The sequence below is a fragment of the Acidovorax sp. GW460-11-11-14-LB4 genome, from assembly GCF_059423685.1.
In genome coordinates this window covers 1-48,631 of sequence record NZ_JBWKYJ010000034.1, presented here as the reverse complement: position 1 = coordinate 48,631, position 48,631 = coordinate 1, and the positions used below count along the sequence as shown (strand labels likewise).

General features: G+C 65.9%; 49 protein-coding genes and 1 pseudogene. 25 read left to right on the top strand and 25 right to left on the bottom strand.

Translation table 11 applies throughout. The annotated features are described in order from the left end of the window. Positions 1-249: VF530 family protein (locus AC07X4_RS13780; RefSeq protein WP_494740373.1), on the top strand; the 249-nt coding region annotated here is incomplete at its 5' end. A 29-nt stretch (positions 250-278) separates the two neighbouring features. Next, complete coding sequence (locus tag AC07X4_RS13775; RefSeq protein WP_494740372.1) at positions 279-755, top strand: hypothetical protein; 477 nt, start codon at positions 279-281, stop codon at positions 753-755. Here AC07X4_RS13775 and AC07X4_RS13770 read toward each other — a convergent pair. The 4 genes and pseudogenes from AC07X4_RS13770 to AC07X4_RS13755 all read right to left on the bottom strand — a co-directional run bounded on the left by AC07X4_RS13770 (position 721) and on the right by AC07X4_RS13755 (position 6,011). Further along, positions 721-1,680, bottom strand: coding sequence for an alpha-E domain-containing protein (locus tag AC07X4_RS13770; protein WP_055400923.1), 960 nt, complete (start codon positions 1,678-1,680; stop codon positions 721-723). The two genes, AC07X4_RS13775 and AC07X4_RS13770, sit on opposite strands and share 35 nt — an antisense overlap. 26 nt (positions 1,681-1,706) lie before the next feature. Then, a pseudogene (locus AC07X4_RS13765) lies at positions 1,707-1,820 on the bottom strand (alpha-E domain-containing protein); the annotation flags it as partial. 2 nt (positions 1,821-1,822) lie between these two features. After that, on the bottom strand, positions 1,823-3,358 hold the full coding sequence (locus AC07X4_RS13760; RefSeq protein ID WP_099729780.1) for a circularly permuted type 2 ATP-grasp protein: 1,536 nt from the start codon (positions 3,356-3,358) through the stop codon (positions 1,823-1,825). Between the two features lie 85 nt (positions 3,359-3,443). Beyond that, complete coding sequence (locus tag AC07X4_RS13755) at positions 3,444-6,011, bottom strand: DNA internalization-related competence protein ComEC/Rec2 (RefSeq protein WP_494740371.1); 2,568 nt, start codon at positions 6,009-6,011, stop codon at positions 3,444-3,446. Between the two features lie 136 nt (positions 6,012-6,147). Here AC07X4_RS13755 and AC07X4_RS13750 point away from each other — a divergent pair, with 136 nt between their 5' ends. Next, positions 6,148-6,606 carry a RidA family protein gene (locus AC07X4_RS13750; RefSeq protein WP_008906002.1) on the top strand — a complete coding sequence of 153 codons (459 nt, stop codon included), beginning with the start codon at positions 6,148-6,150 and terminating at the stop codon, positions 6,604-6,606. Between the two features lie 119 nt (positions 6,607-6,725). Here AC07X4_RS13750 and AC07X4_RS13745 read toward each other — a convergent pair whose 3' ends face one another. From AC07X4_RS13745 to AC07X4_RS13730, 4 genes are all read right to left on the bottom strand, one after another. Next, complete coding sequence (locus AC07X4_RS13745; protein ID WP_494740370.1) at positions 6,726-8,516, bottom strand: methyl-accepting chemotaxis protein; 1,791 nt, start codon at positions 8,514-8,516, stop codon at positions 6,726-6,728. Positions 8,517-8,767: 251 nt separating this feature from the next. After that, a complete protein-coding gene (parC, locus tag AC07X4_RS13740) occupies positions 8,768-11,125 on the bottom strand; it encodes a DNA topoisomerase IV subunit A (RefSeq protein ID WP_494740369.1) in 2,358 nt (785 codons plus the stop codon). After that, a complete protein-coding gene (locus tag AC07X4_RS13735; RefSeq protein WP_494740375.1) occupies positions 11,122-11,943 on the bottom strand; it encodes a lytic transglycosylase domain-containing protein in 822 nt (273 codons plus the stop codon). The genes parC and AC07X4_RS13735 overlap by 4 nt, the downstream gene beginning before the upstream one ends. Before the next feature lie 52 nt (positions 11,944-11,995). Then, the gene (locus AC07X4_RS13730) at positions 11,996-13,978 is read right to left on the bottom strand and encodes a DNA topoisomerase IV subunit B (protein ID WP_494740368.1); all 1,983 of its coding nucleotides are present in this window, start codon (positions 13,976-13,978) and stop codon (positions 11,996-11,998) included. A 158-nt stretch (positions 13,979-14,136) separates the two neighbouring features. Here AC07X4_RS13730 and AC07X4_RS13725 point away from each other — a divergent pair, with 158 nt between their 5' ends. From AC07X4_RS13725 to AC07X4_RS13700, 6 genes are all read left to right on the top strand, one after another. After that, a complete protein-coding gene (locus AC07X4_RS13725) occupies positions 14,137-15,354 on the top strand; it encodes an MFS transporter (RefSeq protein WP_494740367.1) in 1,218 nt (405 codons plus the stop codon). A 17-nt stretch (positions 15,355-15,371) separates the two neighbouring features. Next, the gene (locus tag AC07X4_RS13720; protein ID WP_165836555.1) at positions 15,372-15,527 is read left to right on the top strand and encodes a hypothetical protein; all 156 of its coding nucleotides are present in this window, start codon (positions 15,372-15,374) and stop codon (positions 15,525-15,527) included. A gap of 90 nt (positions 15,528-15,617) precedes the next feature. Next, positions 15,618-16,172: a class I SAM-dependent methyltransferase gene (locus tag AC07X4_RS13715; RefSeq protein ID WP_494740374.1), complete on the top strand. Its 555-nt coding sequence runs from the start codon at positions 15,618-15,620 to the stop codon at positions 16,170-16,172. A 30-nt stretch (positions 16,173-16,202) separates the two neighbouring features. Beyond that, the gene (gene dapA, locus AC07X4_RS13710; RefSeq protein WP_056061726.1) at positions 16,203-17,099 is read left to right on the top strand and encodes a 4-hydroxy-tetrahydrodipicolinate synthase; all 897 of its coding nucleotides are present in this window, start codon (positions 16,203-16,205) and stop codon (positions 17,097-17,099) included. Between the two features lie 47 nt (positions 17,100-17,146). Further along, positions 17,147-18,244: an NlpB/DapX family lipoprotein gene (bamC, locus tag AC07X4_RS13705; protein WP_099729773.1), complete on the top strand. Its 1,098-nt coding sequence runs from the start codon at positions 17,147-17,149 to the stop codon at positions 18,242-18,244. Positions 18,245-18,350: 106 nt separating this feature from the next. Continuing rightward, positions 18,351-19,133, top strand: coding sequence for an MBL fold metallo-hydrolase (locus AC07X4_RS13700; protein WP_494740366.1), 783 nt, complete (start codon positions 18,351-18,353; stop codon positions 19,131-19,133). Positions 19,134-19,256: 123 nt separating this feature from the next. Here AC07X4_RS13700 and AC07X4_RS13695 read toward each other — a convergent pair whose 3' ends face one another. From AC07X4_RS13695 to AC07X4_RS13685, 3 genes are all read right to left on the bottom strand, one after another. Further along, positions 19,257-19,532 (bottom strand): hypothetical protein, encoded by a 276-nt coding sequence (locus AC07X4_RS13695; RefSeq protein WP_082522412.1) that lies wholly within the window; start codon positions 19,530-19,532, stop codon positions 19,257-19,259. Between the two features lie 251 nt (positions 19,533-19,783). Next, positions 19,784-20,305, bottom strand: coding sequence for a hypothetical protein (locus tag AC07X4_RS13690; RefSeq protein ID WP_056061720.1), 522 nt, complete (start codon positions 20,303-20,305; stop codon positions 19,784-19,786). A 19-nt stretch (positions 20,306-20,324) separates the two neighbouring features. Beyond that, entirely contained in the window at positions 20,325-21,449 is a 1,125-nt protein-coding gene (locus AC07X4_RS13685; protein ID WP_494740365.1) for a JmjC domain-containing protein, read from the bottom strand. Positions 21,450-21,503: 54 nt separating this feature from the next. Here AC07X4_RS13685 and AC07X4_RS13680 point away from each other — a divergent pair, with 54 nt between their 5' ends. Further along, positions 21,504-22,028 carry an FKBP-type peptidyl-prolyl cis-trans isomerase gene (locus tag AC07X4_RS13680; RefSeq protein ID WP_056061714.1) on the top strand — a complete coding sequence of 175 codons (525 nt, stop codon included), beginning with the start codon at positions 21,504-21,506 and terminating at the stop codon, positions 22,026-22,028. Between the two features lie 70 nt (positions 22,029-22,098). On the opposite strand, the gene AC07X4_RS13675 is transcribed toward AC07X4_RS13680, so the two are convergent. From AC07X4_RS13675 to coaBC, 4 genes are all read right to left on the bottom strand, one after another. Then, the gene (locus AC07X4_RS13675; protein WP_056061711.1) at positions 22,099-22,599 is read right to left on the bottom strand and encodes an outer membrane lipoprotein; all 501 of its coding nucleotides are present in this window, start codon (positions 22,597-22,599) and stop codon (positions 22,099-22,101) included. 212 nt (positions 22,600-22,811) lie between these two features. Further along, positions 22,812-23,258, bottom strand: a complete 447-nt coding sequence (gene dut / locus AC07X4_RS13670) for a dUTP diphosphatase (protein ID WP_015013334.1) — start codon at positions 23,256-23,258, stop codon at positions 22,812-22,814. Continuing rightward, a complete protein-coding gene (locus tag AC07X4_RS13665; protein ID WP_494740364.1) occupies positions 23,255-23,755 on the bottom strand; it encodes a hypothetical protein in 501 nt (166 codons plus the stop codon). Before AC07X4_RS13665 ends, dut begins: the two co-directional genes overlap by 4 nt. 24 nt (positions 23,756-23,779) lie before the next feature. Beyond that, positions 23,780-25,003: a bifunctional phosphopantothenoylcysteine decarboxylase/phosphopantothenate--cysteine ligase CoaBC gene (gene coaBC / locus AC07X4_RS13660; RefSeq protein ID WP_494740363.1), complete on the bottom strand. Its 1,224-nt coding sequence runs from the start codon at positions 25,001-25,003 to the stop codon at positions 23,780-23,782. A 91-nt stretch (positions 25,004-25,094) separates the two neighbouring features. Here coaBC and pyrG point away from each other — a divergent pair, with 91 nt between their 5' ends. The 6 genes from pyrG to AC07X4_RS13630 all read left to right on the top strand — a co-directional run bounded on the left by pyrG (position 25,095) and on the right by AC07X4_RS13630 (position 30,264). Continuing rightward, positions 25,095-26,753: a CTP synthase gene (gene pyrG, locus AC07X4_RS13655; protein WP_056743420.1), complete on the top strand. Its 1,659-nt coding sequence runs from the start codon at positions 25,095-25,097 to the stop codon at positions 26,751-26,753. Between the two features lie 12 nt (positions 26,754-26,765). Beyond that, positions 26,766-27,623, top strand: a complete 858-nt coding sequence (gene kdsA, locus AC07X4_RS13650) for a 3-deoxy-8-phosphooctulonate synthase (RefSeq protein ID WP_056743422.1) — start codon at positions 26,766-26,768, stop codon at positions 27,621-27,623. A 3-nt stretch (positions 27,624-27,626) separates the two neighbouring features. After that, entirely contained in the window at positions 27,627-27,917 is a 291-nt protein-coding gene (locus AC07X4_RS13645; RefSeq protein ID WP_494740362.1) for a DUF1330 domain-containing protein, read from the top strand. Between the two features lie 99 nt (positions 27,918-28,016). Next, on the top strand, positions 28,017-29,303 hold the full coding sequence (gene eno / locus AC07X4_RS13640; RefSeq protein WP_056061696.1) for a phosphopyruvate hydratase: 1,287 nt from the start codon (positions 28,017-28,019) through the stop codon (positions 29,301-29,303). 34 nt (positions 29,304-29,337) lie between these two features. Then, positions 29,338-29,616 carry a septum formation initiator family protein gene (locus AC07X4_RS13635; RefSeq protein ID WP_116749380.1) on the top strand — a complete coding sequence of 93 codons (279 nt, stop codon included), beginning with the start codon at positions 29,338-29,340 and terminating at the stop codon, positions 29,614-29,616. Positions 29,617-29,682: 66 nt separating this feature from the next. Further along, on the top strand, positions 29,683-30,264 hold the full coding sequence (locus tag AC07X4_RS13630; RefSeq protein ID WP_494740361.1) for a hypothetical protein: 582 nt from the start codon (positions 29,683-29,685) through the stop codon (positions 30,262-30,264). Here the strand turns inward: AC07X4_RS13630 and AC07X4_RS13625 are convergent. The 3 genes from AC07X4_RS13625 to AC07X4_RS13615 all read right to left on the bottom strand — a co-directional run bounded on the left by AC07X4_RS13625 (position 30,245) and on the right by AC07X4_RS13615 (position 32,481). Then, positions 30,245-30,715: a CZB domain-containing protein gene (locus tag AC07X4_RS13625; RefSeq protein ID WP_056061686.1), complete on the bottom strand. Its 471-nt coding sequence runs from the start codon at positions 30,713-30,715 to the stop codon at positions 30,245-30,247. The genes AC07X4_RS13630 and AC07X4_RS13625 overlap by 20 nt on opposite strands. Positions 30,716-30,913: 198 nt before the next feature. Further along, positions 30,914-31,906: an Hsp33 family molecular chaperone HslO gene (hslO, locus tag AC07X4_RS13620; RefSeq protein WP_056743430.1), complete on the bottom strand. Its 993-nt coding sequence runs from the start codon at positions 31,904-31,906 to the stop codon at positions 30,914-30,916. Positions 31,907-31,956: 50 nt separating this feature from the next. After that, positions 31,957-32,481, bottom strand: coding sequence for a gamma carbonic anhydrase family protein (locus tag AC07X4_RS13615; RefSeq protein WP_056061680.1), 525 nt, complete (start codon positions 32,479-32,481; stop codon positions 31,957-31,959). A 113-nt stretch (positions 32,482-32,594) separates the two neighbouring features. Between AC07X4_RS13615 and AC07X4_RS13610 the strand changes: the two genes are divergently transcribed. The 3 genes from AC07X4_RS13610 (at position 32,595) to AC07X4_RS13600 (ending at position 36,157) form a co-directional block, all read left to right on the top strand. After that, positions 32,595-33,398 carry a ferritin-like domain-containing protein gene (locus AC07X4_RS13610; RefSeq protein ID WP_494740360.1) on the top strand — a complete coding sequence of 268 codons (804 nt, stop codon included), beginning with the start codon at positions 32,595-32,597 and terminating at the stop codon, positions 33,396-33,398. Between the two features lie 111 nt (positions 33,399-33,509). After that, positions 33,510-34,775: an EAL and HDOD domain-containing protein gene (locus tag AC07X4_RS13605; protein ID WP_056061672.1), complete on the top strand. Its 1,266-nt coding sequence runs from the start codon at positions 33,510-33,512 to the stop codon at positions 34,773-34,775. 101 nt (positions 34,776-34,876) lie between these two features. Further along, positions 34,877-36,157 carry an EAL and HDOD domain-containing protein gene (locus AC07X4_RS13600; protein WP_056061670.1) on the top strand — a complete coding sequence of 427 codons (1,281 nt, stop codon included), beginning with the start codon at positions 34,877-34,879 and terminating at the stop codon, positions 36,155-36,157. A gap of 81 nt (positions 36,158-36,238) precedes the next feature. Here AC07X4_RS13600 and AC07X4_RS13595 read toward each other — a convergent pair whose 3' ends face one another. The 4 genes from AC07X4_RS13595 to AC07X4_RS13580 all read right to left on the bottom strand — a co-directional run bounded on the left by AC07X4_RS13595 (position 36,239) and on the right by AC07X4_RS13580 (position 40,264). Then, positions 36,239-37,222: a Bug family tripartite tricarboxylate transporter substrate binding protein gene (locus tag AC07X4_RS13595; protein ID WP_288853017.1), complete on the bottom strand. Its 984-nt coding sequence runs from the start codon at positions 37,220-37,222 to the stop codon at positions 36,239-36,241. A gap of 50 nt (positions 37,223-37,272) precedes the next feature. Beyond that, positions 37,273-38,235: a Bug family tripartite tricarboxylate transporter substrate binding protein gene (locus AC07X4_RS13590; RefSeq protein ID WP_288853018.1), complete on the bottom strand. Its 963-nt coding sequence runs from the start codon at positions 38,233-38,235 to the stop codon at positions 37,273-37,275. A gap of 75 nt (positions 38,236-38,310) precedes the next feature. Beyond that, positions 38,311-39,210, bottom strand: a complete 900-nt coding sequence (xerD, locus tag AC07X4_RS13585) for a site-specific tyrosine recombinase XerD (RefSeq protein ID WP_494740359.1) — start codon at positions 39,208-39,210, stop codon at positions 38,311-38,313. Between the two features lie 88 nt (positions 39,211-39,298). Next, positions 39,299-40,264, bottom strand: a complete 966-nt coding sequence (locus AC07X4_RS13580) for a tripartite tricarboxylate transporter substrate binding protein BugE (protein ID WP_056061659.1) — start codon at positions 40,262-40,264, stop codon at positions 39,299-39,301. Between the two features lie 187 nt (positions 40,265-40,451). Here AC07X4_RS13580 and AC07X4_RS13575 point away from each other — a divergent pair, with 187 nt between their 5' ends. Next, positions 40,452-41,357, top strand: coding sequence for an AEC family transporter (locus AC07X4_RS13575; protein WP_056061656.1), 906 nt, complete (start codon positions 40,452-40,454; stop codon positions 41,355-41,357). Further along, positions 41,354-42,001: a GDSL-type esterase/lipase family protein gene (locus tag AC07X4_RS13570; protein WP_494740358.1), complete on the top strand. Its 648-nt coding sequence runs from the start codon at positions 41,354-41,356 to the stop codon at positions 41,999-42,001. Before AC07X4_RS13575 ends, AC07X4_RS13570 begins: the two co-directional genes overlap by 4 nt. 90 nt (positions 42,002-42,091) lie before the next feature. Here the strand turns inward: AC07X4_RS13570 and queG are convergent, their stop codons facing one another. Further along, complete coding sequence (gene queG, locus AC07X4_RS13565; protein ID WP_192418753.1) at positions 42,092-43,141, bottom strand: tRNA epoxyqueuosine(34) reductase QueG; 1,050 nt, start codon at positions 43,139-43,141, stop codon at positions 42,092-42,094. A 12-nt stretch (positions 43,142-43,153) separates the two neighbouring features. Between queG and tsaE the strand changes: the two genes are divergently transcribed. From tsaE to AC07X4_RS13550, 3 genes are all read left to right on the top strand, one after another. After that, positions 43,154-43,672 (top strand): tRNA (adenosine(37)-N6)-threonylcarbamoyltransferase complex ATPase subunit type 1 TsaE, encoded by a 519-nt coding sequence (tsaE, locus tag AC07X4_RS13560; protein WP_146871168.1) that lies wholly within the window; start codon positions 43,154-43,156, stop codon positions 43,670-43,672. 6 nt (positions 43,673-43,678) lie between these two features. Beyond that, the gene (locus AC07X4_RS13555) at positions 43,679-45,118 is read left to right on the top strand and encodes an N-acetylmuramoyl-L-alanine amidase (protein WP_494740357.1); all 1,440 of its coding nucleotides are present in this window, start codon (positions 43,679-43,681) and stop codon (positions 45,116-45,118) included. A gap of 119 nt (positions 45,119-45,237) precedes the next feature. Beyond that, on the top strand, positions 45,238-45,579 hold the full coding sequence (locus tag AC07X4_RS13550) for a cupin domain-containing protein (RefSeq protein WP_056061641.1): 342 nt from the start codon (positions 45,238-45,240) through the stop codon (positions 45,577-45,579). 83 nt (positions 45,580-45,662) lie between these two features. Here the strand turns inward: AC07X4_RS13550 and AC07X4_RS13545 are convergent, their stop codons facing one another. Beyond that, positions 45,663-47,243, bottom strand: a complete 1,581-nt coding sequence (locus tag AC07X4_RS13545) for a methyl-accepting chemotaxis protein (protein WP_494740356.1) — start codon at positions 47,241-47,243, stop codon at positions 45,663-45,665. Positions 47,244-47,488: 245 nt separating this feature from the next. Between AC07X4_RS13545 and AC07X4_RS13540 the strand changes: the two genes are divergently transcribed. Then, positions 47,489-47,728 carry a YMGG-like glycine zipper-containing protein gene (locus AC07X4_RS13540; RefSeq protein ID WP_056061634.1) on the top strand — a complete coding sequence of 80 codons (240 nt, stop codon included), beginning with the start codon at positions 47,489-47,491 and terminating at the stop codon, positions 47,726-47,728. A gap of 113 nt (positions 47,729-47,841) precedes the next feature. Here the strand turns inward: AC07X4_RS13540 and AC07X4_RS13535 are convergent, their stop codons facing one another. After that, positions 47,842-48,489: a DedA family protein gene (locus AC07X4_RS13535; protein WP_056061629.1), complete on the bottom strand. Its 648-nt coding sequence runs from the start codon at positions 48,487-48,489 to the stop codon at positions 47,842-47,844. Positions 48,490-48,631: the final 142 nt, after the last annotated feature.

The following is a 48,631-nucleotide window of genomic DNA, read 5'->3' as shown; positions in this document are numbered from 1 at the left end:
CCGGCCAACAAGCCCACCCAGCCGCGCAATCCGTTGCACGGCGTGACACTCGAAGCCATGGTGGTGGGCCTGGCCGACTACTTTGGCTGGGATGAGCTGGGGCGGCAGATTCCCATCCGCTGCTTCCAGATCGACCCCAGCGTGGGCTCCAGCCTCAAGTTCCTGCGCAAGACCCCCTGGGCGCGCGAGAAGGTCGAAAGCCTCTACCTCTTCATGCTGCGGGACCAGCGGCGCAACGCGCAAGAATGACCAACGATGCGCGCAGCCATACCGCAACAATGCCCAATAAAGCGGCGCATTCGGCACAGCTGAGCGCGCGGTATCGCAACTTTTTGGTACCGCTGCTGGCGCTGGGCGCCGTGGGTGGTTTCAACGCGCTGCTGGTGGCCCGGTCTGGAGCCGGTGATGCAGGCTGGTGGCCGGTGGCCTGGCTGGCCACCGTGTTCCTGGGGGTGTTCTTCAGTGCAGCCTTCATGGCCATGGCGGGCCGCCGCAAGCTGCCGGTCGCCTACGGCATCGCGGTAGGCACGCTGGTGGGTCTGGGGCTTACCGCCTATGGCCTACTGCAGGCCCACCTGCACGCACCGTGGGGTGCAACCCTGCCCGCCGGGTTAGCGTGGTTCAGCAGCCCCCAGGCAAGTGCCTGGCTGGGCTCTCCCTGGGCACCGCTCCTTCCCTACGCAGCGGGGCTGGCCTGGCATGGCGCCGCCCTGCTGGTTTTCAATCGCCGGACGTCACCAGAAAATCGCGGCTGATGCCGCCACCCAGGTCGTTCACCCGGTCCAGGAACTGCGTGAGGAACGCGTGCAGCCCGGTCGCCAGGATTTCGTCGATGCGGCCGTACTGCAGGTCGGCCAGCAGGCGGCCTGCCCTGCGGCTGGTCTCGGCAGACTGCCCGTTGGCCAGCACGGCCAGGTTGTCCACCACCTCGCGCAGGCACGCGTGCAGCGAGCGCGGCATGTCGCGGCTCAGGATCAGCAGGTCGGCCACGCGGCCCGGCGTGATCACGTCGCGGTAGACCTTGCGGTACACCTCGAACGCCGACACGCTGCGCAAGATGGCGCTCCAGTGGTAGAAGTCGCTTTCCTGGTTGCGGTCACTGGGGCGGCCAAAAAAGTCGTTCTTGACCGCGTGGAACTTCACATCCAGCAGGCGCGCGGTGTTGTCCGCGCGCTCCAGGAAGGTGCCCATGCGCAAGAAGTGAAACGCCTCGTCCTGCAGCATGGTGCCCAGCACCACGCCGCGTGAGAGGTGCGAGCGGTACTTCACCCATTCAAAGAACTGGCCTGGGTCGCGCTCGAACGCGCCGCCTTCCAGTTGCCGGTGCAGTTCCAGCCAGGTCTGGTTCTGCGTCTCCCACACCTCGGTGGTGAGCGCACCGCGCACGGCCCGCGCGTTCTCGCGTGCGGCGCGCAGGCACGACAGGATGGACGACGGGTTGTTGCCGTCGTGCACCATGAACTCCAGCACGTTGGCGGGCGTCACTTCACCATGCTTGGCGGTGTAGGCAGGGATCAGCTCGCTGATGGACAGCAGGCCCTCCCAGCCTTTTTGCGCCACATCGGCAGCCTGGGGCAACAGGGAGGTCTCATAGCTCACATTGAGCATTCTTGCTGTGTTCTCTGCCCGCTCTGTATATCGGGACATCCAGAACAGATGATCGGCAGTGCGACTTAGCATTTTTCCTCCCCGGGCAGAGAACCCCGCGCGTGCTGCGCACGCTGGCTGAGTTGTGGCGAAACCCCGCTTTCGGCGGCGTTTTCAGCCCGCTCGGTGTAGCGGGACATCCAGAACAGATGGTCGGCGGTGCGGCTCAGCATGTTCACAGGCTCCCTTGCGATTGACTTTGCGACTGACCTTGTCCCTGCGATTGCGACTGGGATTGCACGGCCTTGGGTTGCGCTGCAGGCGTACCCTCGCCCAGCACCCAGGTGTCCTTGGTGCCGCCGCCCTGCGACGAATTCACCACCAGCGAGCCCTCTTGCAGCGCCACGCGCGTGAGGCCGCCGGCGGCCATCTGCACCTCGCGACCGCTGAGCACAAAGGGGCGCAGATCGATGTGGCGCGGGGCAATGCCGCTTTCCACATACGTGGGGCAGCTCGACAGGCTGAGCGTGGGCTGCGCGATGTAGCCCGCCGGGTTGGCCAGCAGCGCGCGGCGAAAATCCTCGATCTCGGCCTGCGTAGCGGCAGGGCCGATGAGCATGCCGTAGCCGCCCGCGCCGTGCACCTCCTTCACCACCAGGTCCTTGAGGTTGGCCAGCACGTGCTGCAGGTCGTCCTGCTTGCGGCACATCCAGGTGGGCACGTTCTTCAGGATGGGCTCCTCGCCCAGGTAGAAGCGGATCATCTCCGGCACATAGGGGTAGACGGACTTGTCGTCCGCCACGCCCGTGCCCACAGCGTTGCAGATGCCCACGTTGCCCGCGCGGTAAGCCTCCATGAGGCCGTAGCAGCCCAGGGTGGAATTGCGGCGGAAAACTTGGGGGTCGAGGAAGTCATCGTCCACGCGGCGATAGATCACGTCCACCCGCTGCAGGCCGCGTGTGGTGCGCATGTACACGAACTTGTCCTTGACCACCAGGTCCTGGCCCTCCACCAGCTCCACACCCATCTGCTGGGCCAGGAAGGCGTGCTCGAAGTACGCACTGTTGTGCATGCCGGGCGTGAGTACCACCACCGTGGGCTCATCCGCCGTGGCGGGGGCGCTGGCGCGCAGGGTTTCGAGCAGCATGTCGGGGTAGTGGGCCACCGGCGCCACCTTGTGCAGGCTGAACAGCTCGGGGAACAACCGCATCATCATCTTGCGGTTTTCGAGCATGTAGCTCACACCGCTGGGCACGCGCAGGTTGTCTTCGAGCACGTAGTACTCACCATTGCCCTGGGCATCGGGAGCGCGCACGATGTCGATGCCGGCGATGTGCGCGTAGATGTCCTGCGGCACATGCACGCCGGCCATCTCGGGGCGGTATTGCGCGTTGTTCAGGATGAGGTCGGCGGGCACGATGCCGGCGCGGATGATGTCCTGGCCGTGGTAGACGTCGTGGATGAAACGGTTGAGCGCCGTGACACGCTGCACCAGCCCCTGCTGCATGCTGGCCCACTCGTGGGCCGGAATGATGCGGGGGATCAGGTCGAACGGGATCAACCGCTCGTTGCCTGCGCCGCCTTCGTCCTTGGCGCCGTAGACGGCGAAGGTGATGCCCACGCGCCGGAAGATCATCTCGGCTTCGGCCCTGCGGGCCTGCATCACGTCAGGGGGCTGTTTGCTCAACCACTGCGCATAGCGCTTGTAGTGTTCCCGCACGTCGCTGCCATCAAACGGCAGCATGGCGTACATCTCGTCAAATTTCTGCATGAACGGGCCTCCTGCGATCAGGATAGCAAGTTGTGAGCCCACCCCCGCCCAACACCCCTGGCGGCGCTGCGCCATCGGCCCCGAATCAGTCGTCCCGTGGCACCATGCGGTGCTGCCAATAGCGCTCGCCCGTGTCGCGTTCGCAGGCCACCTGCCCAGGCTGCGACGAGGACCAGCGGGCGGCCCCGCAGCGCGACGATTCCACCACCGCAATCTGGCGCGCACGGTAGCGCTGCAGCACATCCGGCGCGGGATGACCGAAGCGGTTGCGATAACCAGCCTGCACCAAAGCGGTGCGCGGCTGGACAGCCTCCAGAAAAGCCGCCGACGACGAGGTCTTGCTGCCGTGGTGCGGCACCAGCAACAGGTCGGCCCGCAAGGGCGCGCTGCGCGCCAGCAAGGCTTGCTCCTGCGGTGCCTCGATGTCGCCCACCAGCAGGGCCGTCCCGCCCTCGGGCCCGGCGGCCGTGATGCGCAGCACGCAGCTGAGTGCATTGGGACGCGGGGCCTTGGCCGCCTCTGGGGCGTCGTCACCGGGCAGCGGATGCAGCACCTCAAAAGCCACGCCATCCCACTCCCAGCGCTGGCCTGCCAGGCAGGGCGTGCTGGGGCGCAAGCGCTGCAGGGCGTGCTCGGCTTCGATGGAGCCGGTCAGTTCGGCGCCCGGCTGCTGGGCCAGCACGGCCGCTGCACCGCCTGTGTGGTCGGCATCGCGGTGGCTGAGCATGAGCACATCCACCTGCTCCCCCAGCGCCCGCAGCAGCGGCACCAGCACGCGTTGGCCCGCATCGCTCTCGCGGCTGAAGCGCGGCCCTGCGTCATACAGCAGGGTGTGCGTGGCCGTGCGCACCAGCACGGCATTGCCCTGGCCGATGTCGGCGGCCAGCAGCTCCAACTGCCCCGCGACCGGCCGCTCCGGCTGCCACCACAACACCGGCAGCAGCAGGGGCAACGCCAGCAAACGCAGGCGCCAGGGCAGGCGCATGGCCAAGAGCGCGCCCCCTGCCACCGCCGCCACACCCGCCCACAGCGGCGCGGCAGGCAAAAACACAGCGGCCCAGGGCCACTGCGCCAGCCACTGCAGCAACGCGGTGAACGGCTGCAGGCTGAGGGCCGCTGCACTCCACAGCGGCGCCCACAACACGCCCCCCAGCGCCAGCGGCGTGACCACCAGCGTCACCCAGGGGATGGCCACCAGGTTGGCGACGAAACCCACCAGCGACACCTGGCCAAACAGCAGCAAGCCCAGGGGGGTGAGCGCCAGCGCGACCACCCACTGTTCGCGCGCCAATGCATAAAAATGGCCTGTAGCGCTAGTGCTACTTGCCCCTGTCGCTATTGGATTAGTAGCAAACAAAACGCCCACTGCCACAAAGCTCAGCCAGAAACCTGCCTGTGCCAGCGCCCAGGGGTCCAGCAACACCACGGCCCCGCAGGCCAGCAGCCACACCTGGGGCCAGGGCCAGCGGCGCCCGCTCAGCTGCAGCAGCCCCACGATGGCCAGCATGGTCACGGTGCGCTGCGCGGGCACGCCCCAGCCGCTGAACAGGGCGTAGGCCGTGGCCAGCAGCACACCCGACACCAGCGAGGCGGACTGCGCTGGCACCGCCAGGCTCAACCGGGGCGAGCGCCGCCACAACGCCCGCACCACCAGCGCCGCCAGCCAGGCGAACAGCGTGATGTGGAGACCCGAAATGCTCATGAGGTGGGCCACCCCGGTGGCACGGAACACATCCCAGTCTGCACGGTCGATGGCACGCTGGTCGCCGGTGACCAGCGCCGCCACCACGCCCGCCGTGCGCGTGCGGGTGGGGTCGGCGATATCATTGCCCGAGCCATCCTGCCCGAATACCAGGCGCTCCAGGATGGCGTCCCGCACACGCTGGCGCAGCTGCTCCACCGGGTACTGCCAGGTGGCGGCCACACGCACCGGCGGCTCATCCTTGGGGCCCGCGCGCACGTAGCCCGTGGCCTGCAGGCCCTGCTCCCACATCCACAGTTCGTAGTCAAAGCCATGCGGGTTGCGCAGGCCATGGGGCGCCTTCAGGCGCACGGTGATCTGCCACCGCTCGCCCACCCGCACGGGTGCGGGCTGGCGTTGCAGGTCCAGCACCTCGCCCGCACCGCCGAAAGCGCCACCATACCAGGCCACATCCACCAGGGGCGGCAAGGACACCGGCGCGCCATGCAGCGTCGCCCCCTCCACCACCATGCGCCAGCGGGTGCCCGCCTCGTTGATCTGCGGCATGGCGGCCACCACGCCGGTGATGCGCAGGTCCTTGCCCTCCAACGCTGCCGGCAATGCCTGCGCCTGGTAGGCCACGGCCCGCAGGCCGGTGCCTCCCGCCATGGCCAGCGCCCCCGCCAGCAACATCAGCCAGGGCGCCATGGCGATGGCACTGCGAGCCCAGCGAAGCCCTGGGCGCCGCCGCGCGGCGGCCACCGCACCACCGCCCAGCAGCAGACCAGCCCCCAACAGCCACCCATAGGCCGCAGCGGACCACAGCATGGGCTGCTGCAGCTGCAGCGCAGCCCCGGCCACCACGCCCAGCAACACAGCGGGCAGCAGCCACGGACGCGGGGGCAATGGCCCCTCCACGCCCCGGTCTGTGGCGGACAGCGGCGCGGCATTAGAGGCGCTTATGGCGGACATGCGCTGATGCTAATGCGCCGCCAGGGCCTGCCACGTCGGCGCGAGGGCGAGGCGCTGTGTAACACTTACCGCGCTCGGCGGTCTGCGCACCAGACCGCTCTCGTCTATCCACCCACACTTCCTAACGAGGACCACCATGAGCGTTTACGACAAGCTGAAAGAACTCAACATCACCCTGCCCCCCGTGTCGGTGCCTGCCGCCGCCTACGTGCCCTATGTGCAGACGGGCAACCTGGTGTTTCTGAGCGGCCACATCGCTCGCAAGGACGGCAAGCCCTGGGCTGCACAGTTTGGCCGCGACATCGGCACCGAAGAAGGCAAGCAGGCTGCGCGTGCTGTGGCCATCGACCTGATGGGCACGCTGCAAGCCGCCTGCGGCGGCGACCTGAACCGTGTCAAACGCATCGTCAAGGTCATGAGCCTGGTGAACTCCACGGGCGACTTCACCGAGCAGCACCTAGTGACCAATGGCGCCAGCGAACTGCTGGGCCAGGTGTTTGGCGAGAAGGGCGTGCACGCCCGCAGCGCCTTCGGCGTGGCCCAGATCCCCATGGGCGCGTGCGTGGAGATCGAACTGATCGCCGAACTGGCCTGACAGACCGCGCGCCCCAGCAAAAAACCCATGGCATCACTGCCATGGGTTTTTTGTTGCCTGTGCAGCGCAGGGTCCCGCCGCCTAGGCCTGCGGCAGCCGGGGGCACCCACCTCAGCGTGTCAGAAAGATTCCCAGTCCTCTTCCGCCCCGGCCGTGGCACCGTGCTTGGCACCTTGCTTCACGCCTGCCGATGATGAAGGCGATTTCGCCGGTGCCGCCGGGGCACTCGCAGCGCTGATGCGGGCTGCAGGGGCACCGCCCGCAGTGGCGGACGCTGCGGGCTTGTTGCGGGTGGCGGGCATGGTGGTTGTCGCCTTGGCCGCGCCGCGCGCGACCCCAATGGCGGCCTGTGCAGGCCCGTAGCTGGCGGCGTTGACCTTGAACATGGATACCTCGCGCGCCAGGTGATCGGCCTGCTCGCGCAGGCTTTGTGCTGCCGCAGCGCTTTCTTCCACCAGGGCGGCGTTCTGCTGGGTCATCTGGTCGAGGTTGCTGATCGCCTTGTTGACCTGCGACACCCCCGCGCTCTGCTCGGACGATGCGGCGGTGATCTCGCCGATCATGTCGGTCACGCGCTGCACCGACTGCACGATGTCGGTCATGGTCGTGCCCGCATCGGACACCAGGCGCGAGCCGGTCTCCACCTTCTCGACCGACGCGCTGATGAGCTGCTTGATCTCCTTGGCTGCCTCGGCACTGCGCTGGGCCAGGCTGCGCACCTCGCTGGCCACCACGGCAAAGCCGCGCCCTTGCTCGCCGGCACGCGCGGCCTCCACCGCCGCATTGAGCGCCAGGATGTTGGTCTGGAACGCAATGCCGTCGATCACGCCAATGATGTCTGCGATCTTCTTGCTGCTGTGGTTGATGTCCTCCATGGTGGCCACCACCTGGGTCACCACCTCGCCGCCCCGGCGCGCCACGCCGGTGGCACCCGCTGCCAGGCTGCTGGCCTGCTGGGCGCTGCCCGCGCTTTGCTGGATGGTGCTGGTGAACTCTTCCATCGCGGCGGCCGTCTCCTGCAGGTTGCTGGAGGTCTGCTCGGTGCGGGCCGACAGGTCCTGGTTGCCGGTCGCGATCTCTGCGCTGGCGATGGCAATGCTGTCCGTGCTTTGGCGCACCTGGTGCACCATGCGCCCCAGCGCATTGCTCATGGCATAGAGCGAGCGCAACAGATCGCCAAACTCGTCGCTGCGCGTGACAGCTTCCTGCAGGCTCAGGTCGCCACCCGCAATGCGTTCGGCCAGTCCATTGGCCTGGGCCAAGGGCCGCTGGATGCTGCCAATCAGGTAATACGCCCCCACGATGATGGCCAGCAGCAGCAGGCCCACGGCCACCGCGGCGATCTTGACGGTGAGCATGCGTTCGGCCGCCATCGCCACCTGCGTCTCTGCGGCGTTCTTCTGCAGTTGGGCCACAAACTCGCGCAGAGCAGCGAGGTAGGCCGCCACGGAGGGGTTGTACTTCTGGTTGATCAGCGTCACGGCCTGATCTTGCTGACCGTCACTCTTGAGCTTGCGGGCCTCGCCACGCAGATCGATCATGGTCTTGCGGGCGGCCGCAATCTTGTTCATCTGTGCCTTGTCGGCGTCGGACAAGGCCATGGATTCGAGCGACTTCTGCACCTCGCTGATCTGGGCCGACGTGGCCGCAATGACGTCCTTGAACTCGGCTTCCACCGCTGGGTCGTTGCTCACGATCAGCGCCTGGGTGCGCGCTGCATTGGTTTCGGTCAACCCCGACCAGCGCAGGGCAGCCTGCACCCGCGCCTCCATGTCCTTGCTCACGGCATCGGCCTGGGCTTGCACTTTTGCAGAGCGGTAGGCCGCAAACCCCACCACGGCGACCAGCATGACCACGATCAGAATCACAGCCAGCCACAGCTTGTGGGCCATCCTCAATTGTTTAGGCATGGAGGTCTCCTGGAGTGTGTTTGTCACGAGATGTTGCTCGCTTTCCGACAATTGCACAAACCAGGAGCGGCCGCATGAGGGTCATCCCCAAGCACGATCGGAGGCGCCGCCAAAGGCGCCGGGTGCGGCAAACCCGTTTCGCGCACCCCGCTCCACTGGCAGCGGCCGAGCGCTGCGCCGCAGGCAATGCTGCAGTACGGGTGTGGCTGCAGGACGCGGCAACAACGCCGGAGGCGTCGCGTGAGCTGTCCTTACTCGACGCGCGTCACTGCCTGGGGCTTGAAGCCCAGGTCTGCTGCCTTGCCCTTGCGGCCGCGCGCGGCACGGGCGTTGTTCAGGCTGCGGATCTCCAGCGTCTCATCACGCTGCTTGCCGCCCCGGCCCACGCCATCGAGGCGAATGCTGCGCGTGTAGGCCGCCGCGCCTGCGAGCTGGTCCTTGTCTTCCAGGTCGATCAGCATCAGCCCCCGGCCGCCATTGGCCATGGTTTTCAGCTCGGTGATCTCGAAGGTCAGGATGCGCCCGCCCGTGGACGCGCAGGCCACGTGCGTGGCCGGCAGCACCGGTTTGCTGCCTGTGGTGCCCGCAGCGTGCGACGGCACACACACGGTTTCGCCCTCGCCCAGGGTGAGGAAGGCCTTGCCGCCCTTTTGGCGCGAGACCATGTTTTCCACCGCCGCCAGAAAGCCGTAGCCGCCCGAGTTGGACAACAGCAGCGTGGCGTTGGCTGGCCCCGCAAAGTAGTGCAGCAGTTGCGTGCCCGATTCCAGCTCGATGAGCGTGGTCACCGGCTGGCCGTCGCCACGCGCACCGGGCAGCAGCGACACGGCCACCGAGTAAACGCGGCCGTTGCTGCCAAAGGCCAGCAGGGTATCCACCGTGCGGCACTCAAACGTGCCGTACAGCCCATCACCTGCCTTGAAGGCAAAGCTGGCGGCCTCATGGCCATGGCCGGTGCGGGCGCGCACCCAGCCTTTTTGCGAGACGACCACGGTCACAGGCTCGTCCACCACCTTCACCTCGGCCACGGCCTTTTTCTCGGCCTGGATGAGGGTGCGGCGTGCGTCGGCAAAGGTCTTCGCGTCCGCCTCAATCTCCTTGACCATGGTGCGGCGCAGCGAGCCGGGGTTGTTCAGGATGTCTTCGAGCTTGCCCTGGCTTTCGCGCAGTTCTTTCAGCTCTTGTTTGATCTTGATGGCTTCTAGGCGCGCCAACTGGCGCAGGCGGATTTCGAGGATGTCCTCGGCCTGCCGGTCGCTGAGGTTGAAGCGCGCGATGAGCGCAGCCTTGGGCTCCTCGGCCGCACGGATGATCGCGATCACCTCGTCGATGTTGAGCAGCACGGTCTGCCGCCCTTCGAGAATGTGGATGCGGTCCAGCACCTTGTCCAGCCGGTGCTGGCTTCGGCGGGTGATGGTGGTCTGGCGGAAGGCAATCCACTCTTCCAGCATCACACGCAGCGACTTCTGCACGGGCTTGCCATCGAGCCCCACCATGGTGAGGTTGATGGGGGCCGAGGTTTCCAGGCTGGTGTGCGCCAAGAGGGCGGTAATCAGCTCCTGCTGCGGGGTCTTGCCCGTCTTGGGCTCGAACACCAGGCGCACGGGCGCGTCTTTGCTCGATTCGTCGCGCACCACGTCCAGCACAGCCAGCATGCTGGCCTTGAGCTGGGTCTGGTCTTGCGAAAGCGCCTTTTTGCCGGCCTTGACCTTGGGGTTGGTGATTTCCTCGATCTCTTCGAGCACCTTTTGCGTGCTCACGCCGGGCGGCAACTCGTTCACCACCAGCTGCCACTGGCCACGCGCCATGTCTTCGATCTTCCAGCGCGCGCGCACTTTGAGGCTGCCACGGCCGGTGCGGTAGGCATCGGCAATGTCGCCCGCGCTGCTGATGATCTGGCCGCCGCCGGGGTAGTCCGGGCCGGGCACCAGCGCGAGCAGGTCTTCCTGGCTCAGCGAGGGCGTCTTGATGAGCGCAATGCAGGCATCTGCAATCTCGCGCAGGTTGTGGCTGGGAATTTCGGTGGCCAGGCCCACGGCAATGCCGCTGGCGCCGTTGAGCAACGCGAACGGCAAGCGCGCGGGCAACTGGCGCGGCTCCTCCGTGCTGCCGTCGTAGTTGGGCATGAAATCGACCGTGCCTTCGTCGATCTCATCCAGCAGCAGGCTGGTGATGCGCGACAGGCGGGCCTCGGTGTAGCGCATGGCCGCAGCGCCGTCGCCGTCGCGGCTGCCGAAGTTGCCCTGGCCGTCGATCAGCGGGTAGCGCTGGGCAAAGTCCTGCGCCATGCGCACGAGCGCGTCATAGGCCGACTGATCGCCATGCGGGTGGAAGCGGCCCAGCACATCGCCCACCACGCGGGCGCTCTTGACCGGTTTGGCGGCCGTGTTGCGCGTGGGGCCGCTGTAGCCCAGGCCCATGCGGTCCATCGAATACAGAATGCGCCGCTGCACGGGCTTGAGGCCGTCGCACACGTCGGGCAGCGCGCGGCCCTTGACGACTGACAGTGCGTACTCCAGGTAGGCACGCTGGGCATAGCCCGCCAGGCCCAGGGAGTCGCCCCCGTCATCGCCTGCGGTGGTGAAATCGAGAGTGGGTTGGTCGCTCATTCGTTGGGTACAGTTTCTGGATTCACGTTCTGGGGAGCGGTGGGTGTCTGCGCCACGCGGGTGGGCGGCAGGTTGCCCCGGTTCTGCGCGCCGCCCGACAGCTCCATCCGCACGCGGCCGGGCAGCGCACGCTGGGCCAGCACCGGCGCCGGGGGCTTGAGCTGGGCATACAGGCCCAGCACGGTGCGCACGTAGTTCTGGGTTTCCCTGAAGGCCGGTATCTGGTTGCCCGCCTTTTGCACCGCGCCTTCGCCGGCGTTGTAGGCGGCCACGGCCAGGTCCATGCGGCCAGGGAACAGGTCCAGCAGGTAGCGCAGGTAACGGGTGCCGGTGGGCACGTTCACGGCGGGGTCGGCGAGCTTTTGCTCGACCGAGCGCTTCTTGTCCGCATTCACACCAAAACGGCTGGCCGTGGCGGGCATGACCTGCATCAGACCCACGGCGCCCTTGGGCGACACGGCGGCGGCGTCAAAGCCGGATTCGGTGGCGATCACGGCCTGCAGCAGCTCGTAGTCCACACCATGTTGGCTGGACGCAGCGCGCAGGTGGTGCTTGACACGCTTGTAGTCGGGCGCAATGTCAAAAAACGCCAGCAGGCGCGCACCCGCTGCGGGTAGCGCATAGGGCATGGGCGATGTATTGGCCGGTGCATCCCGCGTGGAGTCGAAGTCGTTGCCCCGAAAAAAAAGCTGGTAGCGCGCATCGACCTGCTCGGACGCAAAGTGCGTCACGCCGCGCTCATCCACATGCGCCCACAGGTCTGCATGGGCCGTTTGCTGCAAAAAACAGAGCAAACAACCCAATAAATACCAGCGCATGACGCCATTCTTGTTTGAATTCCTCATGGCAGACCTGTCGGACAGCCCTCGGTCAGATATCGATCTCCACCGCGTCGCCATGCAGCTCCATGAGCTCGCGGCGCGCGGCAGCCTCGCCCTTGCCCATGAGCTTGGTGATGAGGCCTTCGGTGGCGGCAAAGTCCACATCCCCCAGCTGCACGGGCAGCAGGCGGCGGGTGTCGGGATTGAGGGTGGTTTCCCACAGCTGCTCCGCGTTCATTTCGCCCAGGCCCTTGAAGCGGCTGATCTGGCACTTCTCGCGTGCCACGCCATCCTTGGCGCATTTGTCGAGGATGGCCGTCAGCTCTCCATCGTCCAGCGCATACATCTTGGCCGCAGGCTTCTTGCCGCGCGCAGGCACATCCACGCGAAACAGCGGTGGGCGCGCCACGTAGATATGGCCGGTCTCGATGAGCTTGGGGAAGTGGCGGAAGAACAGCGTGAGCAGCAGCACCTGGATGTGCGATCCGTCCACGTCGGCATCTGACAGGATGCAGATCTTGCCGTAGCGCAGACCGCTCAGGTCCGGCGTGTCGTTGGGGCCATGCGGGTCCACGCCAATCGCTACCGAGATGTCGTGGATTTCGTTGTTGGCAAACAGGCGGTCGCGCTCCACCTCCCAGGTGTTGAGCACCTTGCCGCGCAGCGGCAGGATGGCCTGGCTTTCCTTGTCGCGACCCATCTTGGCGCTGCCACCGGCCGAATCGCCCTCCACCAGGAAGACCTCGTTGTGGGCAATGTCCCTGCTTTCGCAATCGGTGAGCTTGCCCGGGAGCACAGCCACGCCCGAGCCCTTGCGTTTTTCAACTTTCTGACCGGCCTTCTGGCGCGTCTGCGCGGCCTTGATGGCCAGCTCGGCCAGCTTCTTGCCGTAATCAACGTGCTGGTTCAACCACAGCTCTAGCGCCGGGCGTACGAAGCCGCTGACCAGGCGCACGGCGTCGCGCGAGTTCAGGCGCTCCTTGATCTGGCCCTGGAACTGCGGGTCCAGCACCTTGGCTGAGAGGACATAGCTGGCGCGCGCAAACACGTCCTCGGGCAGCAGCTTCACGCCCTTGGGCAACAGGCTGTGCAGTTCGATAAAGCTCTTGACCGCGTTGAACAAACCATCGCGCAGGCCACTTTCGTGGGTGCCACCCGCGCTGGTTGGGATCAGGTTGACGTAGCTCTCGCGCATGGGCTGGCCGTCTTCGGTGAAGGCCACCGCCCAGGCCGCCCCTTCGCCCTCGGCAAAGCTCTCGTTGCCGCTGTCGGCAAAACCCTCGCCTTCAAACAGCGGGATGACCGGGTCGCCGGTGAGCGTCTGCATCAGGTAGTCCCGCAGGCCGCCCTTGTACTGCCAGGTCTGCGTGTCGCGGGTCTTTTCGTTCACCAGCTGCACCGTCACGCCGGGCATGAGCACGGCCTTGCTGCGCAGCAGATGGGTCAGCTCGCCCATGGGCAGGGCACTGGATTCGAAATACTTGGCGTCGGGCCACACGCGCACCGAGGTGCCCTGCTTGCGCTCGCCCGCCTCCAGCGGGCGGGAGACCAAAGGCTCGATCACGTCGCCAGCGGAGAACACCAGGCGCGCCGCCTTGCCTTCGCGGTAGCTGGTGGCCTCCAGCCGGGTGGCCAGCGCATTCGTCACCGACACGCCCACGCCGTGCAGGCCGCCCGAGAAGCTGTAGGCACCGCCCTTGCCCTTGTCGAACTTGCCACCCGCATGCAGGCGGGTGAAGACCAGCTCGATCACCGGTGCGTTTTCTTCCGGGTGCAGGCCGAACGGGATGCCCCGGCCGTCGTCCTCCACACTGACCGAGCCATCGGCGTGCAGGGTGACGCGGATCTTCTTGCCGTGGCCGGCAAGGGCCTCGTCGGCGGCGTTGTCCAGCACCTCCTGGATGATGTGCAGGGGGTTGTCGGTGCGGGTGTACATGCCCGGGCGCTGCTTAACGGGCTCCAGGCCCTTGAGCACGCGGATTGAGCCTTCGGAGTATTCGCTCGCGGAAACAGAAGAGGGTTTGGCTGCCATGGGGCGGATTGTAGTGCGGCACCGCAGCAATAGCTGGATAAATAACCAGCCCTTCAAACCGCTGCGCCAAGCGCTGCATTTTCTGCCGCCCCCACCGCCAACTGTATTGGTCGCGGGTGTATCAGCGCGTTTCGCGCAATCTGGCTACATTCCTGCGCATGCATATGAATCCTCCCAAACTATCCATGTTCCAGGTGCTGGCGTGCGGCGCGGCCATCGTGACCCTGTCCATGGGCACCCGCCACGGGTTCGGGCTGTGGCTTCTCCCCATCACCCAGGAAATGGGCTGGACGCGCCAGTCGTTCGCCCTGGCCATCGCCATCCAGAACCTGTCCTGGGGCGTGATCGGGATTTTTGCGGGCATGGCGGCCGACCGGTTTGGGGCCTTCCGCGTGCTGCTCGGCGGTGCAGCCCTGTATGCCCTGGGCCTGGCGGGCATGGCGCTGTCGCCTACGCCCACGCTGTTTGCACTGACGGCCGGTGTGCTGATTGGCGCGGCGCAGGCGGGCACCACCTATGCGGTGATCTATGGTGTGCTGGGGCGGCAGATTGCGCCCGAAAAACGCTCCTGGGCCATGGGCGTGGCAGCGGCGGCGGGTTCGTTCGGGCAGTTCCTGATGGTGCCGGTCGAAGGCTGGCTGATTGCAGGCCTGGGCTGGCAGCAGGCCTTGCTGGTGCTGTCGATGGCCGTGCTGCTGATCGTGCCGCTGGCCTTTGGCCTGCGGGAGCCGGGCTTCAAGGGCGCGGCCCCGGTCAAGCGCGAGCAGACCATTGCGCAGGCGCTGGGCGAGGCCTTCCGCTACCCCAGCTTCAACCTGCTGATGGCCGGTTACTTTGTGTGCGGCTTTCAGGTGGTGTTCATTGGCGTGCACATGCCCAGCTACCTCAAGGACCATGGCCTGTCGCCCCAGGTGGCCAGCTATGCGCTGGCGCTGATCGGGCTGTTCAATGTGTTTGGCACTTACATCGCGGGCACGCTGGGCCAGCGCATGCCCAAGCGCCACATCCTCGCTTTCATCTACTTTGCCCGCGCGGTGGCGATCAGCATCTTTTTGCTGGTACCGCTGTCGCCGCTGTCGGTGTACGTGTTCTCGGCGGTGATGGGCGCGCTGTGGCTGTCCACCGTGCCGCCCACCAACGCCACCATTGCACAAATCTTCGGGGTGCAGCACCTGTCCATGCTGGGCGGCTTTGTGTTCTTCAGCCACCAGATCGGCAGCTTCCTGGGCGTCTGGTTGGGCGGCTATCTGTATGACGCCACCGGCAGCTACGATATCGTCTGGTACATCGCGATCGGCCTGGGCATTTTTGCCGGGCTGGTGAACCTGCCAGTCAAGGAAAGTCCGATCGCGCGCCACACCCCACAACCCGCCTGACCTGTTTGACCCCCTGCATGAGCGACACCACCCCGCCCCGCAAACCCGCGCCGCGTGCCCTGCGCTGGCTGGGCGGTGCAGTGGCCGTGCTGCTGTGCCTGGTGGTGTTTGGCTTGTACACCGTGCCCGAATTCATGGTGCTGCTGGCCGACCAGATGTGGGCGTGTTTTTGACACCCTTGGCGGGATTTTCAAGCGTTTTTGGCCACAAGCGCTAGTGGATCATGCGCAGGCAGCTATCATTTTTATAGTTTCATGCACGGTATGCACGGTACAGAAGCCCCTTCGGATTGGGTGCGGCGCTGGAGCCACCTGATCGCCCCCCACAGCACCGTGCTGGACGTCGCCTGCGGCGCAGGGCGCCACCTGCGCCATCTGCGGAAACTGGGGCACACCGTGGTCGGCGTGGACCGGTCGGCCGAGGCGCTGGCCGCCTGCGAAGGGCTGGGCGAGCTGGTGCAGGCTGACATCGAAAACGGCCCCTGGCCTTTTGCAGGCCGCCAGTTTGGCGGCGTGGTTGTCACCAACTACCTGTGGCGCCCCTTGCTGCCCACCATCGTGGCCAGCGTGGGGCCGGGCGGGGTGCTGGTCTACGAAACGTTCGCCCAGGGCAACGAAACCGTGGGGCGCCCGTCACGGGCGGAGTTCCTGCTCGCGCACGGCGAACTGCTGCAGGCATGCCAGGACCTGCGCGTGGTGGCTTATGAGGACGGCTTCATCGACGAACCAGCGCGTTTCGTGCAACGCATCACGGCCGTACGGGAACTCCCGCAGGCGGGTGGACCCTCACGACATCTTTTGTCTACCGGGGCTAGTTAGAATGCCCTTTTACCGTTTACCACTGCGGACATGACTTCTTCTTCCGTGCCACTCACCGGCAGCATCGTCGCCCTCGTCACTCCCATGCACGAGGACGGTAGCGTGGACTACCCCACCTTGCGCAAACTGATCGACTGGCACATCGCCGAAGGCACCGATTGCATCGGCGTGGTGGGCACCACGGGCGAGTCCCCCACGGTGAACGTGGAAGAACACTGCGAAATCATCCGCGTGGCCGTGGAACAGTCTGCCAAGCGCGTGCCCATCATGGCCGGCTGCGGCGCCAACTCCACCGCCGAGGCCATTGAGCTGGCCAAGTTCGCGCGCGGCGTGGGTGCCGACAGCCAGCTGCAGGTCGTGCCCTACTACAACAAGCCCACCCAAGAGGGCCAGTACCAGCACTTCAAGGCGATTGCAGAAGCCACGGGCGACCTGCCCATCGTGCTGTACAACGTGCCCGGCCGCTCGGTGGCCGATATGCAGCACGACACCGTGCTGCGCCTGGCCCAGGTGCCCGGCGTGATCGGCATCAAGGAAGCCACCGGCAACATCGAGCGTGCCCAGTGGCTCATCCGTGACGTGCCCAAGGGCTTTGGCGTGTACTCGGGCGACGACCCGACCGCCGTCGCCCTGATGCTGTGCGGCGGCCACGGCAACATCAGCGTGACGGCCAACGTGGCCCCGCGCCTGATGCACGAGCTGTGCGTGGCGGCACTGGCCGGCAACGTGCAACGCGCCATGCAGATCCAGTTTCAGCTGATGCCGGTGCACAAGCACCTGTTTGTCGAAGCCAACCCCATTCCGGTCAAGTGGGCCATGTCCCGCATGGGCCTGTGTGGTGGCACCATGCGCCTGCCCATGACGCCCCTGGCCAGCAGCAACGAGGCTGTGGTCGAGTCGGCACTGCGCACCAGCGGCCTGATCTAATCCGGGCTTTGCGCCCGCTCTCAGAGACACTTCCCAAGGATTTCCGCGTGAAAGCTGCTACCACCCGCCTGAGCCTGCTGGCTCTTGTCATGGCCCTGTCCGCCTGCTCCACCAGCATTCTGGAGGGCGACAAGATCGACTACAAGAGCGCCGCCAAGGGCTCGTCACTGGAAGTCCCCCCGGACCTCACCCAGCTGTCACGCGACTCGCGCTACGCCATGCCAGGTGGCTCGGTGTCTGCCGCTGCCATGCAGGCAGGCCAGGCCGCGCAGCCGTCGGGCAACGCCAACGCGGCAGCCCTGTCGCTGGGCGACGTGCGGATCGAACGAGACGGCAGCCAGCGCTGGCTGGTGGTCAATCGCCCCGCCGACAAGCTGTGGGAGCCCGTGCGCGACTTCTGGCTGGAAAGCGGCTTCACGCTGGCCCAGTCCGAGGCCAACGTTGGCATCATGGAAACCGACTGGGCAGAGAACCGCGCCAAACTGCCCCAGGATTTCATCCGATCCACCATCGGCAAGCTGATGGAGTCCCTGTACTCGACCGGCGAACGGGACAAGTTCCGCACCCGGCTGGAACGCAACGCCAATGGCAGTACCGAGATCTACATCACCCACCGCGGGATGGTCGAGGTCTATGGCAACGTCACCAAGGACAGCACCGTCTGGCAGCCCCGCCCGTCCGACCCGGAACTCGAAACCGAATTCCTGCGCCGCCTGATGGTCAAGCTGGGCGTCAGCCAGGAGCAATCCAAGGCAGTGGCCGCAGCACCCGCGGCGCGTGCCCAGGCCGCCCGCATGGCCACGGTCAACAATGTGCCGGTGGTCCAGCTGGACGAGGGCTTTGACCGGTCCTGGCGCCGGGTGGGCCTGGCCCTGGACCGCACCGGCTTCACCGTGGAAGACCGCAACCGCAATGAGGGCACGTACTTCGTGCGCTACGTGGCTCCAGACACCGTGAAGAAAGAGCCTGGCTTCTTCAGCAAGCTGTTCAGCTCCACCTCCGCAACACCTCCGCTCAAGTACCGCATTGTGGTGCGCAGCCAGGGTGAGTCGACCACCGTGTCGGTGCTCAATGAGGCTGGTGCCCCCGAGTCCTCGGCCAACGCCGAGCGCATCGTGCGCGTGATTGCTGACGATCTGAAATAAGAGCCGGCCGCAGGCCGCCACCCACACCTCTGGAGCCTCCTCCGCCTTCTGGTGGACGGTGGCTCTGGTTTTTTGGGCCGCCACAAACCCACCCTTTCGCTCCGCCATGCTTCGATTCAAGAACCTGGGCAGCGGCAGCACTGGCAATGCCACGGTCGTCGAAGGCCGCAGTGGCAGCCAGGTTCGCCGCCTCCTGATCGACTGCGGGCTCGGCATCCGGCAGCTGCAAGCCCGTCTGGCGCAAGCGCAGTTGCAGGTGGAAGACCTGGACGCCCTCTTCATCACCCACGAACACTCGGACCACATCGGCTGTGCCCAGACCGTGGCGCTGCGTTTTCGCATTCCCGTGTGGATGAGCGAGGGCACATACGCGGCCCTCGGTGCGCCAGACTTGGACGGCTTGCTGCGGGTGGCGCACGACATGGAAGCGATTGACATGGGCGCGTTCGAAGCCCGCCCCTTCACCGTGCCCCACGATGCCCGGGAGCCGCTGCAGTTGCGGTGCTCCGACGGCGCCGCACACCTGGGCGTGCTGACAGACCTGGGCCACGCCAGCCCCCATGTGCTGCAGCAGCTGCAGGGATGCCACGCCCTGTTGATCGAGGCCAATCACGACCCCGACATGCTGGCCGCGTCCCGCTACCCGCCCTTCCTGAAACGCCGCGTAGGCGGGCTGTACGGCCATTTGGCCAACCCGGCAACGGCGGAGATTCTGCGTGCGGTGCAGCACGATAGCCTGCGGTGCGTAGTGGCAGCGCATCTGAGTGCGCAAAACAACCTCCCCGCACTCGCCCGCCAATCGCTCGCCGCCGCGCTGGGTTGGGCGGACGAGGATATCCAGGTCGCCAGCCCCACCGAAGGCACTGATTGGCTCGACGTCAACCCTTGATGGCCCGGACCGGACGTCTATAAATGTCTCACCCTGGCGAAGGGCATAAAAAAAGCCCCGGACCTTGCGGTGCGGGGCCGTGGCACAGGCCGACCTCGGGGTCAGCCCAGAGCCTGCAGCGATTTACTTGGCTGCGGAAGCGCCGGTAGCGGCGGTGGCAGCAGCGTCAGCAGCAGCCTTGGCAGCGTCAGCGGCAGGAGCAGAAGCGTCAGCAGCAGGTGCAGCGGCGGCAGGAGCAGCAGCGTCGGAAGCGGCAGGAGCTGCTGGCTCGGCGGCAGGAGCAGGTGCTGCGGCAGGAGCTTCCACAGGAGCGGGTGCTGGAGCGGGTTCTTCCTTCTTGCCACAAGCGGCGAGTGCAGCAGCAGCGATCAGGGCGGCCAGAACGAGAGAGTTCTTCATTTCGATTTTCCTATTTGGACAGACAGAATCTTGAAAAGCCACGGCGTCAGGCTTCCTGAGCCCATGCACGCATTGGCACAATGCACTTGGTTGCACCTTTTTGGGCACAGCCGCAGATTATATTGGTATTTAGTCAATACTGACTAACACTGACGAAAGCTTTACGCCAGCTTGACTTTGCGCAGTATCCCTCCGGGCGCGACTGCCGCGTGGCGCCATGCCAACGGGCGCTCCCCAAAGTGGGGCACAGACTACAGACCCAGTGTGGTGGAGGGAAAGCCGGGTGCGCTCTTGCTGCGCACCCATTCGTTGAGTGTCTCGTGCAGCAGCACCCGGCGATCGGCCTCGCTGCCGGTCACCCCCACGCAGCGCTCCGGATCGAGCCGGTGCAGCACCCATTGCGGCGACCACAGCGCGCTGGGCAGGTCCAGCGGGTCGGCGGCCGGGCTGCGGCGGCAGGTGATGATGTGGTCCCAGGTACCGCGCCAGCGCACAAAGCGGGCATGGCGGCGGATCACGTCGTCGTAGCTGCAGGCCAGCATGGTGAAGCGCCGGCCGCTGCGGGCCCAGTCCTGCAAACACTCGACCACCGCACGCTCGCCCAAGGGCCAGTCATGAAAGTGGGCATCGCTGATGAAGATCTCTTGCCAGCCGTCCCGCGCCGCCGTTGCAATGGCGTCGCGCACCAGTTGCTGAAACGCCTCACGCCCGCTGAATCGCCCACTGGGCAAGTCACGCAAAGGCTCGGCGGAGGGGGTTGCTGTGTCGGTCATCACTGGCTCCTGGTCAGTCTCAGCCGGCCCAGGCATGGGCCCAGCCCGAATCGCACCACGACGAAAGCAGCTCCAGCGCGTCGTCGCTGGCCCGTGCCAGATCGCGTGCCGACAGTTGGCGCTCATCGGCCAGGCGCCGCATCAGCGTGGCGTCGCGCCCCGCTGCGCGGTAGCTTTCGCCGTTGATGAAGATGTGCTGTGTGTCGTACATCATGCGGCTCTTGCGGTCCAGCCGCACCCCTTCCAGCATCACCTTGGGGTCACCAGGCTCAAACCACACGCTGGGCTTGGGCTCGGTCAGGTACTCGCCCAGCGCGCGTTCCAGCACCAGGGGCTGGGCCAGCGCGCGCGACAGCGCCTCACGCGCAAAGTCCTGCAGCCCGGCAGGAATGTGCGCCGGCTGCGCCACAGCGTCTTGTCCGGCATCACGGTACAGCAACGGGTGGTCGTCCTCCCCGGCATCTTCCGCCAGACGCACCAGCAGCTCTTGCGCCAGCTCGGCGCGGGCCGGTGCGCGAAAACCGATGGAGTAGGTCATGCACTCGCCTTCGGCAATCCCGTCGTGGGCATAACGCGGGGGCAGGTACAGCATGTCACCCGGCTCCAGCACAAACTCCTCCTCGGGCTCGAACTGGGCCAGCACCTTCAAGGGAATGCCGTCGCGCAGCGACAGATCCTTTTGGCGCCCGATGCGCCAGCGCCGCTTGCCGTGCGCTTGCAGCAAAAAGACGTCATAACTGTCGAAATGGGGCCCTACGCCACCGCCGTTGCTGGCGTAGCTGATCATGAGGTCGTCCAGCCGCGCCTCGGGCACAAAACGGAACTGCTGCATCAGCGCGTGCACCGCGTCGTTGTGCAGATCGACGCCCTGTACGAGCAGCGTCCAGTCGGGCTGCTGCAACGCAGGCAGCGCACGGCGATTGAAGGGCCCGTGGCGCAGCTTCCAGGCGCCTTTGATCTGTTGCACGAGGCGGGACTCCACGCCCTCCTGCCCGGCCAGCGCAAACAGCTCGGCCCGCAGCACCGGCGGCGCAAACTGCGGGATGGCTTGGCGCACCAGCAAGGGCTTCTTCTGCCAGTGGCGGCGCATGAATTGCGCGGGAGTGAGGCCGCCAAGCAGGGCCAAGGGTTGCTGAATGTCCATGGGGAAAGTGTTGCCCTTTTGCGGGGCCGTTGGTCAAACTGCGACAATTCTCCTATGGAAATTACCCAACAATGTGTGGTCGCACTGACCTGGACCCTGAAAGACACCCTGGGCGAAGAACTCGACGTACTCGACGAACCCGTGGAGTTTCTGGTGGGCGGTGATGATCTCCTGCCCCGTATCGAAGAGGCCCTGCAAGGCCACGGCCCTGGTGCCACGCTGGCACTGCACCTCGAACCCGAGGACGCTTTCGGTGACTTCAATGACCAATTGCTGTTTCTGGAACCCCGCGCTCTCTTCCCCGCCGAGATCGAAGAAGGGATGACGTTTGACGGCATGGCCCTGCCCGAGGGCTGCAACCCCGACGCCCCCCGCACGGCCCTCTACACCGTGGCCGAGATCTATCCCGAACATATCGTGCTCGACGGTAACCACCCGCTGGCGGGCATTGCGCTGCGCCTGCAACTGACGGTGCAGGCCGTGCGCGAAGCCACCGAAGAAGAAATCGGACGTGGCACGGCCGGAACCGGCTTCTTCCGCGTCCAGCCCCAGGCGCCAGGCAGCTCGTTGCTGCACTAAGTCCTACCAAAAGCACAACGGGCGCCCCGAGGAAACTCGGAGCGCCCGTTTGTGAGGGCAGTGCGTCAGGTCACATGCGCGAAATCTGACCGTTGTACAGACGCACGCGATCGCCGATGCGCAGGTCACCCGGGCTGCTCACGTCATACACGCGATACCCCCCCTGGTCCAGCTGCACAGACAACCGGTATCCCTGCACATATTCCTGGTTGTTGCGCCCCTCGATGGCGTTGCCAGCCACCGCGCCACCCAACACGCCTACAGCGGTGGCTGCAGCACGACCCGTGCCCTTGCCCACCTGGTTGCCCAGAACGCCGCCCACCACCGCGCCCAGAACGGCACCAGTGCCGGTGGTCTGGCCTTGGCTGCGGCCCTGCAGGACCTCGATGTTGGACACGCGACCATATTCGGTGCCTGCCTGATTCTGCGGATAGGCAGGAGCCGTCTGATAGCCACTCGAATAACCGCCGGAGTATTGCGGAGCAGGTGCCGGGCGGCTGTGGCCGCAAGCAGCCAGCGAAGCAGCCAGAACCACGGTGCCCACGAGGGCGAGGGGACGGGTGAATTGCATGTTCAATCTCCAGAAGTTGTTGGGGCAGGCACTGAAAAATCTCCGACGACCCAGAGCTCAATGCCCATGTACCGATTGGAACAACGCCTGAGGATGCCGCGGCGTAGACAAGGGGCCATCGCCATGTCGGTAACAGACCCATCGAAACGTAAGCGGCGTCTTACAACCCGGCCACTCACCCATCACACACTCGGAGCCCCGGGCGGTCCACCTCAGGACTTGCCTGTGGATCCGTAGCCCCCCTCACCCCGCTGCGTGGCCGCAAACTCGGTGACGACGTTGAACTGGGCCTGCACCACCGGAACAATCACCAATTGGGCCAGCCGCTCCATGGGCTCCAGGGTAAACGCCACATTGCTGCGGTTCCATGCGCTCACCATGAGCTGCCCTTGGTAGTCACTGTCGATCAACCCCACCAGATTGCCAAGCACGATGCCATGTTTGTGCCCCAGGCCCGAGCGCGGCAAGATCAGTGCGGCATAGCCCGGGTCTTGCAGGTAGATCGCAATGCCGGTAGGCACCAGTTGCCAGGCGTTGGGCTGCAGGGTCAGCGGCGCATCCAGGCAGGCACGCAGGTCCAGCCCAGCGCTACCGGGTGTGGCGTAGGTGGGCAATTGGTCCGCCATGCGCGGATCGAGAATCTTCACATCTATCTTCACGGTTTTTTCTTTCCTGTTGCTATTCCTGTGCCACTGCGCTGCTGCGCCATTTGTCGCAGGCGATCCTGCAACGATTCCATCCCTGCACGCCCACCCGGGGCCTGCGCGCCCCCAGCCTGCGCGGCCGATTGCATCAGCCAACCCAGTCCCCACCACACCGCCCCCATGACCACCAGGCCTGGCAGCGAGCCCTGACCAAGCAGGAACAGCGCAATGCCATGCAACACCATCATTACCAGCAACACCGATCGCACCGTGCGCAGTACGCCCGCCAGCGGCTGCATCAGCTGCAGCACATCGAGCGGCAGGACCTGAGGCAGGGAAGTCGCTGGCGCACTGGCCTTGGATGACTGAACGGCACCGTTGGTAGCGGCAGCACTTGCCTGTGCCGCTCGGGCCTTTTGCAAAGGCGCCTGGGCTGTCAGCCGCTCCACATAAGCCGCAAAGTCGCCATCGGGTGGCGTGTCCCACTCAGGCTTGGTGGCACCAGTTGTCATCACACCTCCCCACGGTGGTGGCCGTCAAGAACGCAAAGGTGGCAAACGCGCGGCGATCTCAGCGATAAGCTGCTGCGCCAGCACACGCTTGGACGCGCGGGGTAACTCGCGGTGGCCCTGCGCGTCCACCAGCAGCAGGGCGTTGTCGTCCTGCCCAAAGGTAGCGGGGCCAATATTGCCCACCAGCAAGGGGACGCCCTTGCGCGTCCTTTTGGCGGTGGCATGGGCCAGCAGGTCATGGCTTTCGGCGGCAAAACCCACGCAGAAAAGATCCCCTTCCAGCGCATGCGGCGACCGGGCTACGGTGGCCAGAATGTCGGGGTTCTCGACGAACTCCAGCGACGGGGACTGGCCCGAGCCGTCTTTCTTGATCTTTTGGTCGGACTGGTGGGCAGGGCGCCAGTCGGCCACTGCGGCCGTGGCAACAAACACCGAGGCGACCTGGACATGCCGCTCCACGGCCGCCAGCATCTCCTGGGCGGACTGCACATTGACACGCCGCACGCCGCGTGGCGTGGGCACATGCACCGGCCCTGCGACCAGGGTGACATCGGCACCCGCCTCGCGCGCCGCCCGGGCCACGGCAAAGCCCATCTTTCCGCTCGACAGGTTGGTGATGCCACGCACCGGGTCAATGGCTTCAAACGTGGGCCCCGCCGTGACGAGTACCGACCGGCCCACAAGGGTCTTGGGCGTGAAAAAAGCGATCAGCTCGTCCAGCAGCTCCAGCGGCTCCAGCATGCGGCCGTCACCCGTCTCGCCACAGGCCTGGTCACCATTGCCCACGCCCAGCACCACTGCACCGTCCTGCGCCACCTGGGTCAGATTGCGCTGCGTGGCCGGGTGCGCCCACATTTCGCGGTTCATCGCAGGGGCCAGCAACAGTGGCACGCGCTGGGCGGGACGCGCCAGGCACAGCAGGCTGAGCAACTCGTCCGCCCTGCCCTGCACCAGGCGCGCAATGAAGTCCGCACTGCAAGGCGCGATCAGGATCGCATCCGCCTCGCGGCTCAGATTGATGTGGGGCATGTTGTTGGGCTCGCGCGCATCCCATTGCGAGCCGTACACCGTGCGGCCAGACAGCGCCTGCATGGTGACCGGGGTGATGAACTGCTCTGCCGCCTCGGTCATCACTACCTGCACGGTGGCGCCCTCCTTGATGAGCTGGCGGCACAGATCGGCCGCCTTGTAGCAAGCCACGCCCCCACTCAGACCCAGAACAATGTGTTTGCCAGCAAGCTCATTCATGGCGCGAATTTAGCAGACGGGGGTGACCCTGCCCCCGGGGGTGTCGCCGGGGTGCCATCTATAATCCCAATTTCCCACCACCAAAAAAGACATGACCAAATTTGTCTTCGTCACCGGCGGTGTGGTGTCTTCCCTCGGTAAGGGAATCGCCTCAGCCTCCCTTGCCGCGATCCTCGAATCGCGGGGACTCAAAGTCACCCTCATCAAGCTTGACCCCTACATCAACGTAGACCCGGGCACCATGTCGCCGTTCCAGCACGGCGAGGTGTTCGTGACCGATGACGGCGCAGAAACCGACCTGGATCTGGGCCACTATGAGCGTTTCATCGAAACGCGCATGAAGAAAACCAACAACTTCACCACGGGCAAGATTTATCAGTCCGTGCTGGAGAAGGAACGCCGTGGCGACTACCTGGGCAAGACCGTGCAGGTCATTCCCCATGTCACCAACGAAATCCAGGAATTCATCAAGCGCGGCGCCGGCATTGGCACGCCCGATGCCGTGGATGTGGCCATCGTCGAGATCGGCGGCACCGTGGGCGACATCGAATCGCTGCCGTTCCTCGAAGCCGTGCGCCAGATGAGCCTGCGCATGGGACCCAACAACGCGGCCTTCGTGCACCTGACCTACCTGCCCTGGATCGCGGCAGCGGGCGAGCTCAAGACCAAGCCCACCCAGCACACGGTGCAGAAGCTGCGCGAGATCGGCATCCAGGCCGACGCCCTGCTGTGCCGCGCCGACCGCCGTATTCCTGAGGAAGAGCGCGCCAAGATCTCGCTGTTCACCAACGTGCCCGAATGGGGCGTGATCAGCATGTGGGACGTGGACACCATCTACAAGGTGCCGCGCATGCTGCACGAGCAGGGCCTCGATGGCCTGATCTGCGACAAGCTGCGCCTGAACACCCCGCCCACCAGCCTCAAGCGCTGGGACGATCTGGTGCATGAGACCGAACACCCCCAGGGCGAAGTCACCATCGCCATGGTGGGCAAGTATGTGGACCTGTCGGACAGCTACAAGTCGGTCAACGAAGCCCTGCGCCACGCCGGCATGCGCAACCATGTGCGCGTGAAGATCGACCATGTCGATTCCGAGACCATCGACAGCGCCGATGCAGCCGCCAAGCTCGCCAAATACGACGCCATTCTGGTGCCCGGCGGCTTCGGCCAGCGTGGTGTGGAAGGCAAGATCGCCACGGCCCAGTTTGCCCGCGAGCGCAAGGTGCCCTACCTGGGCATCTGCCTGGGGATGCAGGTGGCCACCATCGAATACGCGCGCCACGTGGCGGGCCTCGCCCACGCCAACAGCACCGAGTTCGACCCCACCACGCCCCACCCCGTGATCGCCCTGATCACCGAGTGGAAGGACGCGGACGGCACCATCAAGAAACGCGACGAAAACTCCGATCTGGGCGGCACCATGCGTCTGGGCGCGCAAAGCTCGGACGTGGCCAAGGACACACTGGCCCACAGCATCTACGGCGATGTGGTGACCGAGCGCCACCGCCACCGCTACGAAGCCAACGTGAACTACCTGGACCAGTTGCGCAAGGCGGGCCTGGTGATCTCGGCGCTGACCCAGCGTGAAGAACTCACCGAAATCGTGGAGCTGCCGCAAACCGTGCACCCCTGGTTCATCGGCGTGCAGTTCCACCCCGAGTTCAAGTCCACGCCCTGGAACGGCCACCCGCTTTTCAATGCCTTCATCAAGGCGGCCGTGGAACACCAGCAAGCCGCGAAAAAAGCCTAAGGGGACCTCACCATGCAGCTGTGCGGATTCAACGTCGGCCTGGACCAGCGCTTTTTCCTGATCGCAGGCACCTGTTCCATTGAAGGCCTTGAGATGTCGCTCGATGTCGCAGGCCAGCTCAAGGAAGCCTGCGCGCCGCTAGGCATTCCGCTGATCTACAAAGGCTCGTTCGACAAGGCCAACCGCTCGTCGGGCACCAGCAAGCGTGGTGTGGGGCTGGAGGCCGGCCTGAAGATCCTCGATGAAGTGCGCCGCCAGCTGCAGCTGCCCATCCTGACCGACGTGCACGACACCTCGCACGTGGCCGAGGTGGCCAGCGTGGTCGATGTGCTGCAGACGCCTGCCTTCCTGTGCCGCCAGACGGACTTCATCCGCGCCGTGGCGCAAAGCGGCAAGCCGGTCAACATCAAGAAGGGCCAGTTCCTGGCGCCCTGGGACATGAAGAACGTCATCGACAAGGCCCGGTCTGCAGCGGCCGAAGTCGGCCTGTCGGAAGACCGGTTTCTGGCCTGCGAGCGCGGCGTGAGCTTTGGCTACAACAACCTCGTGGCTGACATGACCAGCCTGGCCGAGATGCGCAACTCCGGCGCACCCGTGGTGTTTGACGTGACCCACTCGGTGCAAAAGCCCGGCGGCCTGGGCGCCGTGAGCGGTGGTGCGCGCGACATGGTGCCCGTGCTGGCGCGTGCCGGCGTGGCTGTGGGTGTGGCGGGCCTGTTCATGGAAACCCACCCCCGCCCCGCCGAGGCCTGGTCGGACGGCCCCAACGCCGTACCGCTCAAGCACATGAAGGCGCTGCTGGAGACCTTGGTGGCCCTGGACGATGTCACCAAGAAAAACGGATTCCTCGAAAACAACTTTGGAGCTTGAGACATGAGCAGTGGTTACGTCATCGCATCCGTCACCGTCACCAACCCCACGCAGTATGACGAGTACCGCAAGTGGAGCACCCTGGCCATGCAAGCCCACGGCGCTGAAGTCTGCGTGCGTGGCGGCAAGGTCGAAGTGCTGGAGGGCGACTGGAACCCCGGTCGTACCGTGATCCTCAAGTTTCCGAGCTTTGAAGCCGCTCGCGCCTTCTACGACACGCCCGAGTACCAGAAAGCCAAGGTCGCCCGCGAAGGCGCCGCCGTCATGCGCATGGTGTGTGTCGAAGGCGTCTGAGCGCACACACCCAAATCGCTCACCAATTAATAGCTGCTAGCGCTTATACAGAAGGCGCTAGAGACTGATTTGATTTAAAACTTCTGCAAAAGGAAAACCATGAGTGCCATCGTTGACATCGTAGGTCGCGAGATTCTGGACAGCCGCGGCAACCCCACCGTCGAATGCGACGTGTTGCTCGAATCGGGCGTGATGGGCCGGGCCGCCGTGCCGTCGGGCGCCTCCACCGGCAGCCGTGAAGCCATTGAAATGCGCGACGGCGACAAAGGCCGCTACCTGGGCAAGGGCGTGCTCAAGGCCGTGGAATACATCAACACCGAGATCAGCGAAGCCGTGCTGGGCTTGGATGCCTCCGAGCAGGCCTTCCTGGACAAGACCCTGATCGACCTCGACGGCACCGAGAACAAGAGCCGCCTGGGCGCCAACGCCATGCTGGCCGTGTCCATGGCCGTGGCACGCGCCGCCGCCGAAGAGTCTGGCCTGCCCCTGTACCGCTACCTGGGCGGCATGGGCAGCGTGCAACTGCCCGTGCCCATGATGAACGTGATCAACGGCGGCGCACACGCCAACAACAGCCTGGACCTGCAGGAGTTCATGATCATCCCGGTGGGCGCGCCTACGTTCCGCGAAGCCGTGCGCTGGGGCGCCGAAGTGTTCCACGCGCTCAAGAAGATCCTGCACGACAAGGGCATCAGCACCGCCGTGGGCGACGAAGGCGGCTTTGCCCCCAGCGTTGAAAACCACGAAGCAGCCATCCGTCTGATCCTGCAAGCCATTGAAGCTGCGGGCTACACGGCGGGCGATCAGATCGCCCTGGGCCTGGACTGCGCTGCGAGCGAGTTCTACAAGGACGGCCACTATGTGCTGGAAGGCGAAGGCGGCCTCAAGCTCACCGCCCAGCAGTGGACGGACATGCTGGCGGCCTGGGTGGACAAGTATCCGATCATCAGCATCGAAGACGGCATGCACGAAGGCGACTGGGACGGCTGGAAACACCTGACCGAACGCCTGGGCGACAAGGTGCAGCTGGTGGGTGACGACCTGTTCGTGACCAACACCAAGATCCTGAAGGAAGGCATCGACAAGCGCATTGCCAACTCGATCCTGATCAAGATCAACCAGATCGGTACGCTGACCGAAACGTTTGCCGCGATCGAGATGGCCAAGCGCGCCGGCTACACCGCCGTGATCTCGCACCGCTCGGGCGAGACCGAAGACAGCACCATCGCCGACATCGCCGTGGGCACCAATGCAGGCCAGATCAAGACCGGCTCGCTGTCGCGCTCGGACCGCATCGCCAAGTACAACCAGCTGCTGCGCATTGAGGAAGATCTGGGCGAGATCGCGCAGTACCCTGGCCGCGCTGCGTTCTACAACCTGCGCTGAGCCCCTGGCAGCCCTCGCCTGAGCGAGCCCTCCATTGGTCTCCCGCATCGTCCCCGTCGTCCTGCTGGCCTTGCTGGCAGCGCTGCACGCCCAGCTCTGGCTGGGGCGGGGCAGCGTGCCGCGCGTCAATGCGATGCAGCGGCAGATTGATGTGCAGAAGGCGGCCAACGAACAGGCCCGCCAGGCGAATGCGCGGCTGACCTCGGAGGTGCACGACCTCAAGGAAGGCCTCGATATGGTGGAAGAAAAGGCGCGCAGCGAGCTGGGCATGGTCAAGCCCAACGAGGTGTACGTGCAGTTCACACCCCGCTGACCTGCCGTGCGGGGTCACTCAGCCGCCTGGGACCACCCCGCACCGTCCACACCCACAACGCAGCCCTTGACCAAGGCCTGCGCTTCATTCACCCCCGTGCGGCAGTCCTCTCCCCCCACTCCCTTGATTGCCCTGCTGGGCGCGCCCTACACGGGCGTGGAGGCGTTGGCACAGGCGCTGCAGCAGCAGATCACTCCTGGCACGGTACATATCGCCATGCACCACCCGCACCTGGCCCACACCGCGCCCGCGCCCACGCCGCAGGCAGACTCCGGCGCGGTGGCATTGACCCTGCTGATGGGACTCGATCAGCCCTGTCCTGCCGAGGAACGGACTGCGCAGGAGGCCTGCGATACCCGGCTGCGTGCGGCCCTGGCGGCTGCGGCGATACCCTACCGCGTGGTGTACGGAACGGGTGAGCAGCGCACTCGCAATGCGCTTATTGCTATACAAAATATAGCACCACAGGCATATTCCACTAGCGCAAGAGCCGCATGGGACACTGAAAATACCGCCAGAGCAGCCCGGCTGCGCGCCTGGAACTGCGAAAAGTGCAGCGACCCGGCTTGTGAGCATCGACTGTTCACGGCGCTCGTGGAGCAGCGGGATACGACACCGCCGCAAGCCATCACGCCAGACCGCGCTTGAGTTCCTTGAGAAGCAACACCACCTGGCTGGAACCATAGCGGTAACCACCGTTGAGCACCTGCACAGCCCGGTCCCATTCGCCCTGCTGGGCCAGTTCCACCAGGGTGGCCGCCTGCTCATGAAAGTATTGGTAGCGCGCCACCAGCAGCGGATAGGCCGGCTGGTCGCCCAGCAGCTCGCCGCCTACGCCGTGCAACCAGCGGCCCAGCGCACTGTGGTCAGCGCGGCGCACCAGCGCAGGGTCCAGCCCGACGGAGGTGCGGCCCTCCAGGTAGTCCATCAGGCGGTCTTTCCAGCGCTCGTGGGCATTGATGGCGGCGTCGATGTCCAGCGCGGCGAGCAGGGTATCGGCACGCCGCGAGTCGGGTGCCGCCGCGCTGTCGTACAGCGCCAGCGGAGGCGTAGCCGGGCTGGCCCGGTGGCCACCCAGAACACGGCGAAGAAACTGCATGACACCCCTCGTTCATTTCCTGCGCGACCGGATGTGATCGCTTGAACGCACACAGGCCTTGCGATCGAACCTTGTGCGCCGGCCCCTCGCAGCGACAGGCGCTGCTGCAGGGTGACCCAGGAATCTTAGGCGGGGATGGCGGGGGCGATTGTCAACGATGGTCAGCCGACCACCGCGCCCGATGGAGGCTGCAGACGGCTACTGGATGCCTGTGGGCCCCGGGGGCTGAGCAGCGGCGGGCGAGACAAAAATCTGCGCAGCATCCACGGCATCAAACCGGTACTGCTGGCCGCAGAACTCGCAACCCACTTCGATGTCGTCGCGCTCGGCGAGGATGCTCTCGGCCTCTTCAGCGCCCAGGTTGCGCAGCATGTTGCTCACGCGCTCGCGGCTGCAGGTGCAGGCAAAACGCGGGCCGCTGGCGCCCTGCTGGGGTTCAAAGCGCAGCAACTTTTCTTCCCAGAACAGGCGGCGCAGGATGGTGTCCACGTCCAGCGTCAGCAGTTCTTCGCGGGTCAGGCTGGCAGCCAGGTGCGCAATGCGGTTGTAGTCCTCGTTGTGGCCGATCTGGTCTTCGTTCTCGCGGTGCGAGAGGCCCGCGGCCAGATTGCCCTCGCCCTTGATGGGCATGCGCTGGATCAAGAGGCCTGCCGCCACCTGGTCGTTAGCGCCGAGCACCAGAATGGTGTCGAGCTGCTCGGACTGCAGCATGTAATGCTGCAGCACGTCCGACAGACGCTCCAGCTTTTCGTGGTGGTCGCCGTGCAGAGGCACCACGCCCTGGTAGGGCTGCTGACCGGGGTGGCGGTCCTTGGGGTCCAGGGTGATGGCGCAGCGGCCACCGCCGCCCACATTGACCATCTGGCTCAGCTTCGCGTCCGGCAGCACCTCGCCATTCACGGTAGCTGTAGCGCGCAGGCTCAGGTCCGACTGCACCTCGGCCACGGCCAATTTGACGGGGCCATCACCAAACACCTGCAGCACCAGCGCGCCGTTGAACTTGATGTTGGACTGCATCAGCACGCCGGCGGCCGCCATCTCGCCCAGCAGCTCGCTCACGGGGGCGGGATAGGCGCCGGTGGCGGTGTTGCCCGCCCGGCGTTTCAGGATCTCGGTCCAGGCATCGGTGAGGCGCACGATCATGCCGCGCACGGGCAGGCCATCGAAAAGAAACTTGTGGAGTTCAGACACGCAGGGATTCCAGGAGAAAAATAGCAGCAGCGAGCGCCAGTGGGCGGCGTTCAGCCGATCTTGTGCAAGCCGTGTTGGAAGCGGCGCGCATTGTCGATGTAGTGCTGGGCGCTCTGGCGCAGGCCTTCGATCTGCTCAGGGGTGAGTTCACGCACGGCCTTGGCCGGGCTGCCGATGATCATGGAGCCATCGGGGAACTCCTTGCCCTCGGTGACCAGCGCACCCGCGCCCACCAGGCAGTTCTTGCCGATCTTGGCGCCGTTGAGCACCACAGCGCCAATGCCGATCAGCGATTCGTCGCCGATGGTGCAGCCGTGCAGCATGACCTGGTGGCCCACCGTCACCCGCTCGCCCACCACCAGGGGCTTGCCGATGTCGGCGTGCAGCACGCTCGCGTCCTGGATGTTGGAGCCTGCGCCGATGGTGATGCTCTCGGTGTCGCCGCGCACCACGGTGCCAAACCACACGCTGGCGTCTTCACCCAGCACCACATTGCCCATCACCTGCGCGCTGTCGGCCACCCATGCCGACGCCGCCACTTGGGGAGCCACACCGTCGAGTTCGTAAATTGCCATGCACCCACTCCGCTGAAACAAAAGAAGCGGCACGCCATGGCGCGCCCTGAGAGGTCGCCAATCGTTACAAAGCGCAAGCCTTGGTGCCGATGGCAAGGCCTAGAATTGTAAGGATGGAGCTTCGCCACCGTGCACTGCAGGTCTTGTGCCTGGCAGACCCCGAACAAAAAGCGGCTGCAGCGCTAGACCTGTATGCCCAAGCAGCTACGCTTTCGATAGCAGATACTGCCCCTTCGGCCCCCACCGACCCCGACGCCCTGCCCGGCCGTCCCGAGCGCCCCGAACTGCTGCGCCACACCCAGGTGGCCCGCCGGTCGCCCGCCACCCCCGAGGGCCGGGCCATCCTCATCCACGCCATCGCCCACATCGAGTTCAACGCCATCAACCTGGCGCTGGACGCCGTGTGGCGGTTTGACGATATGCCCCGCACCTACTACCAGGACTGGATGCGCGTGGCGGCCGAAGAGGCCAAGCACTTCAGGCTGCTGCGCGACCACCTGCGCAGCCAGGGCCACGACTATGGGGACTTCCCGGCCCACCAGGGGCTGTGGACCATGTGCGAGAAAACCCGGCACGACGTGCTGGCCCGCATGGCCCTGGTGCCTCGCACGCTGGAAGCCCGGGGGCTCGACGCCACGCCGCAGATCCAGGCCAAGCTGCGCCAGGTGGGCACGCCCGACGCCCTGGCCGCCGTTGCCATCCTGGACGTGATCCTGCACGACGAGGTGGGGCATGTCGCCATCGGCAACCACTGGTACCGCTGGCTGTGCGAGCGCGCGGGCCAGGACCCGGAAACCCTCTACGGCACGCTGGTGCAGCGGTACGAAGCCCCCCGCCTGAAGCCACCGTTCAATGAGTCGGCGCGACGCAGCGCCGGTTTCAGCGACGCCGAACTGCGCTGGCTGCAGCAGGCCTAATCACCAAGCCATGTGTTGACGATCTGAGGGGAATACGATGGCTCCTACAATTCTTGGCGATGCCCCCAGCGCGCCAGCGCACCCTCTTTCAAGAACACCAAGCCCACGCCCATGACCCAAGCCTTCACTCCTGGCACACCGCCCGCGCCACCGCCGGGCAACCAATCGTCGGTCGCCATGATTGCGCGCCAAGCCATCGTGAACGCGCAGCAGGTGGTGGTGGGCTACGAGCTGTTCAACCGCTCGCGCAGCGGCGCCGCCCACACGGCCGCCACCGACGTGATCCTGGTGTTCACCGCCCTGTCGCACGCCGGCACCGAGGAGCTGGTGGGCAAGAAGCTGATCTTCGTCAACTGCACCCATGAAAGCCTGTCGGGCGGCCACCTGGAGCTGGTGGACCCCGACAAGGTGGTGCTGGAGATTCCGCCCCTGGGCCATGCGGCCGCCGAAGAGGTCGCCACGCGCCTGCCGATCCTGACCGAGCTGCGCGACCGGGGCTTTCACCTGGCCTTCAACCACACGGTGCTGCAGTCGGCGTATGCGCCGTGGCTGCCGCTGGCGGACTACATCAAGCTGGACCTGTCGGTGCTGGCACCTGACCAGCTCGCGGTGCTGATCAGCTACGCGGGCCGCCACTGCAAGGCCGAACTGATCGCCGAGAAGGTGGAGACGGCCCAGCAGTACGACATGGTGTCCAGCCAGGGGGTGCAGCTGTTCCAGGGCTACTGGTTTGCCCGCCCTGCCCTGGTCGAGACCAAGCTGCTCACGCCGTCGCAGGCCAGCATCATCGAGCTGATCAACCAGGTGCGCAAACAGGCCAGCACCGACGAGATCGAAGAGGTGCTCAAGAAGGATGCGGGCCTGGCCTTCAACCTGATGCGCCTCATCAACTCCGCCGGCTTTGGCCTGTCGCGCGAGATCACCTCCTTCCGCCAGGCCGTGATGCTCATGGGCCTGAAAAAGCTGTTCCGCTGGGCGGCGCTGCTGCTGACCGCGTCGCGCAACAACGGCACGCCGTCGTCTGTGGGCCACACCGCCGTGGTGCGCGGGCGCCTGATGGAGCTGCTGGCACTGGAGACACTGCCCCCCGAGGAAGCCGACCAGGCCTTTGTGGTGGGCATCTTCTCGTTGCTGGATGTGATGCTCTCCATGCCCATGGAGTCGGCCATTGGCCTGCTCAACGTGCCCGAACCCGTGGCGGCCGCGCTGCTGCGGCGCGAAGGCTTCCTGGGTGACCTGCTGACCCTGGCCGAGGCCTGCGAGTCCAGCGACGACGCCGTGTTTGACCGCGCTGCCGGCCTGCTGCACCTGACCAGCCAGCAGATCAACTTCGCCCACCTGCAGGCGCTGGCCTGGGCCGACCACATCAGCGACTGACAGCTACCGCCGCCACGCTGGCGGCCCCCGGTCAGACTTTGGTTCTCTGCCAACGCCCGGCGGTCTAGAATGATCGTCAGCCCTTCATTTCAGTGGACCCCATGTCGAGCACACCCGAACAAGACACCCCGGACGCCGCGGCGCCTGTGGTCGATCCCGTGGACGAGAACCTTGCCATCATTGCGCGCCAGGCCATCGTGGACGAAAGCCGCGCGGTCTATGGCTACGAGCTGTTCGACCGCTCCACCGCGTCCGACTCACACACCGCCGCCAGCGATGCAGCCCTGCTGTTCAATGCCCTGTCCTACGCGGGCACCGAGGCCCTGGTCGGCAAGAAGACAGTGTTCATCAACTGCACGCACGACAGCCTCTCGGGCGGCCACCTGGAGCTGATCCACCCCGAAAAGGTGGTGCTGGAGGTGCCACCGCTGCCCGACAGCGCCACCCCCGAAGAAATCGAAGGCCGCGTTCCCACGCTGGAGGCGTTGCGCACACGCGGCTTTCGCCTCGCGTTTGACCAGCAGGCCCTCAAGCGCGCCTACACCAGCTGGCTGCCGATGGCGGCGTTCATCAAGCTGGACATGCAGGCCTTCAAGCCCGAGCTGGCGGCCCCCCTGGTCAAATTTGCCACAACCCACAGCAAGGCCACGCTGGTGGCCGAAAAGGTCGAAACGGCTGCGCAATACGAGCTGATGCGCGATCTGGGCGTCAAGCTGTTCCAGGGCTACTGGTTTGCGCATCCCTCGCTGGTCAAGGCCACCACCATCCGCCCCTCGCAGGCCACCATCATCCAGCTCATCAACCTCGTGCGCAAACAGGCCAGCACGGCGGAGATCGAAGACCTGCTCAAGAAAGACCCCACCCTGTCTTTCAACCTGCTGCGTTTCATCAACTCGTCGGGTTTTGGCCTGTCGTGCGAGATCACCTCGTTCCGCCATGCGGTGATGATCCTGGGGCTGAAAAAGCTGTTCCGCTGGGCAGCCCTCTTGATGACCACCTCGCGTGCGGGTGGAGCGCCACCGGCCGTGGGCCAGACTGCCGTGGTGCGCGGCCGCCTGATGGAGCTGCTGGCCGCCGAGCTGCTGCCGCCCGAAGAATGCGACAACGCTTTCGTCGTGGGCGTGTTCTCGCTGCTGGACACCATGCTGGGCGTGCCGCTCGAAAAGGCGCTGGAGTCCGTGGCCCTGCCCGAACCCGTGATGGACGCCCTGCTGCGTGGCACCGGCGTGTTTGCCCCGTTCCTGGAGCTGACCAAGGCCTGCGAAAGCGGCGATGAAGTGGCCTTTGCCAAGAACGCCGATGCGCTGCACCTGTCCAACCGCCAGGTGAACTGGGCCCACCTGCAGGCGCTGACCTGGGCCGAGAGCCTGAACGAAGAATAGTCCCGCCTTTCCCCTTAAAAAGCCACAGGCCCTGCTTTGACAGGGCCTGTGGCGTTTCTGGGGCTCAACCCCTGCACACGGTCAGTTGCCCTGAATTCCTGCCGCGCGGATGATGCGCGCGTTATTTTCGGACTCCAGCGCAATCTGGCGCGCGAACTCGGCCGTGGTGCCGCCCGTGGGCACGTTGTCGGTGGCATCGAGCTTGGCGCGAATGTCCGGCAGGGCCAACGCCTTGTTCACCTCGGTATTGATGCGTGTGATGACCGTCTTGGGCGTCTGCGCCGGGGCATAGAGGCCAAACAGGGACGAGAGATTGGCTGCAGGCTGACCCAGCTCGGAGAGCGTGGGCACCTGCGGCAGCGAATCCAGCCGCGCCGGAGCCCCCACCGCCAGCGGCTTGAGCTTGCCCGCCTGGATGTGCTGCAGCACCGCTGGGCCGGCGTTGGTCGATAGCACCTCAAACTGCCCGCCCAGCGCGTCGTTCATCTGCTGCCCGCCGCCTTTGTACGGGATGTGCGTGATCTGCACCTGGGCCACCGACTGGATCTGCTCCAGCATGATGTGCCCCAGCGACGCCTGCCCCGACGTGGCCCATCGCACCGTGCCGGGCTGGGCCCGCGCACGCGCGATCAGGTCCTTGAAGTCGGTCGCACGGCTCGCCGGCGTGCCCAGCAGCAGCACGGGCGAATACATCACGCTGACCACGGGCGCAATGTCCTTCTGCGGATCGAAAGGGGACTTGCCCAGGTGCGGGTTGAGCGCCAGGGGACTGACCGCTGCAAAGCCCAGCGTGTAGCCGTCCGGCGCGGCTTTGGCCACCGCGTCCACGCCCAGGCTGCCACTGGCGCCCGCCTTGTTTTCAACGACCACAGGGGTGCCCAGCTGCACCGCCAGCTTGTCGGCCAGCGCGCGGGCGATGTTGTCGCTCACGCCCCCTGCCGGGTAGGCCACGATGATGCGGATGGGTTTGGCGGGCCACGCCTGGGCCGAAGCCACGACGGGAGAGACCACGAGGGCGACAGCAGCAGCGGCCACCCACTGGCGGCGAGAAAAAAGCAGATTCATGGTGAGAGCCAATGGTGAGGAGTTCGATGGGCAGCCGTCAGGTCAGCCCGTCAATCCAGTTCGAGCTTGCGCTCGCGGATCAGCTTGGCCCACTTGTCGTTCTCGCCCTTCACAAAGCCGAAGAATTCCGTGGGTCCCAGGGAATGTACCTCCGAACCTGTGGACGCGAACTTGGCCTTCACCTCCGCTTGTGCCAGCACCTTGGCCAGTTCGGCCGCCAGCTTGTCCACCACTTCCTTGGGCATGCCTGCGGGGCCCACCAGCCCCTGGAAGCCGACGGATTCCATGCCGCCGAGCCCAAGTTCAGCGACCGTTGGCACGTCGGGCAACTGCGGGTCGCGGCGTGGGCCCGTCACTGCCAGCGCCTTCAGCTTGCCGCCCTTGACCTGCGGCAGCAGCACCGGCCCTGCATCGATCAGCAACTGCGTCTGTCCGCCGATCAAGTCCTGCACAGCCGGGGCACTGCCTTTGTAGGGCACATGCGTCACGTCCAGCCCGGTCGCCTGGTTCATCAGCTCGCCATTCAGGTGGGTGGAGGTGCCCGCACCGCCCGATGCGAAGTTCACCTTGCCAGCGTTGGCCTTGGCCCATGCCACCCATTCCTTGAGGTCCTTGGCAGGGTGGTCCGGCCGGGTGACCGCGATGTAGCTGCCCTGGCTGATCTGGCCGATGTAGCTGAATTGCTTGAGCGGGTCGTACGGCATCTTGCGCTGCAAGTACGGTGCGATAGCGAACGGGCCGGTATTGGCCAGCAGCAACGTGTAGCCATCGGGCGCGGCCCGGGTCAGCTCGGTCGCCGCCAGCATGCCGCCGGCACCGGGCTTGTAGTCCACCACGATCTGCTGCTTGAGAAGCTCCTGCAGCGGCACCTGCACGGTGCGCGCGGCAAAGTCGATGCCGCCGCCCGGCGGGTACCCCACGATGAGGCGGATGGGCTTGGCCGTGGGCCAGGCCTGCGCCATGGCCAGGGTGGCAGCCCCCAGCAGCAGTGCGCTGGTGATGAGTTTTTTCATGCAATGTCTCCTTGTTGTGGTGTGGGAAAACCGGTCTGGCGCGCCGCTCAGCCCACGCCAGTGTGGTGTTGCACGCTATCCACGGGGGTGATGCTGCGCGTGCAGGGACTTGAGCCGCTCGCGCGCCACGTGGGTGTAGATGGTGGTGGTGGAGATATCCGCATGGCCCAGCAGCAGCTGCACCACGCGCAGGTCGGCGCCGTGGTTGAGCAGGTGCGTGGCAAACGCGTGGCGCAGCGTGTGGGGCGACGACGGCACCGTGATGCCCGCCACCTGCGCCCACTTCTTCACAATGACCCAGAACATCACGCGCGTCATGCCGCTGCCGCGCTGGGTGACGAACAGGTCGTCGGTCTGCTGCCCGCCCAGGATGGCGCTGCGGGCCTCGTTCAGATAGCGCTCCAGCCAGGCACGGGCCTCTTCGCCAAACGGCACCAGGCGCTCCTTGCTGCCCTTGCCCATCACGCGCAGCACGCCTTCGTTCAGGCCGACCTGGTAGGTCTTGAGCGTGACCAGCTCGGTCACGCGCAGGCCGCTGGCGTACATCAGCTCCAGCATGGTGCGGTCGCGCAGGCCCAGGGGATTGCCCAGGTCGGGCGCGTTCAGCAGCGTCTCCACCTGCGCCTGCGACAGGGTCTTGGGCACACGCAGCGGCTGGCGCGCAGCCTGCAGCCGCACCGTGGGGTCGGCGGTGATGCGCCGCTCGCGCAGCGCCCAGTGAAAGTAGCGGCGCAACACCGTGAGGCGCCGGTTGGCCGAAGTGGCGCGGGTCTGCGCATGGCGGGCGGCAAAGTAGGCCTGCAGGTGGTGTTCGGCCGTGTCGTCCAGCGCCAGGGCGGGCTGCTGGTCGGCCAGCCACTGCGCATACAGCGTCAGGTCGCGCCGGTAAGCGGCCAGCGTGTTGCGCGACAGGCCATCTTCCAGCCACAGGGCGTCCACAAAGGTGTCGATGGCGTTCAGACTGGGAGCAAGCATCCAAAAACCATAGCACGCATCGCGGGCATTCGACTCCACGGGCACAAAAAAGCCGCCCGAAGGCGGCTGGGGACGGAGGCGGTGGCTTTTATTCCAGCGTCAGCTTCTGCTTGACGACCACATCCTTGTAGACCGCGAACTCGGCCTTGATCTGCTCGGCAAACTGCTCGGGCGTGTTGCCGATCACGAGCGAGCCCGTGTCTTCGATGCGCTTCTTCACGGCCGGGTCTTCCAGGGCCTTGCGCACACCGGCGTTGATCTTGTCCACCACATCCTTGGGCAGACCCTTGGGGCCCACGATGCCGTAGTAGGCCATGCGGTTCACCGGCTCCAGGCCCAGTTCCTTGAAGGTGGGCACATTGGGCAGGGCTGCCACGCGCTGGGGCGCTGCAACGACGATGGGCACCAGGCGGTTTTCCTTGATGAAGGGCAGCGCCGAGGGCAGGTTGTCAAAAATCATGGGCACCTGGCCGGCCACGGTGTCGTTCAGGGCCGGGCCCGCGCCGCGGTAGGGGATGTGGGTCACAAAGGTGCCCGAGAGGTTCTTGTACAGCTCCATCTGCAGGTGGCCGATGCCGCCCGTGCCGGACGACGAGTACGAATACTTGCCAGGCGACTTCTTGAGTTCCGCCACGAACGCCTTGTAGTCCTTGGCCGGGAAGCTGGGGTTCACCGCAATGATGTTGGGGGTGGCCGCAATGTTGATGATGGGCGAGAAGTCCGTCAGCGGGTTGTACGGCGTCTTGGGGTTGATGGCGGGGTTGGCTGCGGTGGTGGACACAGTGGCCACGCCCAGCGTGTAGCCGTCGGCCGTGGCACGGGCGAGTTCGGCCGCACCCACAATGCCGCCGCCACCGGCCTTGTTGTCCACGATCACGCTTTGGCCAAGCACGCGGCCCAGGGGCTCGGCGATCACGCGCGCAATGATGTCGGTGGTGCCACCGGGTGCAAAGGGCACCACCAGCCGGATCACCTTGTTGGGGTAGCCTTGTGCGGCAGCCGATCCAGCTGCGGCAGCCAGTACGGTCAGCGCAAGCCATTGACGACGATGCATGGAAATCTCCTTCGTGCGGGGTAACAACAAACAGCGCAGATGGTATGCCCAACGCACGCCAAACCGCCCTGCGGATTCCACATAAGGGCTAACCCTAGAAACAAAGTGGGGGTGGGCAGTCCCCCTGCCCCATTCAGCCTGCCGGGAGCCCCCGGGCGGCTTGCCATGCATCAAGTATTCTCGGTGTGTGAACTACGCCCAACTTCTGCTCCCCGACTTTTCACTCATCTTCCTGGGCTACCTGATCTGCCGGTACACCGCCCTGAACCGCTCGGTCTGGCAGCCGGTGGAGAGCCTGGTGTACTACCTGCTGTTCCCGGTTCTGCTGTTCCAGTCCATCGTCAAAAGCCCGATGGATATTGGCGCCGCGTCGGGGCTGATCGGGGCGGGCATGCTGTCGGGCGTGATCGGCATCGCTCTGGCCTACAGCCTGCCGCACTGGCCCTGGGTGGGCAAGCACATTGATGTGCGCGACCATGCGGCCAGCGCGCAGGTGGCGTTCCGCTTCAACTCCTTCATTGGCCTGGCGATTGCCGAGCGGCTGGCAGGCACCCAGGGCCTGCTGATGATTGCGGTGCTGATCGGCGTGTGTGTGCCGCTGTTCAATGTGGCTGCGGTGTGGCCCATGGCCCGGCACGGGCAGCACAGCTTTGCGCGCGAGCTGTTGCGCAACCCGCTGATCATCGCCACCGCCTCGGGGCTGGTGGCCAATCTGCTGGGCTTTCAGATCCCCGAATGGGCAGTGCCCACGGTCAGCCGCATCAGCGCTGCGTCGCTCGCGCTGGGCCTGATGGCGGCCGGCGCGGGGCTGCAGTTTGGCCTGCTCACGCGGGGCAAGACGCTGAGCGTGTCGGTGCTGGCCATCCGCCACCTGGTGCAGCCGCTCGTGGCATTTGGCATGGCCCGCATGTTCGGGCTCGATGCCGTGCAGACCACGGTGCTGCTGGCGTTTGCAGCCTTGCCCACGGCATCGACCTGCTATGTGCTGGCGGCGCGCATGGGCTACAACGGGCCGTATGTGGCGGGGCTGGTCACGCTGTCCACCTTGCTGGGCATCGTGAGCCTGCCGTTTGCGCTGGGGGTGCTGCGATGAGCCGGGGCCTGAACCGCAGGCGGCTGCTGGGCGCCAGTCTGGTCGCCGCTTTGGGTCTGGTCGCCTGCGGCCGCAAACCGCCGCGTGCCCAGGCGGTGCCGCCGGGCGCCACGGTGCTGGCGCTGGGCGACTCGCTCACATCGGGCGTGGGAGCCTCGGCCGACACCGCCTACCCCGCCGAACTGGCGCGCCTGACGGGCTGGAAGGTGGTCAACGGCGGTGTGTCGGGCGACACCTCGGCCCAGGCGCTTGCGCGCCTGCCGGGCCTGTTGCAACAGCACCAGCCCGCGCTGGTCATCGTGGGCATTGGCGGCAATGATTTTTTGCGGCGCCAGAGTGCTGCCACCGCGCGCACCAACATCCTGCGCATCTGCACCGAGGCACGGGCCAGCGGCGCCCAGGTGCTGCTGGTGGCTGTGCCGGAGCTGTCGCTCATGGCCGCTGCCGGCCGCCTGAGCGACCACCCGCTGTACGAAGAGATTGCCGAAGAGCTGAAGATCCCGCTGCATGCCAAAGGCTGGTCGAGCGTGCTGGCGCAAGAGCGGTTGCGGTCGGACCAGATCCACGCCAATGCTGCCGGATATGCGGAGTTCGCCCAGGGGCTGGTGGGCACCTTGCGGCAGACGGGGCTGCTGGTGCAGTGAGGACCCGGAGCAACGGCGGACACTCCTATTTTGATAGCTACCAAGGAATATTGCACTAGCGCTACCAAGCAATTTCTTCCAAAAACGCCCTCAAGCAGCGTCCAGAGCCCAGGCCACATGCTCCCGCACCAGCGCGCTGGCATCCTCGGCCCGCGACTGCAGCGCAGCGCGCAAGGCCCCATCGCCCGTGGCACGCAGCGCATTGCCCAGCGCCACGGCCACATTGCGGAGCCAGCGCTCATGGCCGATGCGGCGGATGGGGCCGCCCTCGGTCATGCGCAAAAAGGTGGCTTCGTCCCACGCAAACAGGTGCACCAGCTGCTGGCCCGACAGCCCCTTGCGCTCGTCAAAATCGGGCAGGCGGCTGACCTGCGCAAACTTGTTCCAGGGGCAAATCAGCTGGCAGTCGTCGCAGCCATAGATGCGGTTGCCCATCAGCGGACGCAGCTCCACAGGGATGGGCCCGGCGTGTTCGATGGTGAGGTACGAAATGCAGCGCCGCGCGTCAACGCGGTGCGGCGCGACGATGGCCTGTGTGGGGCAGATGTCGATGCACGCGCTGCAGCTGCCGCAGTGTGGGGTGACGGGCTCGCTCTGGGGCAGCGCCATGTCCACATAAATCTCGCCCAGAAAGAACATGGACCCCGCCTCGCGGTTGAGCACCAGCGTGTGCTTGCCGCGCCAGCCCTGGCCGCTGCGCGCGGCCAGCTCGGCCTCCAGCACCGGCGCGGAGTCGGTGAACACGCGGTGGCCAAACGGGCCGATGGCCTCGGCGATGCGGTCGCTGAGCTTTTGCAGCCGGGCGCGCAGCACCTTGTGGTAGTCCCGGCCCCGGGCGTAGACGGAGACGATGCCCTCGTGCGGGCGCTGCAGGCGTGAGAGTTCGGCCGCCTGCCAGCCCCCGGGCGCATCCCTGGCCGTATCGCGCGGCAAATAATCCATGCGCGCCGTGATCACACTCACGGTGCCGGGCACCAGCTCGGCCGGGCGCGCGCGCTTCATGCCGTGGGATGCCATGTAATGCATGTCACCATGGAACCCCTGCGCCAGCCAGGCCGCAAGACCCGGCTCGGCCGCAGACAAGTCCACCCCCGCCACGCCGATTTGGGAAAATCCCAGCTCGCGGGCCCACTCCTGCATTTGAGGAACGAGTTGACTGTTGCACCACATACCGGCCAGATTGTAGAAAGCGGCACCGATGCTGCGGCCAAAGCCACGCGCCATTTCACCTGGCACAGCGAGGAAGACACCGCCGCCTTTGCCCAGCGCCTGGCCGCCCAGCCCCTGCTGGCCAACGCCTTCGTGACCCTGCACGGCGACCTGGGCGCGGGCAAGACCACCCTGGTGCGCCACCTGCTGCGCGCGCTGGGCGTGCAGGGCCGCATCAAGAGCCCCACCTACGCGGTGGTGGAGCCCCACGAGGCGCCGGGTCTCTCGATCTGGCACTTCGACTTCTACCGTTTTGACGATCCGCGCGAGTGGGAAGACGCCGGTTTCAGGGACATTTTTGCCAACCCCGGTCTCAAGGTGGCAGAATGGCCGGAAAAGGCCGCAGCGCTTACCCCGCTTGCAGACCTTGCTATCCACATTGAAGCAATGGATGACACCGAAAGGAAGGTCACGCTGCATGCCCCCACCGCCACGGGGCGCAGCCTGCTGCAAGCTCTCTGAGACACCGTGAACGAACCCACCCTGCCCGACCGCCACGCCGCTTCCCAGCCATCGCGCCGTGCCGTGCTGCGCGCCAGCAGCCTGGTGCTGCTGCTGGGCGCACAGCAGATTGCACGCGGCGCCACCATCGTGGCCGTGCGCGTCTGGCCCGCACCCGAATACTCGCGGGTGACCATCGAGTCCGATGGCGCGCTGGTGGCCAAGCAGTTCTTCGTGACCTCGCCGCCGCGCCTGGCGGTGGACATCGAGGGCATCGACCTGAGCCCCGAGCTGCGCGAACTGGTGGCCAAGGTCAAACCCGACGACCCCAACATCGCGGGCATCCGCGTGGGCCAGAACGCACCGGGTGTGGTGCGCCTGGTGGTGGACCTCAAGCAGCCCGCCATGCCGCAGGTGTTCACCCTGCCGCCCGTGGCCGCCTACCGCCACCGGCTGGTGTTTGACCTGTACCCCGCAGCGCCCGTGGACCCGCTGGAGGCACTGATTGCCGAGCGCCTGCGCGATGCCAGCGGCCCGGCCGCCACGCCTGCGCCGTCGCCCGCACCGGCCGCAGCCCGCGCCGCAGAGCACGACCCGCTGGGCGACCTGATCGCACAGCGCGCCAATGGCCCCGCGCAGTCCGGCACCACAGCCCAGCCGCCCGTGGTGGCCGCAGCACCCGCGCCCAGCGCCGCCCCTGCCGCGCCCTCACGACCTGGCAACCGCCCCACAGCCACCGAGACCGACCGCATCATCATCGTGGCACTCGACCCTGGCCACGGGGGCGAAGACCCCGGCGCCATTGGCCCCTCCGGCACCCGCGAAAAAGACGTGGTGCTGCGCGTGGCCCACCTGCTGCGCGACCGCATCAACGCCACCACCGTGGGTGGCAACCCCATGCGCGCCTACCTCACGCGCGACGGCGATTACTTTGTGCCCCTGGGCACCCGCGTGCAAAAAGCCCGGCGCGTGCAGGCCGACCTGTTTGTCTCCATCCATGCCGACGCCTTCACCACGCCCGAGGCCCGTGGCGCCAGCGTGTTTGCGCTGAGCCAGGGCGGGGCCTCCAGCACCGCAGCCCGCTGGCTGGCCAACAAGGAGAACCAGGCCGACCTGGTGGGCGGCATCAACGTGCAGTCCAAGGACCAGCACGTGCAGCGCGCGCTGCTGGACATGAGCACCACCGCGCAGATCAACGACAGCCTCAAGCTCGGCACCGTGCTGCTGGGGGAGATCGGTAACGTGGGCAAGCTGCACAAACCGCGCGTGGAGCAGGCGGGCTTTGCGGTGCTGAAGGCGCCCGACATCCCGAGCGTGCTGGTCGAAACCGCGTTCATCAGCAACCCCGAAGAAGAAAAGCGCCTGCGCAGCAGCGCCTACCAGGAGCAGCTGGCCGACGCGCTGATGCGCGGCATCACGCGCTACTTCGCCAAGAACCCGCCACTGGCGCGCAGCCGGTCGGTGTAGGCAGGCAGGGACATAGCGCGCGGGACGGCCAGCCCACCTTGCGCGCACTGCCAACTGCAGGCACAGTAGCCTGCATCGGCCGGGCGCGCACCGCGCCTTGGCCAGCAAGGAGAACTGCCATGGCCCTGCCCCACGCCCAGTCTGGTCAGATCGTCAGCGTGCGTCCCCTGGGAGCACGACTGGCCGACACCGTCACCACCGCCGTCCTCAAAGCCGGCCAGCTCGAAGTCATGCGGGTGGTCCTGCCCGTGGGCAAATCCATGAAAGAACACCAGACGCCCGGCGAGGCCACCGTGCAGTGCATCGAGGGCGTGGTGGAGTTTGCGAGCGAGCTGGGCGTGCAGCAATTGCATCCCGGCGACTTTGTGCACCTGGCACCGCGCGCGCTGCATTCGCTCAAGGCGGTAGAACCTGCGTCACTGCTGGTGACGATGTGCCTCAAGCCTGCGGAGAAAACCTGAGGCCTCTTTGGCTGCGTTGGCTTCTTTGCACTCCGGGCCTCGAAGGCCTGAGGGGGGTGAAGACCGTGCGGCGCTGAAAGCGGTCAGCGCCCCAGCCGGAACACGCTCACGATCTCTGACAACCGCGCCGCCTGGTGCTTGAGGCTGTCGGCCGCCGCAGCGCTCTGCTCCACCAGGGCCGCATTCTGCTGGGTGACCTGGTCCAGCTGCATCACCGCCTCGCCCACCTGGCTGATGCCGATGGTCTGCTCGCCCGTGGCGCTGGAGATTTCGCCAATCAGGTCGCTCACCCGCTGCACCTGGGCGACGATGTCTTCCATGCTCTGCCCGGCGTTGCTCACCAGCTGGGTGCCGTTCTCCACCTTCTCCACACTGGCGCCGATCAGGGCCTTGATCTCCTTGGCCGCCTCGGCGCTGCGCTGGGCCAGGCTGCGCACCTCGCTGGCCACCACCGCAAACCCACGGCCCTGCTCGCCGGCACGGGCTGCCTCTACCGCCGCGTTCAGCGCCAGGATGTTGGTCTGGAACGCAATGCCATCGATCACGCTGATGATGTCGGTGATCTTTCGGGACGCGGCCGAGATGACCTGCATGGTGGTCACCACCTGGCCCACCACCTCGCCGCCCTTGACCGCCGCCTGCGAAGCCGAGCCGGCCAGCGTGGCCGCCTTGCGCGCGGTGTCGGCGTTGTTCTTCACGGTGCTGGTGATCTCTTCCATGGAGGCAGCCGTTTCCTCCAGGTTGCTGGCCTGTTCCTCGGTGCGCTGGCTCAGGTCGGCATTGCCCATCGCGATCTCGCTGGAGCCCGTGGCAATGCTGTCGCTGCTGTGCCGCACGTCGCCCACGATGCGCACCAGCGAGCTCTGCATGCCCTGCATGGCACGCATCATCTCGGCCACCTCGCCACGCCCTTGCACCTCGATGGGTTGGGACAGGTCACCCTCGCCAATGCGCTGCGCCACCGCGCTCACCGCCCCCAGCGAGCGGCGGATGCGCTGCACCACCACCCACGACAGCACCACCAGCAGCGCCAGCCCTGCCAAACCCGCCACCAGCACGGTCATGCGGTAGGACTGGATGAGCTCTGCCGCCTCGGCCGCCTGCTCGGCCGAGCGGCGCACCTGGTAATCCACCATCTTGTCGGCCACGGCGTTGTACTTGTCCAGCACTGGCGCAAACGTGCCCAGCGCATAGGCGCGCGCCTGGGCCATGTCACCCGCCTTTTTCAGCTCCAGCGACTTGTCGCGCGACTCCAGGTACGACTTGCGGATGGTGGCCAGCTCTTCCTGGATGCGCAGGCCCTCCGGGCTGTTTTCCAGCTCGGTATAGCGCTTTTGCACCTTGCTGGTGTCGGCGGTGGTGGCGGCCACTGCCTCCTTGAAATAGTTCTGGAGGTCATCGCCCTCGGTCTGGGCGATGGAGAACACACGCGTGGAATTGACGGCGATGTTGCTGCGCCAGCGCAGCGCCAGTTGCAGCCGCTCCACCTGCTCGGTGGCCAGCTGATCCACCGTGGCCCCCAGGCGCTGCACACGCACCAGGCTCAGCGCCAGGACGACCACCAGCGCCAGCACCGCCACGCCCACAATCAACCCGATCTGCTGCGCCACCGTCAGCTGGGTGCCCACGCCGCCCCGGCCGGCTTGCTGGATGTGCTGGGTCATCGCGTGTCCTTGTGTAAGTTTCGTATGACAAGGAAATGATCTGCCTGCGCAACCCGGTTGGCAACAGCGACAGGCGCAGGGAAACCCTTAGTTCCTCCTGTGCCGCCTGTCCTACACCCAGCACCCTTGCCTGCCTACAGCCACCGCGCGGCCGGGCAGCCACAGTAGAGGCACAGGTCGAGCTTCAGCCGCTACCGCGGATTGGGGACCACGGCCTGACTCCACAACCATCAAGGAATCTCGCCATGAACATCCGTCACATTCTTCTTGCGACTACCTGCACTGCGGCCCTGGCACTGGGTGGTTGTGCATCCAACCCCACCAACGCCCAGGTCGGCACTGGCGTCGGCGCCGTGGTCGGTGGCGTTGCCGGTAACGCCATCTTCGGCGGCCCTGTGGGCACCATCGGTGGTGCCGCTGCCGGCGCCCTCATCGGCCATGAAGTGGGCGAAGACCGCGACCAACGCCGCCCTTACCGCCGTTAAGCCTCTGGGACTTCCCTCCCCGCCCACAGCGGTGATCTGGGCATAAAAAGAGCGGCAGGCGCATGTAAATCATGCGCCTGCCGCTCTTTTATTTGTAGCAAATTCGCTGCCTGTCAGGCTGTGCGGGCCTGGCGCCCGGCGCGCCAGGCGCCAAAGATGGCGATCAGGCCCGGCACAAAAATCATCGCCCAGATGATCTTGTCCAGGTTCTCCTTGACCCACGCAAAGTTGCCGAAGAAGTACCCGGCCGTGGCAATGCCCAGCACCCACAGCAGCGCCCCGCCCACGTTGTAGGCGGTGAACTTGGCGCGATTCATTTCCGCCACGCCCGCCACGAAGGGCGCAAACGTGCGGATGAAGGGCATGAAACGCGCAATCACGATGGTGATGCCACCGTAGCGCTCGTAAAACTCATGCGCCTGGTTGAACGCCCGGCGGTTGAACCAGCGCGAATCCTCCCACTGGAACACCTTGGGACCAAAGTAACGGCCGATGGAGTAGTTGCACTGGTCGCCCAAGATGGCCGCCGCCAGCAGCACCGCGCACGCCAGCGGAAAGCTCATCATGCCGGCACCACACAGCGCGCCCACGATGAACAGCAGCGAGTCGCCCGGCAAGAACGGCATCACCACCAGGCCAGTCTCGACAAACACAATGGCAAACAGCAGGGCGTACACCCACATGCCATAGGCCTGCACAAACGCCTCCAGATACTTGTCCACATGCAGGATGAAGTCGATGAGAAAAGTGACAAGTTCCATGAAAAGGCGGGCCTGGGCGCGGCGCGGAAAAAAGGTGGGCGCATTATCCCCATCACGCCCCACCTCAGCCCGATACCCCTGCGCAGCCCCCGCCCTAAAATCCGGTGGGTGAACGACACCACCCCCTTCCTCGCAGCGGCGC

Coding starts and splice junctions, on each gene's coding strand:
- AC07X4_RS13775 (WP_494740372.1), top strand. CDS start 279: ATGCCCAATAAAGCGGCGCATTCGGCACAGCTGAGCGCGCGGTATCGC.
- AC07X4_RS13770 (WP_055400923.1), bottom strand. CDS start 1,680: ATGCTAAGTCGCACTGCCGATCATCTGTTCTGGATGTCCCGATATACA.
- AC07X4_RS13760 (WP_099729780.1), bottom strand. CDS start 3,358: ATGCAGAAATTTGACGAGATGTACGCCATGCTGCCGTTTGATGGCAGC.
- AC07X4_RS13755 (WP_494740371.1), bottom strand. CDS start 6,011: ATGTCCGCCATAAGCGCCTCTAATGCCGCGCCGCTGTCCGCCACAGAC.
- AC07X4_RS13750 (WP_008906002.1), top strand. CDS start 6,148: ATGAGCGTTTACGACAAGCTGAAAGAACTCAACATCACCCTGCCCCCC.
- AC07X4_RS13745 (WP_494740370.1), bottom strand. CDS start 8,516: ATGCCTAAACAATTGAGGATGGCCCACAAGCTGTGGCTGGCTGTGATT.
- parC (WP_494740369.1), bottom strand. CDS start 11,125: ATGAGCGACCAACCCACTCTCGATTTCACCACCGCAGGCGATGACGGG.
- AC07X4_RS13735 (WP_494740375.1), bottom strand. CDS start 11,943: ATGCGCTGGTATTTATTGGGTTGTTTGCTCTGTTTTTTGCAGCAAACG.
- AC07X4_RS13730 (WP_494740368.1), bottom strand. CDS start 13,978: ATGGCAGCCAAACCCTCTTCTGTTTCCGCGAGCGAATACTCCGAAGGC.
- AC07X4_RS13725 (WP_494740367.1), top strand. CDS start 14,137: ATGCATATGAATCCTCCCAAACTATCCATGTTCCAGGTGCTGGCGTGC.
- AC07X4_RS13720 (WP_165836555.1), top strand. CDS start 15,372: ATGAGCGACACCACCCCGCCCCGCAAACCCGCGCCGCGTGCCCTGCGC.
- AC07X4_RS13715 (WP_494740374.1), top strand. CDS start 15,618: ATGCACGGTACAGAAGCCCCTTCGGATTGGGTGCGGCGCTGGAGCCAC.
- dapA (WP_056061726.1), top strand. CDS start 16,203: ATGACTTCTTCTTCCGTGCCACTCACCGGCAGCATCGTCGCCCTCGTC.
- AC07X4_RS13700 (WP_494740366.1), top strand. CDS start 18,351: ATGCTTCGATTCAAGAACCTGGGCAGCGGCAGCACTGGCAATGCCACG.
- AC07X4_RS13695 (WP_082522412.1), bottom strand. CDS start 19,532: ATGAAGAACTCTCTCGTTCTGGCCGCCCTGATCGCTGCTGCTGCACTC.
- AC07X4_RS13690 (WP_056061720.1), bottom strand. CDS start 20,305: ATGACCGACACAGCAACCCCCTCCGCCGAGCCTTTGCGTGACTTGCCC.
- AC07X4_RS13685 (WP_494740365.1), bottom strand. CDS start 21,449: ATGGACATTCAGCAACCCTTGGCCCTGCTTGGCGGCCTCACTCCCGCG.
- AC07X4_RS13680 (WP_056061714.1), top strand. CDS start 21,504: ATGGAAATTACCCAACAATGTGTGGTCGCACTGACCTGGACCCTGAAA.
- AC07X4_RS13675 (WP_056061711.1), bottom strand. CDS start 22,599: ATGCAATTCACCCGTCCCCTCGCCCTCGTGGGCACCGTGGTTCTGGCT.
- AC07X4_RS13665 (WP_494740364.1), bottom strand. CDS start 23,755: ATGACAACTGGTGCCACCAAGCCTGAGTGGGACACGCCACCCGATGGC.
- coaBC (WP_494740363.1), bottom strand. CDS start 25,003: ATGAATGAGCTTGCTGGCAAACACATTGTTCTGGGTCTGAGTGGGGGC.
- pyrG (WP_056743420.1), top strand. CDS start 25,095: ATGACCAAATTTGTCTTCGTCACCGGCGGTGTGGTGTCTTCCCTCGGT.
- kdsA (WP_056743422.1), top strand. CDS start 26,766: ATGCAGCTGTGCGGATTCAACGTCGGCCTGGACCAGCGCTTTTTCCTG.
- AC07X4_RS13645 (WP_494740362.1), top strand. CDS start 27,627: ATGAGCAGTGGTTACGTCATCGCATCCGTCACCGTCACCAACCCCACG.
- eno (WP_056061696.1), top strand. CDS start 28,017: ATGAGTGCCATCGTTGACATCGTAGGTCGCGAGATTCTGGACAGCCGC.
- AC07X4_RS13625 (WP_056061686.1), bottom strand. CDS start 30,715: ATGCAGTTTCTTCGCCGTGTTCTGGGTGGCCACCGGGCCAGCCCGGCT.
- AC07X4_RS13615 (WP_056061680.1), bottom strand. CDS start 32,481: ATGGCAATTTACGAACTCGACGGTGTGGCTCCCCAAGTGGCGGCGTCG.
- AC07X4_RS13610 (WP_494740360.1), top strand. CDS start 32,595: ATGGAGCTTCGCCACCGTGCACTGCAGGTCTTGTGCCTGGCAGACCCC.
- AC07X4_RS13605 (WP_056061672.1), top strand. CDS start 33,510: ATGACCCAAGCCTTCACTCCTGGCACACCGCCCGCGCCACCGCCGGGC.
- AC07X4_RS13600 (WP_056061670.1), top strand. CDS start 34,877: ATGTCGAGCACACCCGAACAAGACACCCCGGACGCCGCGGCGCCTGTG.
- AC07X4_RS13595 (WP_288853017.1), bottom strand. CDS start 37,222: ATGAATCTGCTTTTTTCTCGCCGCCAGTGGGTGGCCGCTGCTGCTGTC.
- AC07X4_RS13590 (WP_288853018.1), bottom strand. CDS start 38,235: ATGAAAAAACTCATCACCAGCGCACTGCTGCTGGGGGCTGCCACCCTG.
- xerD (WP_494740359.1), bottom strand. CDS start 39,210: ATGCTTGCTCCCAGTCTGAACGCCATCGACACCTTTGTGGACGCCCTG.
- AC07X4_RS13580 (WP_056061659.1), bottom strand. CDS start 40,264: ATGCATCGTCGTCAATGGCTTGCGCTGACCGTACTGGCTGCCGCAGCT.
- AC07X4_RS13570 (WP_494740358.1), top strand. CDS start 41,354: ATGAGCCGGGGCCTGAACCGCAGGCGGCTGCTGGGCGCCAGTCTGGTC.
- queG (WP_192418753.1), bottom strand. CDS start 43,141: ATGCAGGAGTGGGCCCGCGAGCTGGGATTTTCCCAAATCGGCGTGGCG.
- AC07X4_RS13550 (WP_056061641.1), top strand. CDS start 45,238: ATGGCCCTGCCCCACGCCCAGTCTGGTCAGATCGTCAGCGTGCGTCCC.
- AC07X4_RS13545 (WP_494740356.1), bottom strand. CDS start 47,243: ATGACCCAGCACATCCAGCAAGCCGGCCGGGGCGGCGTGGGCACCCAG.
- AC07X4_RS13540 (WP_056061634.1), top strand. CDS start 47,489: ATGAACATCCGTCACATTCTTCTTGCGACTACCTGCACTGCGGCCCTG.
- AC07X4_RS13535 (WP_056061629.1), bottom strand. CDS start 48,489: ATGGAACTTGTCACTTTTCTCATCGACTTCATCCTGCATGTGGACAAG.